Annotated in this window: 46 protein-coding genes (2 of these 46 only partly in view); 27 read left to right on the top strand and 19 right to left on the bottom strand. The window is 64.5% G+C overall.

Annotated elements, in window-relative coordinates:
- The 7 genes from H0274_RS09520 to H0274_RS09550 form a co-directional block, all read right to left on the bottom strand.
- A protein-coding gene (locus tag H0274_RS09520; RefSeq protein ID WP_226794994.1) for a helicase HerA domain-containing protein crosses the window boundary here: on the bottom strand, nt 1–1,265 show its 5' portion. The gene continues 208 nt to the left of window position 1, outside the view; the window shows 1,265 of its 1,473 coding nt (coding positions 1–1,265); the start codon lies at nt 1,263–1,265; its stop codon lies beyond the left edge, outside the window.
- 146 nt (nt 1,266–1,411) lie between these two features.
- Nucleotides 1,412–2,350 carry an AraC family transcriptional regulator gene (locus H0274_RS09525; RefSeq protein ID WP_226794997.1) on the bottom strand — a complete coding sequence of 313 codons (939 nt, stop codon included), beginning with the start codon at nt 2,348–2,350 and terminating at the stop codon, nt 1,412–1,414.
- 112 nt (nt 2,351–2,462) lie between these two features.
- Nucleotides 2,463–3,356, bottom strand: a complete 894-nt coding sequence (locus tag H0274_RS09530; RefSeq protein WP_226795000.1) for an NAD(P)-dependent oxidoreductase — start codon at nt 3,354–3,356, stop codon at nt 2,463–2,465.
- A complete protein-coding gene (locus H0274_RS09535; RefSeq protein ID WP_226795003.1) occupies nt 3,353–4,162 on the bottom strand; it encodes an N-acyl homoserine lactonase family protein in 810 nt (269 codons plus the stop codon). Before H0274_RS09535 ends, H0274_RS09530 begins: the two co-directional genes overlap by 4 nt.
- A 4-nt stretch (nt 4,163–4,166) precedes the next feature.
- A complete protein-coding gene (locus H0274_RS09540) occupies nt 4,167–5,348 on the bottom strand; it encodes a cytochrome P450 (protein WP_226795006.1) in 1,182 nt (393 codons plus the stop codon).
- 1 nt (nt 5,349) lies between these two features.
- Complete coding sequence (locus H0274_RS09545) at nt 5,350–6,240, bottom strand: MBL fold metallo-hydrolase (RefSeq protein WP_226795009.1); 891 nt, start codon at nt 6,238–6,240, stop codon at nt 5,350–5,352.
- Nucleotides 6,241–6,254: 14 nt separating this feature from the next.
- On the bottom strand, nt 6,255–7,940 hold the full coding sequence (locus H0274_RS09550) for a GMC family oxidoreductase (RefSeq protein ID WP_226795012.1): 1,686 nt from the start codon (nt 7,938–7,940) through the stop codon (nt 6,255–6,257).
- A gap of 220 nt (nt 7,941–8,160) precedes the next feature.
- On the opposite strand from H0274_RS09550, the gene H0274_RS09555 reads away from it, so the two are divergent.
- Both H0274_RS09555 and spt read left to right on the top strand, forming a co-directional pair.
- Nucleotides 8,161–8,403: an acyl carrier protein gene (locus H0274_RS09555; RefSeq protein WP_226795015.1), complete on the top strand. Its 243-nt coding sequence runs from the start codon at nt 8,161–8,163 to the stop codon at nt 8,401–8,403.
- 25 nt (nt 8,404–8,428) lie between these two features.
- Nucleotides 8,429–9,631: a serine palmitoyltransferase gene (spt, locus tag H0274_RS09560; RefSeq protein ID WP_226795018.1), complete on the top strand. Its 1,203-nt coding sequence runs from the start codon at nt 8,429–8,431 to the stop codon at nt 9,629–9,631.
- A gap of 47 nt (nt 9,632–9,678) precedes the next feature.
- Here the strand turns inward: spt and guaA are convergent, their stop codons facing one another.
- Nucleotides 9,679–11,253 carry a glutamine-hydrolyzing GMP synthase gene (gene guaA / locus H0274_RS09565; RefSeq protein WP_226795021.1) on the bottom strand — a complete coding sequence of 525 codons (1,575 nt, stop codon included), beginning with the start codon at nt 11,251–11,253 and terminating at the stop codon, nt 9,679–9,681.
- 586 nt (nt 11,254–11,839) lie between these two features.
- Between guaA and H0274_RS09570 the strand changes: the two genes are divergently transcribed.
- The 4 genes from H0274_RS09570 (at nt 11,840) to H0274_RS09585 (ending at nt 17,532) form a co-directional block, all read left to right on the top strand.
- A complete protein-coding gene (locus tag H0274_RS09570; protein ID WP_226795024.1) occupies nt 11,840–12,133 on the top strand; it encodes a UrcA family protein in 294 nt (97 codons plus the stop codon).
- 551 nt (nt 12,134–12,684) lie between these two features.
- On the top strand, nt 12,685–12,984 hold the full coding sequence (locus H0274_RS09575; protein ID WP_226795027.1) for a UrcA family protein: 300 nt from the start codon (nt 12,685–12,687) through the stop codon (nt 12,982–12,984).
- A gap of 151 nt (nt 12,985–13,135) precedes the next feature.
- Complete coding sequence (gene gyrB, locus H0274_RS09580; protein WP_226795030.1) at nt 13,136–15,655, top strand: DNA topoisomerase (ATP-hydrolyzing) subunit B; 2,520 nt, start codon at nt 13,136–13,138, stop codon at nt 15,653–15,655.
- Nucleotides 15,656–15,744: 89 nt separating this feature from the next.
- Nucleotides 15,745–17,532: a bifunctional metallophosphatase/5'-nucleotidase gene (locus H0274_RS09585; protein ID WP_226795033.1), complete on the top strand. Its 1,788-nt coding sequence runs from the start codon at nt 15,745–15,747 to the stop codon at nt 17,530–17,532.
- Between the two features lie 36 nt (nt 17,533–17,568).
- Here the strand turns inward: H0274_RS09585 and H0274_RS09590 are convergent, their stop codons facing one another.
- From H0274_RS09590 to lgt, 6 genes are all read right to left on the bottom strand, one after another.
- Nucleotides 17,569–18,606, bottom strand: coding sequence for an alpha/beta hydrolase (locus tag H0274_RS09590; RefSeq protein WP_226795035.1), 1,038 nt, complete (start codon nt 18,604–18,606; stop codon nt 17,569–17,571).
- 23 nt (nt 18,607–18,629) lie between these two features.
- A complete protein-coding gene (locus H0274_RS09595; RefSeq protein ID WP_226795037.1) occupies nt 18,630–19,646 on the bottom strand; it encodes an alpha/beta hydrolase in 1,017 nt (338 codons plus the stop codon).
- Between the two features lie 4 nt (nt 19,647–19,650).
- Nucleotides 19,651–20,709 carry an alpha/beta hydrolase gene (locus H0274_RS09600; RefSeq protein WP_226795039.1) on the bottom strand — a complete coding sequence of 353 codons (1,059 nt, stop codon included), beginning with the start codon at nt 20,707–20,709 and terminating at the stop codon, nt 19,651–19,653.
- 244 nt (nt 20,710–20,953) lie between these two features.
- The gene (locus H0274_RS09605) at nt 20,954–21,373 is read right to left on the bottom strand and encodes a VOC family protein (RefSeq protein WP_226795041.1); all 420 of its coding nucleotides are present in this window, start codon (nt 21,371–21,373) and stop codon (nt 20,954–20,956) included.
- Between the two features lie 4 nt (nt 21,374–21,377).
- Nucleotides 21,378–22,436 carry a class I SAM-dependent methyltransferase gene (locus tag H0274_RS09610; RefSeq protein WP_226795044.1) on the bottom strand — a complete coding sequence of 353 codons (1,059 nt, stop codon included), beginning with the start codon at nt 22,434–22,436 and terminating at the stop codon, nt 21,378–21,380.
- Complete coding sequence (gene lgt / locus H0274_RS09615) at nt 22,433–23,344, bottom strand: prolipoprotein diacylglyceryl transferase (RefSeq protein ID WP_226795047.1); 912 nt, start codon at nt 23,342–23,344, stop codon at nt 22,433–22,435. Before lgt ends, H0274_RS09610 begins: the two co-directional genes overlap by 4 nt.
- A gap of 162 nt (nt 23,345–23,506) precedes the next feature.
- Between lgt and H0274_RS09620 the strand changes: the two genes are divergently transcribed.
- On the top strand, nt 23,507–25,204 hold the full coding sequence (locus tag H0274_RS09620; protein WP_226795050.1) for a class I adenylate-forming enzyme family protein: 1,698 nt from the start codon (nt 23,507–23,509) through the stop codon (nt 25,202–25,204).
- Nucleotides 25,201–27,966, top strand: coding sequence for a [protein-PII] uridylyltransferase (locus tag H0274_RS09625; protein WP_226795053.1), 2,766 nt, complete (start codon nt 25,201–25,203; stop codon nt 27,964–27,966). The genes H0274_RS09620 and H0274_RS09625 overlap by 4 nt, the downstream gene beginning before the upstream one ends.
- A gap of 12 nt (nt 27,967–27,978) precedes the next feature.
- On the opposite strand, the gene H0274_RS09630 is transcribed toward H0274_RS09625, so the two are convergent.
- Nucleotides 27,979–28,641, bottom strand: a complete 663-nt coding sequence (locus H0274_RS09630) for a YggS family pyridoxal phosphate-dependent enzyme (protein WP_226795056.1) — start codon at nt 28,639–28,641, stop codon at nt 27,979–27,981.
- 20 nt (nt 28,642–28,661) lie between these two features.
- On the opposite strand from H0274_RS09630, the gene H0274_RS09635 reads away from it, so the two are divergent.
- From H0274_RS09635 to H0274_RS09665, 7 genes are all read left to right on the top strand, one after another.
- The gene (locus H0274_RS09635) at nt 28,662–29,195 is read left to right on the top strand and encodes a thiamine phosphate synthase (RefSeq protein ID WP_226795059.1); all 534 of its coding nucleotides are present in this window, start codon (nt 28,662–28,664) and stop codon (nt 29,193–29,195) included.
- A gap of 104 nt (nt 29,196–29,299) precedes the next feature.
- Nucleotides 29,300–31,648: a DNA translocase FtsK gene (locus H0274_RS09640; protein ID WP_226795062.1), complete on the top strand. Its 2,349-nt coding sequence runs from the start codon at nt 29,300–29,302 to the stop codon at nt 31,646–31,648.
- Nucleotides 31,649–32,689: 1,041 nt separating this feature from the next.
- A complete protein-coding gene (locus tag H0274_RS09645) occupies nt 32,690–33,052 on the top strand; it encodes a helix-turn-helix domain-containing protein (protein ID WP_226795065.1) in 363 nt (120 codons plus the stop codon).
- Nucleotides 33,052–34,692: a SulP family inorganic anion transporter gene (locus H0274_RS09650; protein WP_226795068.1), complete on the top strand. Its 1,641-nt coding sequence runs from the start codon at nt 33,052–33,054 to the stop codon at nt 34,690–34,692. The genes H0274_RS09645 and H0274_RS09650 overlap by 1 nt, the downstream gene beginning before the upstream one ends.
- Nucleotides 34,693–34,929: 237 nt before the next feature.
- The gene (locus H0274_RS09655) at nt 34,930–35,544 is read left to right on the top strand and encodes a hypothetical protein (RefSeq protein WP_226795070.1); all 615 of its coding nucleotides are present in this window, start codon (nt 34,930–34,932) and stop codon (nt 35,542–35,544) included.
- 77 nt (nt 35,545–35,621) lie between these two features.
- The gene (locus tag H0274_RS09660; protein WP_226795073.1) at nt 35,622–36,857 is read left to right on the top strand and encodes an SGNH/GDSL hydrolase family protein; all 1,236 of its coding nucleotides are present in this window, start codon (nt 35,622–35,624) and stop codon (nt 36,855–36,857) included.
- Nucleotides 36,858–36,956: 99 nt separating this feature from the next.
- A complete protein-coding gene (locus H0274_RS09665; RefSeq protein ID WP_226795076.1) occupies nt 36,957–38,744 on the top strand; it encodes a sensor domain-containing diguanylate cyclase in 1,788 nt (595 codons plus the stop codon).
- 68 nt (nt 38,745–38,812) lie between these two features.
- Here H0274_RS09665 and H0274_RS09670 read toward each other — a convergent pair whose 3' ends face one another.
- Nucleotides 38,813–39,211, bottom strand: coding sequence for an acyl-CoA thioesterase (locus tag H0274_RS09670; RefSeq protein ID WP_413463474.1), 399 nt, complete (start codon nt 39,209–39,211; stop codon nt 38,813–38,815).
- 162 nt (nt 39,212–39,373) lie between these two features.
- Nucleotides 39,374–41,485: a S9 family peptidase gene (locus tag H0274_RS09675; protein WP_226795081.1), complete on the bottom strand. Its 2,112-nt coding sequence runs from the start codon at nt 41,483–41,485 to the stop codon at nt 39,374–39,376.
- 44 nt (nt 41,486–41,529) lie between these two features.
- Here H0274_RS09675 and H0274_RS09680 point away from each other — a divergent pair, with 44 nt between their 5' ends.
- From H0274_RS09680 to H0274_RS09700, 5 genes are all read left to right on the top strand, one after another.
- Complete coding sequence (locus H0274_RS09680; RefSeq protein ID WP_226795697.1) at nt 41,530–43,344, top strand: aminopeptidase P family protein; 1,815 nt, start codon at nt 41,530–41,532, stop codon at nt 43,342–43,344.
- 25 nt (nt 43,345–43,369) lie between these two features.
- Nucleotides 43,370–43,777 carry a cupin domain-containing protein gene (locus tag H0274_RS09685; protein WP_226795083.1) on the top strand — a complete coding sequence of 136 codons (408 nt, stop codon included), beginning with the start codon at nt 43,370–43,372 and terminating at the stop codon, nt 43,775–43,777.
- A gap of 228 nt (nt 43,778–44,005) precedes the next feature.
- Nucleotides 44,006–44,680, top strand: a complete 675-nt coding sequence (locus H0274_RS09690; protein WP_226795085.1) for an EF-hand domain-containing protein — start codon at nt 44,006–44,008, stop codon at nt 44,678–44,680.
- A gap of 19 nt (nt 44,681–44,699) precedes the next feature.
- On the top strand, nt 44,700–45,443 hold the full coding sequence (locus tag H0274_RS09695) for a response regulator (protein ID WP_226795087.1): 744 nt from the start codon (nt 44,700–44,702) through the stop codon (nt 45,441–45,443).
- Entirely contained in the window at nt 45,440–46,939 is a 1,500-nt protein-coding gene (locus H0274_RS09700) for a sensor histidine kinase (RefSeq protein ID WP_319018219.1), read from the top strand. The genes H0274_RS09695 and H0274_RS09700 overlap by 4 nt, the downstream gene beginning before the upstream one ends.
- Nucleotides 46,940–46,973: 34 nt before the next feature.
- On the opposite strand, the gene H0274_RS09705 is transcribed toward H0274_RS09700, so the two are convergent.
- Nucleotides 46,974–49,664 (bottom strand): M1 family metallopeptidase, encoded by a 2,691-nt coding sequence (locus H0274_RS09705; protein ID WP_226795088.1) that lies wholly within the window; start codon nt 49,662–49,664, stop codon nt 46,974–46,976.
- 174 nt (nt 49,665–49,838) lie between these two features.
- Nucleotides 49,839–51,425: a helicase HerA-like domain-containing protein gene (locus H0274_RS09710; protein WP_226795090.1), complete on the bottom strand. Its 1,587-nt coding sequence runs from the start codon at nt 51,423–51,425 to the stop codon at nt 49,839–49,841.
- Between the two features lie 102 nt (nt 51,426–51,527).
- Here H0274_RS09710 and pabB point away from each other — a divergent pair, with 102 nt between their 5' ends.
- The 7 genes from pabB to xth form a co-directional block, all read left to right on the top strand.
- Nucleotides 51,528–53,333 (top strand): aminodeoxychorismate synthase component I, encoded by a 1,806-nt coding sequence (gene pabB / locus H0274_RS09715; RefSeq protein ID WP_226795092.1) that lies wholly within the window; start codon nt 51,528–51,530, stop codon nt 53,331–53,333.
- A 17-nt stretch (nt 53,334–53,350) separates the two neighbouring features.
- The gene (locus H0274_RS09720) at nt 53,351–54,526 is read left to right on the top strand and encodes a pyridoxal phosphate-dependent aminotransferase (RefSeq protein WP_226795095.1); all 1,176 of its coding nucleotides are present in this window, start codon (nt 53,351–53,353) and stop codon (nt 54,524–54,526) included.
- A gap of 103 nt (nt 54,527–54,629) precedes the next feature.
- Complete coding sequence (locus H0274_RS09725; RefSeq protein WP_226795097.1) at nt 54,630–55,295, top strand: RluA family pseudouridine synthase; 666 nt, start codon at nt 54,630–54,632, stop codon at nt 55,293–55,295.
- The gene (gene arfB, locus H0274_RS09730; RefSeq protein ID WP_226795099.1) at nt 55,288–55,698 is read left to right on the top strand and encodes an alternative ribosome rescue aminoacyl-tRNA hydrolase ArfB; all 411 of its coding nucleotides are present in this window, start codon (nt 55,288–55,290) and stop codon (nt 55,696–55,698) included. Before H0274_RS09725 ends, arfB begins: the two co-directional genes overlap by 8 nt.
- A 124-nt stretch (nt 55,699–55,822) precedes the next feature.
- Complete coding sequence (rpmG, locus tag H0274_RS09735; protein WP_226795101.1) at nt 55,823–55,990, top strand: 50S ribosomal protein L33; 168 nt, start codon at nt 55,823–55,825, stop codon at nt 55,988–55,990.
- Nucleotides 55,991–56,053: 63 nt separating this feature from the next.
- Entirely contained in the window at nt 56,054–56,719 is a 666-nt protein-coding gene (locus H0274_RS09740; protein WP_226795103.1) for a LolA family protein, read from the top strand.
- 334 nt (nt 56,720–57,053) lie between these two features.
- Nucleotides 57,054–57,671, top strand: partial view of an exodeoxyribonuclease III gene (gene xth / locus H0274_RS09745; RefSeq protein WP_226795105.1) — the 5' portion only. It continues 177 nt past the right edge of the window; only the first 618 of its 795 coding nucleotides appear in the window; its start codon is at nt 57,054–57,056; its stop codon lies beyond the right edge, outside the window.

Consider the following 57,671-nt stretch of genomic DNA (forward strand, 5'->3'; position numbering starts at 1 on the left):
GGCGCCAGCACATCGTCATCCAGCGCGCTGCCCATTTCCAGTATATGATCGCGCACATGCGGCTCCAGCTCCTCCAGCCGGGCAAGCGCGATGGCGAACATGCGGCGGAAACCGGCCATGTCGGGTGTGGCAGCGCTGGCCTGCCGCTTGCGGCAATGGAGCAGGAAGGTCTGGTAGAGCGCGGCGGAAGGCTGGAAGGCGGCGCGCGGGTCCGTGGCCATGGCGCGCATGATATCTTCCACCACCTGCGCGGCGGCGTTTGGGGAAGGAGAGGAAAGCTCCGCCCCATCCTCGTCGCTTGCCACCGGATCCGATTCGAAACGGGTGATCTGTTCGGACAGCTGCTCGGCCGTGAAGGCGGGTGGCGGCGGTGCTGCGCGCTTTGCCTCGGCCTGGCTCTCCATCACGGAGGCGAGTTCGGCATGGAGCAGCGCCTCCATTTCCTCCGCCGGGGCAGTCGGCAGTGGGGCGAGTTTGCTGGCCGTCACCTTGGGGCCGGATTTCACCGGGCCGACCTTCACCGCGCTCGGCCGGCGGCAGATTGCAGGGCCGAGGCCGAGGAAGCGCCCGCGCTCAAGGTCGCGGATGCGCTCGGCCTGCCGCCGCTCCATGCCCAGCAAATCGGCCGCTCGCAGCATGTCGATATCGAGGAAGGTGCGCCCCATCAGGAAGTTGGAGGCTTCCGCAGCGACGTTTTTGGCCAGCTTGGCAAGGCGCTGCGTGGCCACAATCCCGGCCAGCCCGCGCTTGCGGCCGCGGCACATCAGGTTGGTCATGGCATTCAGCGTGATGCGGCGCGTATCCTCGCTGATCTCCCCAGCCACGGCGGGGGCGAACATCTGCGCCTCGTCCACCACCACCAGAGCGGGGAACCAATGTTCGCGCGGGGCATCGAACAGGGCGGTCACGAAATGGGCGGCGCAGCGGATCTGCTGTTCCACATCCAGCCCTTCCAGTGCCAGCACCACCGAGGCGCGATGTTGCCGCACGCGCGCTGCCAGTGCCTCGATCTCGGCAATGGAATGGGCCGCGCCGTCAATCACCACATGGCCGAAATGGTCGGCCAGCGAAACGAAATCCCCTTCCGGGTCAACCACCACCTGCTGCACCATGCCGGCGCTTTCCTCCAGCAGGCGGCGCAACAGGTGCGACTTGCCGGACCCGCTATTGCCCTGAACGAGCAAGCGGGTTGCCAGCAATTCTTCGAGGTCGATCCGGACCGGCTGGCCCGTTTCGTCCTCACCTATGACGATGTGCGAATCCACGCGCCTGAGCTAGCGGCTGGTTCCGGGCGGACCAAGGGGGCGAGGGAGGTTTTCCAGATATGCGTGCCGGATGGGGTGGATTTGCCTGACATTGTCACCCCGGACCTGTTCCGGGGTGACGACAAGGGGGGGCAGGGTGGCCGGACTTACCCCCGCTCGCCCGCGCGATAGTTCCTCGGACTCATCTCGAAGCGGCGGCGGAAGGCGCGGCAGAAGCTGGAGAGATCATTGAAGCCGACATCGTAGGCCACGTCCGTTACCGTCACGTCGCCCCCTTCACGCTCCAGGCGACGAGCAGCGAGTTCGAGCCGGCGGTTCTGGATGAAGGCGCGCGGGGTGGTGCCCATTTCGGCGAACAGCATCTGCACATAGCGCGCGGAAACGCCCATGCGGCGGGCGAGGCGGTGGACGTCCAGATCGGGATCGGTCAGATCCGCTTCCACCGCTTCGAACAGGGCGCGGCGGCGTTCGTCACGCCGGTTGGGCTCGATGACTGGGCGGGAAGCGGCATAGGCCATGTCCAGCAAGGGCCAGATCGCATCGCCCAGTGCGTCAACCCATTCGCCGCTGCCATCATGCTCCAGCTCTTCCCACGCATTGCGCATGAAGCTGGAAAACAATGCACCGGCGCCGCGCCGCCCGCTGACGGGAACGCCCACCTGGCTGCGCAGATGAGGCATGCGTTCTTCCACGGTCGCCAGCGGCAGGCGGACCACGATGGCCTGGGTATATTCCTCGAAACTCAGCCAGAGGGGCTTGGACGGATCGTAAAGAACGAAGTCTCCTTCCTCCAGCACGGCGGTGCGCCCGCCCGTGTGGTTGGTGCTGCGGCCCCGGTGTTGCACCTGGATGTTCAGCACCCCGGCATTCTCATGGTCCGGTGCGCTGTAGATGCGGGCCGGGCTGGAGCAGGGGGAGAGCAATTCGCAATCGCGCAATTTGCGGCGATAGAGCCGCGCCTCGAACGGCGTTTCCCCAAGGGATTCGACCTGAATGGGTGCGACCAGGCGCGCTATATCGTTCCAGAAGGGCAGGCGGTCGGACGGCGCGACCTCTGCCGTGCTCAGTTGCTCGAGCAGCGACATGACAACCAAACTCCCAATGCCGCGAGATTCGCGGCGGGCCTCGTATCGGGCCATTGGGAGGGGAGGTTATGGAGCCTTTGGACGCTTGGCAAGCGGCGTGCGAATCGGGGCCTCAAACGTCTCGTTCCGGGTCAAGCCCGGCGTCGGCTTCCACCACCTTGGCCATGGCGGTGAAATCCGCATCGGGCCCGTAATCGGCCAGCGCCCGTTCCAGATAGGTACGCACTACCTGCCCTAGCTGCAGCGGCACGCCCATGGCCTCGGCCTCGTCCAACAGAAGGTTCGTATCCTTCAGGCTCAGCGCGGCGGCGAAGCCGAAATCGAAGCTGCGCGGTAATACGGAACGAGGCCATTTGTCGCGCGTGGCGGAATTGATGCCGGTGCCGCTGTTCAGCACCTCGATCATGCGGGCAGGGTCCAGCCCGGCCTTGATCCCCATCGCCATGCCTTCGGAGGTGACGCCGATGGCCACTGCGCCCAGCAGATTGTTGACCAGCTTCATCACCTGCCCGGCTCCGGGCGTTTCACCCATGTAGAAAGGCTTGCCCATAAGCTGCAGCAGCGGGAGGATCTGATCGTAGCCCGCCTGCGGCCCGCCAGCCATGATTGCCAGAGTGCCATCCTTCGCGCCCTTGATCCCGCCGGAAACCGGCGCGTCGATGCTGGCGATGCCCTTGGCGGAGAGCGCGGCGTGCAGGTCTTGCGCCAGACGCGGGCCGGAGGTCGAAAGATCACAAATGATCTTCACCCTGCTGCCTTCGGCCACGCCGCCGGGGCCGAGGATCGCCTCGCGCACGATGGGCGGAGTGGGCAGGCTGGCGAAGACGATATCGCATTCATCGCCCAAGGCCTTGGACGATCCGGCGGCTTCCGCCCCCTGCGCCACCAGCGCGGCGACGGCTTCGGGCGAGACATCATGCACCAGAATGCGGTCTGCATGGCCGATAAGGTTGGCCGCCATATTGGCGCCCATGCGGCCAAGGCCGATGAAACCGACAATGCTCATAGATACTCCGAAACGGGTTTGTGCGGAGGCAGATCCACGCGGGCGATGTCGTTTTCCGACGGGAAGCAGGTCAGCACCAGCGGATCGTGGCCGGGAATGAGGTGATCGAGCGATCCGCCTGCCAGTTCCAGCGCGCGGGCCTGCGCGGCCCGATATTGCGGCTCGTCGATGAAGATCGGGAAGGGCAGCGCGCGCGCGATATTGGCGTAAAGATGCGCCGCGTCGCTAGCCAGAACCACCGTGCCGCGCGCCGTCTCGCAGCATACTACCATCAGCCCGGCGGTGTGGCCCGGGCATATGCGCAGTGATATTCCGGGGGCGAATTCGCTATCGCCGGCATGGAACACCACTCGGTCCGCATAGAGCTTGCGCACCAGCTGGGCGACCGGCTCTGCGTCAAACGGCGCGCGGATATCGTGGTCGCACATGGCGCGGCTGGTGGCGAAGGCGAGTTCGGCATCCTGCACATGGAAATGCGCATTCGGGAAGGCGCCCAGCGATCCCGCGTGATCGTAATGCAAGTGAGTGAGGATCACATGTTCCACCAGCAGATGGTCGATCCCCGCCTCGCGCAGTCCTTCGGCCACGGGGCGGATCAATGTGCGTCCCCGTGCCATGGCTGCTGCTTCGCCAAAGCCGGTATCGACGATCACCGGAGGATGGCCCTCGCGGTGGATCGCCCAGACATAATAATCGAGCGGCATCGGCAGGTCGTGATCGTCCACCGGCTGCGAGAAATTGGCCGCCGCCACACGCTCGTGCCGCGCATAGAGGATCGCGTCGATACGGGTGACGGGGGCAGTCATGGCATCACGCAAACTTCAGCCGCACCGGCTGGCGGATCGGGCCATGGCCCACTGTCGTCATCCACGGTTCGTAAGGTCCAGCCAGTTCGAAGCCTTCCACCTCGCGCACGATGGTGCCGAGCAGCGCCTGCGCTTCCATCTGCGCCAGCACGCGGCCCACGCAGCCATGCACGCCATAGCCCCAGCCGAGCGAATGTTTCGTGTCGCGTTCGATCCGATACTCCTCCGGAGCATCCCAGAAGCGCGGATCGCGATTGGCGGCGGCGAACATCAGCCCGCAGCGCGTGCCGGCGGGGATAAGGATGTCGTCCACCTCCACGTCCTTTACCGCGATACGCCCGGCCATTCGGCTGGGGCTGTCCCAGCGCAGGCTCTCGTCAAAGGCGTTGCGCAACAGCTTGGGATCGGCGCGCAGCTTCTCATATTCGCCGGGGAACATGGCCCATGCGCGGATGGCATTGGCCATGGTGAGATAGGTGGTGTCCGCCCCCGCGCTCAGCACGGTCTGCAGCAACAGCTTGGCCTCGGCCAAGGTGACCTGGCCCCGGTCCGCCGCGCGGAAGAACTCCGCCCCGATCCCTTCCGGGTCGATCGCGTCGCGCTCGCAAGTGGTTTCCAGCCATTCGATCACGCCGGAAAAATCCTGATCCATCGCCTCGTCGAACAGTTCTCCCGGCGGGCCCATCGTGGCCCAGACCATCTGGGAAAAGCCGTGCATGTGATGCCGTCCTTCCTGCGGCAGGCCCAGAATGTCAGGCAGCACGCGGAAGATATAGGCCTGGGTGATGTCGCCCACGGCGTCCACCACCTCGCCTTCCTTCGTGCGAAGTTCGTCCACGAACTCCTGTGCGGCGCTCTCGAAGATCGTCTTCACTCGCTCCAGCGCGCGAGGGGAAAGGGCATCGGCCACTACCTTGCGCACCTGCGTGTGGCGCGGCGGATCGTCGGTCAGCAGGATTTCCGGTCGGGGCGAATTGGGATCGTGCCATGGGCGCGAGGTGGAGGAAAAGGTCTGCCAGTCCAGCAGGCCCTTCGTCACATGCTCGTGCCGGGCGATCATCACCACGCCGTCATGCAGCCGCACTGCGGGGGCGAATTCGCGCAGGGCGTCGTCCACCGCGCGCGCATTGCGCACGGCGTCGGGGGTGAAGATGTCGAGCGGGTAGTCGGGGATCGCGCGCGCCATCTTACAACCCCAGCCCCTTGAACCAGCGTCCGCCTTTGGCGTCGGTGGTGAAATGGCCCGCCGTGGGATCGGCGAAATGGGCGCCAATGATCAGCACGCCGCTATCGGTATATTTCTCGGCAAAGCGCACGCGGCTGGCGCGCCCGGCATCCTTGTCCATGTCGAAGGTCGCGTCGCGCTGCGGCATGGCGCATTGCATCGGGTGGTGCATCAGATCGCCGGTGATGACGGCCCGCTCGCCATTCGATTCGATGCAGACATGCACATGGCCGGGCGTATGGCCGTGGCTGGGTTCGCAATAGAGCTCCTCGCAGATGCGGTGATCGCCATCGATGAAATCCGCCATGCCCGCCGCCACGATGGGATCGACGCACTCGATCATGTGGCCCGGGTGGTGGATGCCGTCATTGCGAATATGCTTCCATGCCTCGAACTCGGTCTTGCCGAACAGATAGCGGGCATTGGGGAAGGTCGGCCTGAACTCGCCCGTTTCCGGGTCCTTGTAGGTGTTCCAGCCGACATGGTCGAAATGCAGGTGCGTGCACATCACGATGTCCACATCGTGCCGGTCCACGCCAAGGCTCTCCAGATCCTGCATGAAGCCTTCGGGCAGGTTGGTGAACACATCGAACTGCCGGTCGCGCCCGGCGCCGATGCAGCTGTCCACCACGATGGTCTTCGTCGGAGTCTGCACCACAAAGCCCTGGAAGTTCATCCGCTGCTGCCCTTCCGGCGTGGCGTAATGCGGGTGCAGCCATTCCAGCGCGATCACTTCCTCGGGCGTCGCATCGGGCATGGTCATGTTGATGTTATCGCGAAAGTCCCACACTTCCACGATCCGGCTGACGGTGACGTCGCCCACCTGCCAGCTTTTGACGTGTTCCTTCGCCATATTATGCCCTCTCCTCAGGCGGCTTTTTTCTTCGAGCGGGATGCCGCCTTCTTCGGGGCGGGTTTGTATCGGGCGACCGATTCCGGCGGCAGCTCGGCGGGCGGAAGGGCGGACTTTCCCAGTATGAAATCGGCCGCGCGCTCGGCAATCATCACGCAGGGGGCATTGGTATTGCCGCCGATGATGCTGGGCATCACGCTGGCATCGGCAATGCGCAGCCCGGCAATGCCATTGAAGCGCAATTGCGGATCGACCACCGCATCCTTGTCGCTACCCATGCGGCAGGTGCCGACCGGGTGGTGCACGGTATAGCCTGTGCTGCGGATATAGGCGTCGATTTCCGCATCGCTCTGTACTTCCGGCCCGGGCGCTACCTCCACCCCGCCGAAGGGGGCGAAGGCTTGGCTGGCGAAGACCTTGCGCGCGATCTTTATCGCGCGGACCAGGCAGTCGATCTCCCCATCCTCGGCCAGCAGGCGCGGGTCAATCAGCGGTGCGGCGGCGGGATCGGGGCTGGCCAGCCGCAAGGTGCCGCGCCCCTTGGGATAAAGCGCCACCGGGCTGATCGCGTAGCCATGGCCGATGGGGAAGGGAATCTTCGTGGTCAGGCGTTTGGCCGGCTGGAACACGAACTGCACGTCGGGCCGGGCCAGCGAGGGGGCCGTGCGCAGGAAGGCCACGCTCTCGAACACATTGCCTGCCAGCGGCCCCTTGCGGGTCAGGATATACTGGAACAGCTGGAAAATGTCGCGCGGCAGGGCTGGCAAGGACAGGCCATAGGATGTGGTGTTTTTCGTCTCGACATGGATGGGGGATGCGACATGATCGTGGTAATTGGCGCCCACGCCTGCGACGTCCTTTACCAGCTCGATGCCCATTTCCTGCAGATGAGCGCCCGGCCCGATGCCGGACAGCATCAGGATCTGCGGCGTCTGCACCGCGCCCGCGCACAGAACCACTTCGTGCCGGGCGCGCACGATCCGTCCGTCGAGCAGTTCCACGCCAACGGCACGACCTTCTTCCACCAGCACGCGGCGCACCGGAGCCCCGGTCTGCGCATGGACATTGCCGCGCTTCAGCGCCGGGCGCAGCATGTTGATCGATGTGCTTTCGCGCCGCCCGCTGCGCATCAGGCCCTGACGCCGGCCATAGCCTTCCGAGTTGGGGCCATTGAAATCCGGGCAGGCGGGGAATTGCAGCGAGGCGAGCCCGTCCATGAAGGCGTAGTTCAGCGCGTTGGGATTATCGACCACCTTGACGTTGATCGGCCCGCCTTTGCCGTGAAACACGCTCTCCGGATAATTCTCGTTATTCTCGGTGCGCGTGAAATAGGGCAGCACTTCCGCATAGGACCAGCCGGTGGCCCCGGCGTCTGCCCAATCGTCGTAATCCGTCGGATGGCCACGGAAATAGACCATGCCATTGATGCTGCCCGATCCGCCCAGCACCTTGCCGCGCGGCACCGGAATCTGCCGCCCGGCCATGCCCGGCTGGGGCACGGTCGCGAAGTTCCAGTTCAGCGACTTGGTGTGGATCGCCGCTGCCACGAAGCTCGGCACATGGATGAAGGGATGGGTGTCCGGCCCGCCGGCCTCCAGCAGGCAGGTCGTACGGTCTTCCCGTTCCCCCAGCCGCGCCGCCAGCGCCGCGCCCGACGTTCCGCCGCCCACCACTACGTAATCGAATTCCGCACCACTCATCCCGCGCATCTCTCCCATGCCTGACAGGGAGATAGACCCTGCGCCCGATCAGCCGCTTGGCGGGGTGCGAAGAGGGATTGCCGGGAGACGAAGGACACCGGGCTGCGCTCGTCTAACCATCCCCTGTTCCAGAGGGGGAGAAAGGGGCATAGCTCCAGCTTCGCTTGACATCCTTCCCACGCGCCGCTTTTGCGCCGCAATCGAGCCCTAGGAGCCCCACATGGACCGCGCAGAAGTCGAAACCCGTATCCGTTCGCTGATCGCCCCCTTCAACAAGAAGGGCGCCGACATCGCCGACGCCACCACCTTCGCTGGGGACCTTGAGTTCGACAGCCTGACCGTGATGGATTTCGTCGCCGCGATCGAGGACGAATTCGACATTATCATCAGCATGAACCAGCAGGCGGAAATCGAGAATTTCGGCCAGCTGGTGGATGCGGTCTGCAAGCTCAGCGACAAGTGATCGGGCGGTGGGAGAAGTGACCGCGATGACCGGTGATCTGTTCAGCAAGTTCGACGACATCATTGCCCTGCGCCAGTCGTTGCTGGCAGGCGGCGGGGAAGATCCGTTCAGCCTGGTGATGGAGAAAGTGCTCTCCCCCACCCGTGCGATCTGCAACGGGCGGGACACGATCCTGCTGGGCACCTATAATTACATGGGCATGACTTTCGACCCGGACGTGATTCAGGCCGGCAAGGATGCACTGGACAATTACGGTGCAGGCACCACGGGCAGCCGCGTTCTGAACGGCACTTATCAGGGCCACAAGGAATGCGAGGAAGCGTTGAAGGAGTTCTATGGCATGGATCATGCCATGGTGTTCTCCACCGGTTACCAGGCCAATCTCGGGATCATCTCCACCGTGGCGGGCAAGGGCGATTACATCGTCCTCGATATCGATAGCCACGCATCGATCTGGGATGGCTGCGCGCTCGGCAATGCCGAGGTGGTGCCCTTCAAGCACAATGACATCGATGCGATGGAAAAGCGGCTGAAACGCATTCCCGAAGGCGCGGGCAAGCTGGTGGTGCTGGAAGGCGTCTATTCCATGCTGGGCGACATTGCACCGCTGAAGGAAATGATCGCCGTTGCCAAGGCCAATGGCGCGATGGTGCTGGTGGACGAGGCCCATTCGATGGGCTTCATCGGCGAACACGGGCGCGGCGTAGCCGAAGCGCAGGGCGTGCTGGAAGACGTCGATTTCGTGATCGGCACTTTTTCCAAGAGCGTGGGCACGGTGGGCGGATTCTGCGTGTCCAACCACCCCAAGTTCGAGGTGCTGCGCCTCGTCTGCCGCCCCTATGTCTTCACCGCCAGCCTGCCGCCCAGCGTGGTGGCCACGGCGGCAACCAGCATCCGCAAGCTGATGCATGGCGGGGAAAAGCGCGCCCATCTTTGGGAAAATTCGCGCACGCTGCATGGCGGGCTAAAGCAGCTGGGCTTCCAGCTGGGCACCGATGCCCCGCAAAGCGCGATCATCGCGGTGATCATGCCCGACCTGCAGAAGGGCGCCGCCATGTGGGAAGCGCTGCTGAAGGAAGGGCTCTACGTCAATCTCGCCCGTCCACCGGCAACCCCTGCCAACATGACCCTGCTACGCTGCTCGCTCTGCGCTGAACATTCGGCCGAACAGGTGCAGACGATTCTGGGCATGTTCGAACGCGCAGGCAAGGCCGTGGGGATTATCTGACGCGGCCTATCGAGATGGGTGCGCTTTTGAGAGCGCACCCAATCCCATCATTCCCACTCAATAGTGCCCGGCGGCTTCGACGTATAATCGTAAACCACGCGGTTGATGCCGCGCACTTCATTGATGATGCGCGTGGCGACGCGGCTGAGGAAGGCCGCGTCATAGGGATAGATGTCGGCGGTCATCCCATCGGTGCTGGTCACGGCGCGTAGGGCGCAGACGCTGTCATAGGTGCGTCCGTCTCCCATCACGCCCACGGTCTTGACCGGCAGCAATACGGCGAAGGCCTGCCAGATCGCATCGTAGAGCCCGGCATTGCGGATCTCTTCCAGATAGATCGCATCGGCCCGGCGCAGAATGTCGCAGCGTTCCTTGGTCACTTCACCCGGAATGCGGATGGCAAGGCCTGGTCCCGGGAAGGGATGGCGGCCCACGAAGATTTCCGGCAGGCCCAGTTCCCGGCCCAGTGCGCGGACCTCGTCCTTGAACAATTCGCGCAGCGGTTCCACCAGCTTCATGTTCATGCGTTCGGGCAGGCCGCCGACATTGTGGTGGCTCTTGATCGTCACCGAAGGCCCCCCGGTGAAGGAAACGCTTTCGATCACGTCGGGATATAGCGTGCCCTGCGCAAGGAAGTCCGCCCCGCCGATCTTCTTGGCCTCCGCTTCGAACAGATCGATGAAGGCCTTGCCGATGAACTTGCGCTTGGCTTCCGGATCGGTGACGCCCGCCAGACCGCCCAGGAACATCTCTTCCGCATCCACATGGACCAGCGGGATGTTGTAATGGTCGCGGAACAGGGTGACGACCTGCTCGGCTTCATTCATCCGCATGAGCCCGTGGTCGACGAAGACGCAGGTCAGCTGATCGCCGATCGCCTCGTGGATCAGCACGGCGGCCACGGCGGAATCGACCCCGCCGGAAAGGCCGCAGATCACCCGGCCGCTGCCCACCTGGGCGCGGATTTCGTCGATCTTGGTCTTGCGGAACTCGGCCATGGTCCAGTCGCCCTTCAGGCCGCAGACATGGCGCACGAAATTGGCGATCAGCTTGGCACCGTCAGGCGTATGGACCACTTCGGGGTGGAATTGTGTGCCGTAATAGCGCCGCTCGTCATCCGCGATCAGCGCAAAGGGCGCGCCATCGCTGGTGGCGACGATGCGGAAGCCGGGGGCGAATTTCGTCACCTTGTCCCCATGGCTCATCCACACTTGATGCCGGTCGCCCACTTGCCACAAGCCGTCGAACAGCACGCAGGGCTCGGTCACCGTCAGGAAGGCGCGGCCGAATTCACCGCCTTCTCCTGTTTCGTGGCCGGGCCGGACTTCGCCGCCCAGCTGGTGGCTCATCACCTGCTGGCCATAGCAGATGCCCAGAATCGGCAGTCCGCTGTCAAACAGCACCTGCGGCGCGCGCGGGCTATCCTCGTCACAGACCGAGGCGGGCGATCCCGAAAGGATGATCCCCTTGGGCTTGAGGCGATGGAAGGCCTCTTCCGCCATCGAGAACGGTGCGATTTCGGAATAGACCCCGGCTTCGCGCACGCGGCGGGCGATGAGCTGGGTCACCTGGCTGCCGAAGTCGACAATCAGGATGGAGTCGGGAAGGTGTGCTGGTTCCATCCCGGCGCGTTAGTATCAAGCACGCCGCGCTGTCCAGCCATCGCGCGCGTGCATCCCCGCGCGAAGAACCGCGAGCTGGGGCAGAGAGGCACATGACAGGGGTTTCCAATCCGGCAACAAATGATGAAAATTATGCAACGGAACTGTCATATTTCGCACTTGCAACATTTCTTCATCGCGACCATCTCCGCCCCCGGAAGCTGAGAGGGCACAAAGCCTTCCGGCTAACCCAAAGAAAACACAAACGACAGGTGGACACTATGCGCATCCTCGCAACCCATGTCCTTCCGCTGCTTGCTGCGGTTTCGACCAGCGGCCTGCTGCTGAGCGCTGCGATCATCTGATCACGCTCTAATTGGACCCCCAAGGCAAGCCGCCCCCACCCTATAGGGGGCGGCCCCAAAGGGCGGTAATTCCCATTACATTTCGATGACCGATGGCGTTGACTTTCATGCAACGTCCCTCGCAAATTTCGCATTTGCACAGTTTGCTTGTGCAGTGCACCATAAGGCCTGTAGAACGATAGAACGACAAGTACAGGATGACCAAGGAAGGCGGCCTGGACCACCTTAACGGAGAATTCGAAATGCGTAGCCTTGTCGTAACCGCCTTTGCCGCCATGTGCCTCTCGGGCGCTTTCGCCGCCCCCGCCGCGGCTGAAGAAGTGACCGTTTCCGTGTCGCACGGCGATCTGGATCTCACCACCGAAGCTGGCCGCAAGGCCCTCGAAACCCGCGTTGCCGCTGCGATCAAGGTCGCGTGCGTCAAGCCCGACAGCCGCGATCTCAAGACGATGCAGTCCTGGGAAAGCTGCAAGTCCGCAGCCAAGTCCGGCGCTGAAGAGCAGCTGGCCAAGAGTTTCGCGTTCGCAAGCATCTAAGCCGCGGCCGCCCTTTATTTCGAATGCCGTCCTCGCTCAGCGGGGGCGGCATTTTTGTTATGAGGCGGCGCTTGCCGTGGTTGCGTTCGACGCAACAGGCGTCGCGATTTTCGCACTTGCAGCATCGGCGGTGGGTCACCATATGCGCCCTCAGCAAACAGTTACACAGTTTCGCGGGCAGCTCCTCTCCCCCCCTTAGCTGCCCGCGATCCCATCCAAGGAGTCCAGTCATGACCGCTTTTGCAAAGCGCGTTGTCGAACTCTATGTTCGTGGTGCCGCACGGTACCCGATGCCGTTCATCTGGACGCTCTGAGCTTCCACGAACGCATACGTACCGGCAACAGGCAGCCGCCCCTCGGGGCGGCTGTTTTCGTTTCCGGAAACAGCCTGCCAGCTGTTGCCTCACACGCAACAAGCGGCGAAATTTTTGCATTTGCACAATTTTCCGCTGCATTGCAGCATGACTTTGACAAACACAGCCTGCTCCTGGCGGAAAACCACAAGAGGGTCGCCAGGCCCGCACTGGCCGAACCTCGAAAAGGAATGTGCAATGCGTAAGTTCATCCTTCCCCTTCTCGCTGCCGCCACCGTTGCCGCCTCCGTCGCCGGTGCAGCCACCCCCGCCGTTGCAGGCGAAGTGACCGTTCGCGTTCGCATGGCCGGGCTCGACCTGAGCGATCCCGTCGCAGTCGATACCGCCAGGGATCGTATCGATAGCGCCGTCTCGCGCGCCTGCCGCATGCCGTCGATGTTCCGTTTCTACGGCAAGCAGGCGGTTGAGGATTGCGTCACCGACGCCAAGGCCAAGGCCCTGAACGAACTGGAAGCCATGCTTCCCGCCGCTGACTGAGCTTCCGCCGCCCTGCGGGGCGGCAAACCGGTGGCCCGCCGCATCCTCTCCCTCTGCGGCGGGCGCACTGCTTCCGCAGACTTGCCACAAGCCTGTTGGAACATGGCCATCAACGCTTCCTAACCGGGGCCGTCGTGCCTATATGATGGCTATGGCAGAAACACCCGATAACACCCCGAACACCAGCTCCTATGGCGCTGACAGCATCAAGGTTCTCAAAGGCCTGGATGCAGTGCGCAAACGCCCCGGCATGTATATTGGCGATACGGATGATGGTTCGGGCCTGCACCACATGGTGTTCGAAGTATCGGACAACGCGATTGACGAGGCGCTGGCCGGCCATTGCGACCTGGTGCTGATCGAACTCAATCCCGATGGATCGGTGAGCGTCGAGGACAATGGGCGCGGGATTCCCACCGACATTCACTCGGAAGAAGGTGTTTCCGCCGCTGAAGTGATCATGACCCAGCTTCACGCGGGCGGGAAATTCGAGAATACGAGCGATGACAACGCCTACAAGGTTTCGGGCGGTCTGCACGGCGTGGGCGTCAGCGTGGTCAATGCCCTGTCCGAATGGCTGGAGCTGACCGTCTGGCGTGACGGCAAGGAACACTGGATGCGCTTCCAGCATGGCGACCCGGTGGAACCGCTCAAGATCACCGGCGATGCCCCGGTTCTGGAAGGCGGCCTGCCCAAGAAGGGCACCCGCGTGACCTTCCTCGCTTCGACGGACACGTTCAAGAACGTCACGGAATTCGATTTCGAGAAGCTCGAGCACCGCTATCGCGAACTCGCCTTCCTCAATTCGGGCGTTCACATCCTGCTGCGCGACCGTCGCCCGGCCGAACCGGTGGAGCACGATCTCTATTACGAAGGCGGGATCGCGGCATTCGTCAAATATCTCGACCGCAACAAGCAGGCCCTGCTGCCCGATCCGATCGCGATCAGTTCCAACCGGGAGGGGATCGGGATCGATGTCGCTCTCGAATGGAACGATTCCTATTACGAGAACGTGCTGTGCTTCACCAATAACATCCCCCAGCGCGATGGTGGCACCCATCTGGCCGCCTTCCGCGCCGCGCTGACCCGCACGCTCAACAGCTACGCCGAAAAATCCGGCCTGCTGAAGAAGGAGAAGGTGAACCTCACTGGCGAGGATATGCGCGAAGGGCTGACCGCGATCGTTTCGGTCAAGCTGCCCGATCCCAAGTTCTCCAGCCAGACCAAGGACAAGCTCGTCTCCTCCGAAGTGCGCCAGCCGCTGGAAAGCCTGATGGCGGACAAGATGAACGAATGGCTGGAGGAAAATCCGGCCAACGCCAAGGAAATCGTCCAGAAGGTGGTGGATGCCGCCGCTGCGCGCGAAGCGGCGCGCAAGGCTCGCGAACTGACCCGGCGCAAGGGTGCGATGGACATCGCCAGCCTGCCCGGCAAGCTGTCCGACTGCCGCGAGCGCGACGCCAGCAAATGCGAATTGTTCCTGGTCGAGGGTGATTCCGCAGGCGGTTCCGCCAAGAGCGGGCGCGACAGTCAGTATCAGGCGATCCTGCCCCTGCGCGGCAAGATCCTGAATGTGGAACGCGCCCGGTTTGACCGGATCATCAGCTCCAAGGAAGTGGGCACGCTGATACAGGCAATGGGCACCGGCCTGCGTGACGAGTTCAATCTGGACAAGTTGCGTTACCACAAGATCATCATCATGACCGACGCCGACGTGGACGGCGCGCATATCCGTACCCTGCTGCTGACCTTCTTCCATCGCCAGATGCCGGAGATCATCAAGGCCGGGCACCTGTTCATCGCCCAGCCGCCGCTGTTCAAGGTCAGCAAGGGCCGCAGCGAAGTCTATGTGAAGGACCAGGGCGAGCTTGACCGCTATCTGGTGGAAGCGGGCCTGCAGGGCCGGGTGCTGGAAAACAACCTGGGCGTCGTACGTGGCGGTGCGGAACTGTCGGGGCTGGTCGATCATGCGTTGCGCATGAAGAATCTGATGGCCTTCGTGCCCCGCAAATATAATTCCGCGGTGGTGGAAGCCATGGGTATGGCCGGAGCGCTCGATCCCGCCTTGGCGGATTCGGCGCGGCTTGCCGCACTGGAACAGGCCGCGCGCCATCTTGGCATGGGTGATCCCGAAGCCCGGTGGAACGTGCAGCGCCGCGAGGACGGCACTGTGCTGTTCGCGCGCCTCTGGCGCGGCGTGACCGACGCGCACGAGATTGATGCAGCCTTCCTCACCAGCGCCGAAGCGCGCAAGATGCACCAGTTGGCCGTGCAGACCGCGGAATTTTACGATGCTCCAGCCCGTCTGACCAAGGGCAGCGCCGAACCGGAGCCGGAACCCGAAACGACCGAGGATGGCGAGGAAGCCCCCGTCGCGTCGTCGGTCGTGGCCGATGGCGGTATCACGCGGCCTTCGCAGCTACTGGATGCCGTCATGGAGGCGGGCCGCAAGGGCCTGTCCATCTCGCGCTACAAAGGCCTCGGCGAAATGAATGCGGAACAGCTCTGGGAAACCACGCTGGACCCTGAAAACCGCGTGCTGCTGCAGGTGAAGGTGGAAGATGCCGACGTTACGGACGAAATCTTCACTCGCCTGATGGGCGACGTGGTGGAACCCCGCCGCGACTTCATTCAGCAGAACGCGCTGAACGTGGCGAATCTGGACATCTAAAGGTCCGGACGAATTGAATCCCGGCGCGGCTTGGCCCATAGGCCCGGCCGCGCCATGATGCTGTCATGCTTTCCGGCAAGGATTCGCGCATGAAGTGTCTCTCTCCCCGCGCCCTTTTCGCCCCGGCAATCCTCGCCTTTACTCTCTCGGGCTGTGCCGCGAGCTACGATCACGGCGTCTTCACGCTACGCCAGAAGACGCCCGAGGCGCCGCCGGTCGGGACCGTCACCGTGGGGATTGTGGCGATCAACGATTTCCATGGCGCGCTTGAGCCGCCCAACCAGTCTGTCGTGGTGGGAGACGGCAAGGGCGGCGTCACGATGGTTCCCGCCGGCGGTGCAGCGTGGCTGGCTTCGGCGGTGGATTCCATCCGGGCGAAATATCCCAACAATGCCGTGGTTTCGGCAGGCGACCTGATCAGCGCTTCGCAGCTCGCCTCCTCGCTGTTCCTCGACGAGCCGGCCATCGGCGTGATGAACCGCATCGGGCTGGACTTCAACGCCGTGGGCAATCACGAATTCGACAGCGGAGAGCAGGAATTGCTGCGCAAGCAGACGGGCGGTTGCGCCAAATTCACCACTCGCGAACCGTGTCAGGTGGAACAATTCCAAGGTGCGACATTCCGCTTCCTGTCTGCCAGCACTTTTACGAAGGATGGCGCGACGCTGTTCCCAGCCACCGGCATCAAGAGCTTCGGCAGCGGCAAGGCGAAGGTCAGCGTGGGCTTCATCGGGCTGACGCTGAAGGATACGCCCAGCCTCGTCTCGCCCGATGGCGTGGCCGGGCTCACTTTCGGGGACGAAGCACAGGCGATCAATACCGCGATCCCGAAGCTGAAGAGCGAAGGGGCGGATGCCATCGTGGTGCTGATCCATCAGGGCGGGCGGACCAATGGCAAGCCCGATCCCAATGGCTGCGAGGCGCTTTCGGGCGAGATTCTGCCGATTCTGACCCGGCTCGATGCGCGCGTGGATGTGGTCGTATCGGGCCACACCCATTGGTCCTATGTCTGTGACTACGGCACGGTGGACCCGTCCCGACCCTTCCTGCTGACCAGTGCGGGCGTGTTCGGCGAACTGGTGACCGATATTGCGCTGGAGATCGATCCCGCCGCTCGCCGCGTGGTGCGCAAGCAGGCGCATAATGTGATCGTGCAATCACGCCCCTATGTCTCTCCGCGCGGCGAGATGCCCAATTCGCCGCTGTTCGAGCAGTTCCAGCCCCGCCCCGACATCGCAGGCTATGTGAAGCTTTATACTGATCGGGCGGCGGAATATGCGCTGCGGTCCGTGGGCGCGATTGCCGGGCCGGCGATCAAGGGCGATGGCGCGGATGGCGGCACCGCGGCCAATCTCATCGCCGATGCGCAGCTGGCCGCGAGCCGCAAGGCAGGGGCTCAGATCGCCTTCATGAACCCCTTCGGAGTACGCGCGACGCTCAATCCGGGCCCCGGCGGCGTGCTGACTTTCGGCGATCTCTACAAGACCCAGCCCTTCACCAATACGTTGGTCACCCAGACCATGACCGGGGCGGAAATCAAGGCCGTGCTGGAACAGGGATTTGACGATAATGCCCCCGAGCAGCATCTCGCCCCCTCGGCAGGCTTTACTTACTGGTATGACAGGAGCCGTACCGTCGGCGACCGGATCGTGCGGATCGAGCTGGACGGCAAACCGCTGGACATGGCCGCAAATTACCGCGTCACCACCAACAGCTTCCTGGCGGGAGGCGGCGACAGCTTCACCCTTCTGGCTGCCCAGCGGGAGGCGACTGTCGGCATGAGCGACATCGATGCGCTGGAATTGTGGGTGAAGGGAGATGCGCCGCGCGCGGTGCCGCAGGAACAGCGCGAAGTGGATGCGCTGGCGGGCAAATAATCCTCCCCGAGGCAATCCCCGGGGAGGATCGGGAACTTACTTCCGGTCGAGATGCTTCGCCATGAAGGGCAGCACCACTTCGTCGAAGCGCTGGGCGATGCGGTTGACGTGGTCGCCATCATAGACGGCCCACTGGTTCGCGATACCGAAGCGGTCGAGCTCCTCGTGGATCATCGTATCGTCATGCAGCAGGCCGTCCTTGTCGCCCGCATCCGATCCGATGGCGCGGAAGCTCTTGAGCGCGGGAACGTGGGAAGCAACCATGGCATAGGGCGAATTGGCCGCCCACTTGGCGATCACCAGCTGGTCCACCTTGCCGTCCTTATAGGGAAAATCCGCGAAATAGGGCGGGTTCTGCGGGTTAGGCGACCATGCGACGATGGAGGAAAGCCCGGCGCGCGTGCCGAAATCGGCCTTCACACCCTGCTCGATCGGCAGGCTGGAGAGCTTCTTCGCGCTTTCTTCCGTTTCGGTGCGCGGGCTGATGCAGCAGGCGTTCTGCGCATAGATCGCGTTGAAGGTTTGCGGATAGGTCATGCCGATCACCCAGGTGCCGTAACCGCCCATGGAATGGCCGGCGAGGCCGCGCCCTTCGCGCTTGGCGATGGTGCGGTAATGGCTGTCGACATAGGCAACCAGATCCTTGGCCACGAAGGCGCGGAAATCGCCCGTCGTCACCGAGCTGGAATACATGCTGCCGCCCAGCTTGGTGAGCGTATCGGGCACCACCACGATGAATTCCTCGCCGCGCTTGGCCGAGTTGTTCACCGCATCGGGCACCTTCATGAAGTTGTAGAAATTGCGCCCGTCAATCGCGAAGCCGTGGAGGTAATAGACCACGCGGTAACGCTTCTTCTTGTCCTTGCCGTAGCTGGGGGGAAGCACCACCAGCGCCTCGCGCTCGGTGGAATTGCCTTCCAGATTGCCTTCCAGCGATGGGCTGTGAACCTTGATCGTTTCCACGGTGATCCCGGCGGGTACCGGGGCGGGCGGGGCGGTGATGTTCTGCGCCATGGCAGGCGTGGCAGCCAGCACGGCGAATGTCGCCGCCAGAGCCGCGAGTTTCCTCAGCATTTCCAAGAATCCTTCCCTGTTATCTAGCGGCCCAGATGCGCGGCGAAGAAGGGCAGCACATTGCTGCGCAGCCGGTCCTTCACCTTGTCCCCATGGCCGCCATCATAGATCTCCAGCCTGTGAACGATGCCGAAGCGGGTCAGTTCCGAGGACATGGTGCGGCTATCCGCGGCCAGCCCGTCCTTATCCCCCACATCCAGCATGATTGCGTCATACTGCTTCAGCTCGCGAATATGCTGCGGCAGCATTCCCATCAGCGAATTGGCCGCCATGCGCGCCTGCACCACCGGGTCGATCGTGCCATCGGGCCGCAAGCCGGCATTGATGAAATTGGGCGGACGCTGCGGGTCGGGCGACCATGCGGCCAGCTGGGCCAGATCGCCCTGAGCGCCGCCGATGGGGGCGGACAGGTCCACTGTGCCGTCGTCTGCCTGCGCCCGTTCGGCCATTTCCCGGGTGATGAGTTTCACTGAGCCGCCGCCCGCGCTCATGACATAAAGGCTGGAGAACACCTCCGGATGCTTCATCCCCACGCGCATCGCGCCATAGCCGCCCATGGAATGACCGGCGAGGCCCCGGCTCTCCCGCCGGGCGAGCGTGCGGTAATGCGCGTCCACCCAGGCCACCAGATCATGCGCTATGAAATCTTCATAATTCCCGGTGGTGGGCGAGTTGGAATAGAAGGAGCCGCGATGTTTGGAGAACCCGTCCGGCATCACGAAGATCACGTCGTTCCCCGCTGCACCAGCGCCGGTCAGCGCGCCTTCGAGATCGAACAGTTCGGCATAGGCCTTGGGCTCCACGAAATAGCCATGGAGGAAATAGACCACGGGATAGCGTTTTTCGGGATGCTGGTCGTAACCGGGCGGGGTCACGACATAGACGGTGCGATCCGCCGGATTGCCTTCAAGATTGCCCGCGATGGCGGGGCTGTGGACCTTCACCAGATCCACCCGCGCCTTTTCCTGCGCGGCGGCGGGGTGGATCTGGGCGAAGGCGGCGAAAGCGAGCGCCGCAAGAGCGGCAAGATGCCGGGTCACGCGCCTATTTCCGCGCAAGGTGTTGGGCGAAAAAGGGCAGCAGCTTCGTGCGGATACGTTCCGGAATGCGGTTGCCGTGATCCCCGTCATAGGTTTCCCAGCCATGGGCCACGCCATAAGTGGTCAGTTCCGCATTCAGGGCGGTATTATCGTTGAACAGGAAATCCTTGTCGCCCACTTCCAGCCCGATGGCCTTCATCTGGCGCAGCGCCGGGAGATATTGCGGCACCATCGCCAGGATCGAATTGGCGGCCAGCTTGGCATTCACCAGCGGGTCCATCGTGCCATCGGCCCGCAGCCCGGTATCGACATATTTGGGCGGTTTGGTGGGATCGGGCGACCATGTGGCCAGAGTGGAAAGCTGGGCCAGCCCGCCGAAATCGGCCTTGGCGATATCCTCTTCAGTCATTGCCTCGATCCGCTTCGCCCCGGCCTCGTCCACTTTCATGGGCGAAAGGCAGCAGGCGCTCATGGCATAGAGGCTGGAGAAGGTTTCAGGATATTTCATGCCCAACCGCATCGTGCCGTATCCGCCCATGGAATGGCCGGAAAGCCCGCGTGCCTCGCGCCTGGCAATGGTGCGGTAGGTGGCATCCACCCACTTCACCAGATCCTCGCCCACGAAAGCTTCGTAATTCCCGACAGTGGGCGAGCTGGAATAGAAGCCGCCCTTCAGTTTGGAATGGCCATCGGGGATCACCATGATCACCTCGTTCCCGGCGCGGGCGGCTTCGTCCACTGCCTCGTCGAACTTCATGCTCTCCTGATACATCTGGGGCGTGGCCCAGTAGCCGTGGAGGAAATAGACCACGGGATAGCGCTTTTCGGGATGCTGGTCATAGCCCGGAGGGGTGACGACATAGGCCCCGCGATCGGCGGAATTGCTCTCCAGATTGCCTTCCATGGCCTTGCTGTGGAAAGTCTTCCATTCGATCCGCGCCTTTTCCTGCGCCTGGGCAGGGCTGCTGGCCAGCGCGACCGCAGCCAGCGCGGATAGGGCCAGCGCGGATTGGGCCAGCGCGGATTGGGCAAGGCTCCGCTTGATATTATTGAGCATCTGCATTCTCCCCCGAGATATTTTTCTGCGGGGCAGTTAAGCAAAGCGGCGGGGCGCTGTCACGGACATTGTCAAATTGGGGGTGGATGAGACGACGTCAAATCAAGCCATCGTCATCCTGAACTTGTTTGTGCAAGCACAGCTTCGCTTCCAGGATCTGTTTATGCAGATTGAACTGGCGCTCGCGGGGAAGAATGGATCCTGAAACCAGTTCAGGATGACGGGTTTGGGATGAAATCTTTCACCTGACCTACCCCGTCCGCCCGGAAACGAATTCCAGCTTCAACCCATCCGGATCGGCAAAGAACACTGCGTAATAGTCCGGGCCATAGCGCGGATAGAAGGCCGGGGGATCGAGCACCGTGGCGCCGATTTCCAGCAGCAGGGCATGGAGCCGGTCCACATCTGCCGGATCGCTGGCCGTCCAGGCAAGATGATGCAGGCCGGGGGAGTAGCGATCATGCAGGCGCGCGGCATTATCCCCGCGGGCGAGCAGGATGCCGATGGAATGAAAGGGGCCTTCTCCCTGCCAGTCCCAATCGGTGCCGTTGGCATGATCGTCAGACCGGGCATAGCCCATGAAGCCCAGCACCGAATCATAGAAGGGGCGGGAACGGGCCAGATCGCTCACCGTCAGATCGATATGGTGGACGAGGCCGCGCGCGTTCATGGGTTCAGAACCCCGCGCCCTGCGGCCAGCCGGATGCCGCAAGGCCCATCACCTTGAACAGATCGCCCATTTCCTCTTCCGCGACCAGCCGATGGCGCGCGGCCTCTATCTCGCCGGCCAGATGCGGCGCGGCGCGCGTGAGGGCGGCGGCGCGGGCATCCATCCCCAGCGCGGTGAGCCACGGGCCCTGGCCGGTGGTGCCGAGCCATTGCGCGCCATGGGCCTGCGCCACGGGAGCGAGGGTTGCGAAATCGACATGGGCGGTCAGATCCGCCTCGCCCGGATCGGCGAAGGGATCGACCTTCTGATGCGCACGCACGGCTTGCAGGGTGGAGCCGGTTCGCGGCGCGGCATGGCCATAATCGATGAACAAGGCCGCCCCGCCCTGCGCCGCCAGCCGCCCGGCCACTTCCTGCACCACGGCCGCGGCGGCGGGGCAGGTTTCCACCAGCGTGCCCTGCGCCGCATCGCGCAGTTCTTCCGGCAAGGCCGAATCCATGGGTGAGGTGCCTGCGAGGCAGACGAAGGCCCCGCTCTCGTCCACCGCGACCATGCGTTCCCGCCAGCCGCCGGGGGTCTTCACCAGCTGGCGCACCGGCAATGCATCGAGAAATTCATTCGCCGCCAGCAGGATCGGGCCATCACTGGGCAATGTGGAGAGATCGTGGTGCCATTGCGCCTGGGGTACTGCCTCCCGCTGGATTTCCCGCAGAGAGGGGGAGCCTTCCACCAGATGGACCTGCGGGGCGAGCCCGGCGCGGGCCATGGCGCGCAAGGCGTCGCGCGCCAGCGTGCCGCGCCCCGGCCCCAGTTCGACATAATGGACCGGAACCGGCTGGCCCGCGCGATGCCACATATCCGCCAGCCACAGCCCCACCAGCTCGCCGAACATCTGGCTGATTTCCGGCGCGGTGACGAAATCGCCCCCAGTGCCGAAGGGATCGCGCGACCCGTAATAGCGGGCATTCGCCTCCGCCATGTAGTGGGCAAGGCTGATCGGCCCGGTCGCGGCGATCAGGCGCCGGAAACTGGCGGCAAGGCTCCCTTCCGGCTGCCCGCTCATGCAGCCGGATTGACTGCGGGCTGGGCGGGTGCAGCGGCTGCGGTTGCCAGCGGAGGCCGCATAAGCGCGCGCACTGCCACGGCGATGCCCAGCAGGATCAGCGGGATGGTCAACCACTGGCCCATCGAAAGCCCGGTCTGCCGTGCGAATTCCTCCAGCTGGGCATCGGGCTCGCGGAAGAATTCCACGGTGAAGCGCGCAATGGAGATTCCGGCGGTGAACACGCCCGCCATCAGGCCGGGGCGGAAGCGCGCATTGGTCTTCCAGAACAGCAGCAGCATTATCACCACGAGCACCGCCCCTTCCAGCGCGGCTTCATATAGCTGCGAAGGGTGGCGCGGCAGCGGCCCCGCGCCGGGGAATACCATGGCCCAGGGCACATCGGTGGGGCGGCCCCACAGCTCGCCATTGATGAAGTTCGCAAGGCGGCCCAGCATCATGCCCACGGGCACGGTGACCGCCACATAATCGATCACGCGCAGGAAGGGCAGCTTGCCGCGCCAGCAGACCCAGACGACGGCCAGCAGCACGCCGATCAACCCGCCATGGAAGCTCATGCCGCCTTCCCACAGCTTGATCAGCTCGCCGGGATGGGCCCACAGGCTGGGGATGCCGGTATTCCCGCCGGTATAGAACGTGGCATAGCCCAGGCGCCCGCCCAGAATGATGCCCAGGGTGCAATAGAAGAACAGATCTTCCACATGGCGCTGTGCCATGGGCGCGCCGGGCGCCTTGACCATCTTCGACAGGTGCCACCAGCCGAAGGCGATGCCCAGAATATAGGCCAGCGAATAATAGCGCAGGGTGAAGAAGCCCAGGTCGATCCCGGGCCTCAGGCCCAGATTTTCCCACAGAATCGGGCCATTGCTGGCGGCCTCGCTGACAGTGGCGGCCAATAGTGACAGCACTTGGTGATCCTCTTACTATCGGCATCGCAGCGCCGGGGACGCGGGCGCTTGTGGCACAGCGGATGGCGCGGCGAAAGCCCGCGATTTGCCGAGCGTGCACAGGCGGCCAGTTACACCGGGGCGCGTGGAACGGGGGACCTGAACCCCCGATGAGAGGTGCCGATGCCGAGCGAAATGGATCGCAGCCTGAAGCAGCGCCTGGATGCAATCCTTGCACCGGGCGGACCGCTGGAACTCACCACGATCGAGCGTTTCGGCACGCAGCTGCCGCTCTTCCGCAATGCCCCGCCCAATCTTCCGGCCTATTTCGCGCATTATTGCGCGCAGCATGGCGAAACCACCTTTCTGGTGGATGGCGACATCCGGCTGAGTTTTGCCGAGACGCTGGCCGCCGCTCGCGCGCTGGCCGGGGCTCTGGTGGCGGGCCACGGGGTGCGCAAGGGGGACCGGGTGGGCATCGCGGCGCGCAATTCCGCCAATTGGGCCGCGGCCTATATGGCGGTGCTGCTGGCTGGCGGCTGCGCCACCTTGCTCAACGGCTTTTCCACCGGGGAGGAACTGGCCGACGCGATTGCTCTGGCCCAGTGCAACCTTGTGCTGGCCGATCCCCAGCGCGCCGCGCGGCTGGATGATCGCAAGCCGGGGGTGAAAGTGCTGGTCTTCACCCATGGTTCCCGTCCGGCGGAAGGCTTTGCAGCAATCATGGCGGAGGGCGGCGGCGCGGAAACGCCGCTGCCCACAATCGGCCCGGAGGATCACGCATCCGTTCTCTTCACATCCGGCTCCACCGGCAGATCGAAGGGCGCCCTTTCCGATCATCGCTCGGTCGTGCAGGCAACTCTGAATTTCGCGGCGCAATCGCTGATGGTCTATGGCCATATGACCAGCCGGGGGGAGGCTCCGCGCCATCCTTCCGCCTCGCTGGTGGCAGTGCCGCTGTTCCATGTGACCGGCGAAGTGCCCGTTTTCCTCCAGAGCTTCGCGCTGGGGCGGCGGCTGGTGATATTGCCCAAATGGGATGTGCTGGAGGCGATGCGCCTGATCGAGGCCGAGAAAGTGACCTATTTCGTGGGCGTGCCGCTGATGAGCATCGAACTGGCCACTCATCCCGAACGGGGCCGGTTCGATCTTTCGAGCTGCACCAATTTCGCTGCGGGCGGCGCACCGCGCCCGGCCGATCACGTCCAGCGCATCCGCGCCAGCCTGCCAGCGGGCTTCCCCATCATCGGTTATGGCCTGACCGAGACGAATGCCGTGGGCTGCGGCAATTTCAACGAGAATTACCTCACCAAGCCCGGCAGCACCGGCCCGGCCAGCCTGCCGCTGGTGGATCTGGCGATCTTCGGCCCCGATGGCGAAAAGCTGCCGCAGGGCGAGGTGGGCGAAGTGGCGATCCGCTCGATCTGCAATTTCACCGGCTATTGGAACGATCCGGAGGCGACCCGCGCCGCCTTGCGCGAGGATGGCTATTTCCTCACCGGGGACCTCGGCTATCTCGACGAGGACGGCTATTTGTTCGTCGTCGACCGCAAGAAGGACATCATAATCCGTGGGGGCGAGAACATTTCCTGCATCGAGGTGGAACAGGCGATCTACGCCCATCCCGATATTGCCGAATGTTCCGTTTTCGGCCTGCCGGACGAACGCTTCGGAGAGATTCCCGCGGCGGTCTGGCTCGCCAAGCCGGGTCATGGCCTGACCTGCGAGGACTTGCGGGAATTTCTGGCGGAGCACCTCGCCCCGTTCAAGATTCCCGCCCGCATGTGGCGTGCCGAAGGGCATCTTCCGCGCCTCGGCACCGCAAAAGTGGACAAGCGTGCGTTGCGCGAAAAATATCTCGCCCTAATTGAAGGCGAGTGAGCGCAATCAGAATCCCCAATCAACGCGCGGTGCTGGATCGCCGCAAGCTGGCAGCAGACATCGCGGAGGCTGTGGCGCAGGACGGCGGCACCAAATCGCGCAAACGCGTGGTGGAGCTGCTGCGCGGCGCCATGGCCGATGGGCGGGCGGAGCTGACAAGGCGACTGGCGGAGAAACCTTCCGCCGGGCACGAGATCACTACCGGCTTCGCCTTCCTGATGGATCAGATCATCCGGGTGATGCACGATCACGTCGTCACCGATCTCTATCCGGTCAATAATCGCAGCTCGGGCGAGCGGCTGAGCATCATGGCGGTGGGTGGCTATGGCCGGGCCGAAATGGCGCCGCATTCCGATATCGACATCGCCTTCCTGACGCCCGGCAAGCAGACCGCCTGGTGCGAACAGGTGATCGAGGCGCTGCTCTATCTGCTGTGGGATCTGGGGCTGAAAGTCGGCCATTCCAGCCGCTCGGTGGATGATATGGTGCGCATGGCGCGCGGCGATCTGACGATCCGCACCGCCATGCTGGAAGGCCGCTATCTGTGGGGCGATCAGGAACTGTACGAGGAAGCCAGCGCGCGTTTCTTCGCCGATGTTGTCGCCGGCACGGAGCGGCAATTCGTGACCGAGAAGCTGGCCGAGCGGAACGAGCGGCACAAGCGCCTGGGCAACAGCCGCTATGTCGTCGAACCCAATGTGAAGGAAGGCAAGGGCGGGCTGCGGGATCTGCAGACGCTCTACTGGATCGGCAAATATATCCACAAGGTGAAGAGCGCGGCCGAACTGGTGGAAGTGGGCCTGTTCACCCGCGCCGAATATCGCGCCTTCCGCCGGGCCGAGGGCTTCTTCCTGGCGGTCAGGTCACATCTGCACACCATCACCAATCGCGCGGAAGACCGGCTGACTTTCGACCTCCAGCGCGAAGTCGCCCGCCGGATGCAGTTTGCGGACCGTCCGGGCAAGAGCGCGGTGGAACGCTTCATGCAATATTACTTCCTGCAGGCGAAGCGGGTGGGCAGCCTTTCGGGCATCTTCCTGGCCCAGCTGGACGAGCAGTTCGCTCGCAAGACGCCGCGCGGGCTGCTGGCGGGCTTCCGCGCCCGTGCCCGCTCGGTGCGCGGCTACAAGGTGTTCGGCGGGCGCATCGCCGCGCAGGGGGATGACTGGTTCCGCGACGATCCGGTGCGGCTGATCGAGATATTCCAGATCGCGGAGGAGGAAGGGCTGGAAATCCACCCCGCCACCATGCGCATGGCCGCGCGCGATGCCACGCTGATCCGGGACGATGTGCGCAACGATCCGCGCGCCAATGCCCTGTTCCTGAAGACGCTGGCCGGGCGGCGCGATCCGGAAACGGTGCTGCGCTGGATGAACGAGGCGGGCGTCTTCGGCCGCTTCGTGCCGGATTTCGGCCGGGTCAATGCGCAGATGCAGTTCGACATGTATCACCATTACACGGTGGACGAGCACACGATCCGCGCCATCGGCCTGCTGGCCCGGATCGAACGGAGCGAATTGCGCACCGATCATCCGCTGGCCACAGAGCTGTTCCCGCAGATCCAGTCGCGCAATGCGCTGTATGTTTCGGTGCTGCTGCATGACATCGCCAAGGGCCGCGCGGGGGATCATTCGATCCTGGGCGCGGAAGTGGCGGAAAAGCTCTGCCCGCGCCTTGGGCTGAACGAGGATGAGACGGAACTGGTCGCCTGGCTGGTGCGCTGGCATCTGCTGATGAGCGCGACCGCCTTCAAGCGCGATCTTTCCGATCCCAAGGCCATCGCCGATTTCGTGACCGAGGTGCAGAGCCTGGAGCGGTTGCGCCTGCTCACCATGCTCACCATCGTGGATATCCGCGCGGTGGGCCCCGGCATCTGGAACAGCTGGAAACGCCAGCTGCTCACCCAGTTATACGCCGCCGCCGAAGAGGCGCTGCGGCTGGGCCATGTCAGCAGCGGCCGGAACGAGCGCGTCGCCCGCAAGCGCGAGGATGTGGCCGCCGAACTGGGTGCGCAGGCCCATGTGATGGAAGAACTGGACGACCGTTTCGACGATTCCTACTGGATCGCCGAACCGGCGGACATCATCGCCATGAATCTGCGGCAATATGCCGAGGCCAAGCAGCAGCAGCGGCGGCTTTCGATCCATTGCGAATATTACGCCGCGCGCGGGGCCACGCTGGTCACCGTGATTTCGGACGACCACCCCGGCCTGTTCTATCGCATCGCAGGGGCGATCAGCCTGGCGGGCGGCAACATCATCGATGCGCGCATCCACACCACTCGCGTAGGCAAGGCGGTGGACAATTTCCTGGTGCAGGATCCGCTGGGCCGCCCCTTCAGCGAGGATTCGCAGCTCGCCCGGCTGGCCACCGCAATCGAGGATTCACTGGCCAACCGCATCGAACTGGTGCCGCAGCTGGCCAAGCGCCCGCTGACCCATGCCCGCGCCGCCAGTTTCGAAGTGCGCCCGCGCGTGTTCATCGACAACAAGGCGTCAGGCCGCTTCACCGTGATCGAAGTAAATGCGCGCGACCGGCCGGCCCTGCTCAACCGCCTTGCCCGCTCGCTCTTCGAAAGCAGGCTGATGGTCTATTCGGCCCACATCACCAATTATGGCGAGCGCGCGGCCGATACGTTCTACGTCACCGATCTGCTGGGCGGAAAGATCACTTCTACCGACCGACTCGCCGCGATCGAGGAGGCCCTGCTCGCCGCGGCCAGCGACGATGCGCAGGCCATGGCGGAGAAGGTGGAGGCGTAAAGCGGGGGCCGCTTACCCCCGCGCTCCGAACAAGGCGCTGCCCACGCGCACATGAGTGGCGCCCAGCCTGATCGCGGTTTCGTAATCGCCGCTCATGCCCATGCTCAGCTTTTCCAGCCCGTTATCCGCCACCAGCTTGGCGAGGAAGGCGAAGAAGGGCGCAGGCTCGATATCGGCGGGCGGCACGCACATGAGGCCCGCCACCGGCAGGCCCGCCGCGCGCGCCTGTTCGAGCAGGGCGGGCAGATCGGCAATCGCGCAGCCGCCTTTCTGCTCTTCCTCGCCGATATTCACCTGGATGAAGCAGGGCAGCCTGCGCCCCGCCTTCTCCATCGCCCTGGCGAGGGCGGTAACGAGGCTGGGCCGGTCGACCGAATGGATGCAGTCGAACAGTTCCACGGCATCGTCAGCCTTGTTGGACTGGAGCTGGCCCACCAGATGCAGTTCAATGTCGGGGAAGCGATGCTTCAGCGCGGGCCATTTGCCTTGCGCTTCCTGCACGCGGTTTTCGCCGAACACGCGCTGGCCCTGCTCGATCAGCGGCAGGATCGTTTCGGCATCATGCGTCTTGCTGATGGCGATCAGGGTGATGTCTTCGGCTTTGCGCCCGGCGATGCTCGCAGCTTTGGCGATACCGGCACGGACGGTTTCCAGCGGAGTTGAAGCATGGTCCATGCCGCGCCTATAGCGCCCTGATGGTGACGCGCCAGACCCTGCCGCATCTGTGGCTGATCTCCGATGCCCGCAACGATGCCGGGCTGGAAGCGGCGCTTGGACGCCTGCCGCGCGGATCGGGCTTCATCTACCGCCATTATCATCTTGAACCGCCCGAGCGGATTGCCCGCTTCCGCCAGCTCGCCCGCATCGCGCGGGCACGCGGGATCGTGACGGTGCTGGCCGATTCCGCCCTCACCGCCACGGAATGGGGGGCAGGCGGCATTTACGGTGCGCCGCGTTCCCTGTGGCCCCGGCGGCGACATTTGCGGCTGGCGACCGTCCATTCGCTGAGCGAGATCGGCGCGGCCAATCTGCTCGGCGCCGATGGCCTGCTGCTCTCGCCCGCCTTCCCCACACGCTCCCACCCCGGCGGCAAGAGCCTCGGCCCCTTGCGCTTCCGCCTGCTGGCGCGCCATGCGAAAGCGCCGGTGATCGCGCTGGGCGGGATGGACCGGAGGAAGGCCAGGCGCCTCGGCTGGAAGCGCTGGGCCGCGATTGATGGATTGTCCTGAGCTTTCTCTCCTTTCTCGTCATCCCCGCGCGACCGGGCCCACCATTCTTGACCCGGAGTCCCGACTCTGCGATTCTCGCTTTTCGGAACCAAAGGGGAATATTCATGGCTAGCCGCCCGGCAGGGAAGGCACCGCAGGCCGATTGGCGCGCAGCATTCCGGCGCTCACTGCGCCGTGCGTTGCAGCTTTCGGGCGCGCTGGTGCTGCTGGCGGCGATGCTGTTCTATACGCTGTCGCTGGCCTCCTATCACCAGACCGATCCTTCCGCCTCCACCGCTGCGGGCGGCCCGCCGCTCAACTGGATGGGCAGCGCGGGGGCCTGGGCGGCGGAGCGGGGGCTGTTCCTGTTCGGCTTCGTCTCCGTCCTGTTCATTCCGCTGCTCTATGCCTTCGCTCGCAAGCTGTGGCGCGATGCGGATGAGGAAGAAGATACGCCGCACGGCATCCGCTGGTGGAGCGCGGTGGCGCTGCTGGTCTTCGCCATGGTGCTGCTTTCCACGGTGCTGTCGCTGACCTTCACTTCCGCCGGGGGCAGCCTTCCCGCCTCGCTGGGCGGCATTGCGGGCCTGTTCGGCAAGGCGGGGATCGAGGCGCTGGCGTCCCTGTTGCCGGAAGCGGCGCAGGGCTGGGCAATTCTGGGCATGGGCCTCGTCTGCCTGGTGGGCGGGGCCGTGCTGGTGGGCCGTGTCTTCGCGGTGGACTGGGCCGCGCTGCTGACCATTCCCGCTTCGCTGAAGCGCGCGCCTTCGCTGCCCAGCGCCGATTCTCTGCCCTTCGTGCCCAAGCGCGAAAAGCCCGAGAAAGCCCCTCGCGCAGAGCCGCGCCCCACGCCGGTGGCGGACAATCCCGACCGCAAGCCGCCCGAAATTGCCGATCCTTCCGCCCCGCCCAAGCCTGCGGCGATCAGCAGCCCGGGCAAGCGGCAGAAGGATCTGTTCGACGAATTCGAACTGCCCAGCCTGGACCTACTGGAAGACCCGCCGCCAAACAGCGCGCCCAAGGTCGACAAGCTGGCGCTGGAACGCAATGCGCGCCTGCTGGAAAACGTGCTCGACGATTTCAACGTGAAGGGCGAAATCACTGCCGTGCGCACCGGCCCGGTAGTGACGATGTACGAGCTGGAACCGGCCGCCGGCATCAAGGCCAGCCGCGTGATCGGCCTGGCCGAGGATATTGCCCGCAATATGAGCGCGATCAGCGCGCGCGTTTCCTCCATCCCCGGCAAGACGGTGATGGGCATCGAACTGCCCAATACCGATCGGCAGACCGTGGCGCTGAAGGAACTCGCCGCGTCCGAAGCCTTTGCCGGGCACAAGGGCATGCTGCCGATCATCCTGGGCAAGGATATTGCGGGCGAACCCATCGTGGCGGACCTTGCCTCCATGCCTCACCTGCTGGTGGCGGGCACCACCGGCTCGGGCAAGTCGGTGGGGCTCAACTGCATCCTGCTGTCGCTGCTCTATCGCTTCACGCCGCGCGAATTGCGCATGATCCTGATCGATCCCAAGGTGCTGGAGCTGAAAAGCTACGACGATATTCCGCACCTGCTGGCCCCCGTGGTGACCGAGCCGCACAAGTCGATCCGCGCGCTGAAATGGGCGGTTGAGGAGATGGAGCGGCGCTATCGCATGATGTCCTCCATCGGCGCGCGTAATTTGAACGGCTTCAACGAACGCGTCACTTCCGCCATCGCCAAGGGCAAGCCGCTGGGCCGCCGGGTGCAGATCGGCTTCGATCCCGATACGGGCGAGGAATTGTTCGAGGAAGAACAGCTCGATTACGAAACCCTGCCCATGATCGTGCTGATCGTGGACGAGCTGGCGGACCTCATGGTCACGGTCGGCAAGGAAATCGAAGTGCTGATCCAGCGGCTTTCGCAGAAGAGCCGCGCGGCGGGCATCCACCTGATCATGGCCACGCAGCGCCCTTCGGTGGACGTCATCACCGGCGTCATCAAGGCGAACCTGCCCACCCGCATCAGCTTCAACGTCACCAGCCGCATCGACAGCCGCACCATCCTGGGCGAACAGGGCGCGGAACAATTGCTGGGCAAGGGCGACATGCTGTTCAAGCCTTCCAGCGGCGCCCTGACCCGCGTCCACGGCCCCTTCGTGAGCGACGAGGAAGTGGAAGCCGTGGCCGAACATTGGCGCAAGCAGGGCAAGCCCGATTATATCGACGCCGTGACCGAGGAAACGGAAGACAGCGGCTTCGGCTTCGAGGACGACCTGACCGCCTCCGACAATCCGGAAGAGCGCAAATATCGCCAGGCCTGCCAGATCGTGATCGAGAACCAGAAGGCTTCCGGTTCGTGGCTGCAACGCCAGATGGGCGTGGGTTACAACACCGCCGCCAAATGGATCGAGCGCATGGAGGAAGACGGGCTGGTCGGCCCGGCCAACCATGTCGGCCGGCGCGAAATCTTCCGGGACCGGGACGGGAACCCGCTTTGATCTTGGCCGTCCGGGGCTGCGCAACCTCCCCAACCCTCGTCATTCCCGCCCTTCGACGCCGCAGGCGGCGTCGAAGGGCGGGAATGACGAGGTATAGAGGCAGGCGCTACACCCTCAGCGGCCTTTGCGCTCTTTGCGCGAACCCAGAATACTCACGCGGAGACGCGGAGGCGCGGAGGGAACGGGCCCAGCCGCACCCTCTCCGCGCCCCCGCGTCTCCGCGTGAAACCCTCTACATCTTCATCCAGCAGGGGATGCCCAGCGATCCCGGCGTTCGCATGGCGCAGACACACCGATCCCTCCGCTGGCGAATGCGGGCTGACGCCGGTGGTGAGACAACCGAACGGACGGGGCCGGGCCGGTGCTGTCAGGCGCCCGCTCTGGCGAGCGGTGCGTTTGCGCGTTGTTTGATATGCGAATGGCAGGCGAAGTATCGCGGCAAACTTGTCTGCTCGGCCCTGTGTGCATGGCGGGGAAGGCGTAGGGCTCGCAAGTAGGCCCTCCCTTGAGCGGAGATGTTCCTCTGGGGCGAAACATCATCCGGCCACGCATCTGTTGCGGGCGCTGGTCCAGCGGGCCGGACAGGGCGTTGACATCCACCCTGTCCATCTGGCCCGGCTCTGCAGACAGCGCCGACCCGGCGCGGGAGAGGAGCGAAGCGCTACCGCCCCCGCAACCCGTCACTGCTGGGCCATATAACCCAAATGGTTCGTAATGTCAAGGTGGAGTGCCAATGGTTCATCATTCGTCATCCCGGGCCTGACCCGGGATCCCGCTATTACTTCCAGAAAGCTGGACCCCGGAACTAGTCCGGGGTGACACTAGATGATGAGGCCTGCCTCCTCCGTCATCCCGGCGCACGCCGGGATCGCTGGCCGCCGGGCACCCAATTCACCGCGCGCCAAGCTCACAGCGATCCCGGGTCAAGCCCGGGATGACGCATAGAGTGTAAGGACAAAGGCTCATCCCCTCTGATAGACAAATCGGTTGTTCTGCTATACATGCACCCTATATTGATGTTTCAAGCATCAGGATGCATATATGATCACTGCCCAGCAGATTCGCGCCGCCCGCGCGCTCCTCGGGATCGACCAGAAGCAGCTGGCCGAACTGGCCGGCGTCTCCTTGCCCACCATCCAGCGGATGGAAGCGAGTGAGGGGCAGGTGCGCGGCACGGTGGATACGCTCGTCAAGGTGATCGGCGGGCTGGAAAAAGCCGGGATCGAGATCATCGGCGAACATTCGCCCAGCGCCGGGATCGGCCGGGGCGTTCGCCTGCGCGAGACCATGGCCGGGGCATCCTCGGGCGCGGATGCCTCGTTGCTGTATGATAAGCAGGCGCCGCAACCCGCTCCTGACCCAAGGAATCCTCCCGCCCCCACGGGCAAGCCAAGGCACGAATGATGGCACTTCCCCCGGCATTCACCCCCAAACTGATCACCGCCTTCCGCGAAGGCTACACCGCCGCACGCCTGCGGGCAGACGCCATGGCGGGGCTCACCGTCGCCATCGTCGCCCTGCCTTTGTCCATGGCGCTGGCCATCGCCAGCGGGGCATCGCCCGACAAGGGGCTGGTGACGGCCGTGGTCGCGGGCTTCTTCATCTCAATCCTGGGCGGATCGCGCGTGCAGGTGGGCGGGCCGACCGGGGCCTTCGTGGTGGTGATCGCAGGCGTGATCGCGCAGCATGGTTATTCCGGGCTGGTGCTGGCGACCATTTTGGCGGGCATCATCCTGATCGTGGCCGGCTATGCCCGGCTGGGCCAGCTGATGCGCTTCGTGCCCATGCCGGTGGTGACGGGCTTTACCGCGGGGATCGCGGTGATCATCGCCTCCAGCCAGATCGGGGATTTCCTTGGCTTGCAGGCAGGCGAGGTGCCGGCCGAATTCCTCGGCAAATGGGAAGCCTACCTTTCCGCCATCGGCACTACCAACTGGTTTGCCCTTGCGGTGGGCGCGGGATCGCTGGCGGTGATCCTGCTGCTCAAGCGGATCAATCCCAAGCTGCCGGGATATCTGATCGCCATCGCAGTGGCTTCGCTGGCGGTGCTGCTGTTCGGCCTGCCGGTGGAGACAGTGGGCGCGCGCTTCCCCGACATGCCCACCAGCCTGCCTATGCCGGAAATGCCGAGCTTTACTCTGCCCATGCTGCGCGACGTGCTGCCTTCGGCTTTCACCATCGCCTTCCTTGCCGGGATCGAGGCGCTGCTTTCGGCCGTTGTGGCTGACGGGATGACCGGATACAAGCACCGCCCCAATCAGGAACTGGTGGGGCAGGGCGTGGCCAATCTCGCCTCCGCCCTGTTCGGCGGATTGCCCGCCACCGGGGCCATCGCGCGCACCGCCACCAATATCCGCGCGGGCGCGCAGACGCCCATGGCGGGGATTTTCCATTCCTTCGCCCTGCTGGTGGTGCTGCTGGTGGCCGGCGGGCTGGTGGCCTATGTGCCGATGCCCGCGCTGGCCGCCATCCTGCTGATCGTGGCCTGGGGCATGAGCGAGGTGGAACGCTTCCGCATGCTGCTGCGCATGGATGTGGGGGAGCGCACCCTGCTGCTGCTCACTTTCGGCCTGACCGTGCTGGTGGATTTGACCGTGGCGATCGGCGTGGGCGTGACGCTCGCCTCGCTGCTGTTCATGGCGCGCATGGCCAATGCCACCGGCGTTCTGGCCGAAGACCAGAGCGTGGAAGACCCGAGCCAGCGCGCCGCCTTGCCGCAGGGCGTGGAAGTGTTCCGCATCGCCGGGCCGATGTTCTTCGGCGTGGCGGGGGACATGCTCGATACGCTGACCCGCATCGGCCAGGTGCCGCGTGCGGTGATCCTGCGGCTGGACCGGGCGCCCTATATGGATTCCTCCGGCCTTTCCGTGCTCGAAACCTTCGTGCGCCAGGCGAAGGAGCGGGGGACGCGGGTGATCCTGTGCGACATGCGCCCGCAAGTGTGGGAAACGCTGGCCAAGGCCGAGCCGCGCTTTGCCGGGGCGGAACGGGTAAAATCGCTGGAAGCCGCGATTGCCCGGATCGAGCGCGCCGCCGCCGACTGAGGCCTCCATCGTCATCCCGGCGCCTGCTGGAAGTGCTTTGGCCGGGATCGCTGGCCGGGATCGCTCTGGCCCGAATCCCTGGCCGGGGCGCGCCGGCCTCCAGCGGTCCCGGGTCAGGTGCGGGGACGACGCCTCTGGCCGCGCTTGCGCTGCCGTCACACCGTTTCTGCGCCTCGCTCCTAGCGGGCAGGCGGCCATGCGTGGCACAAGCTGACGCAAACAGATCGGAGAGAGGCCATGGCCAGCAAATACGAACAGGAAGTCTATGACTGCATGAACCCCACGCTCGAGCTGATCGAGCGGACGGACAACCCGCTGCACCGCGCGATCCTGCTCAATTACTGCCGCCACGTGCATCTGGAGGGCGCGGCGATGTTCAAGGAAATCACCGCTGACGACATGATGGCGGACGATCCGGTCTATCACGTCTGCTGGGGCGACAATCCCGTGCAGGTCCACGGCAAGCAGGGCGTCTATGATTTCTATTCGGCCATCGGCGACATCGTGCTGTGGAACAGCGGCGACAAGGTGGCCGTGGCCGATTGGGGCATTGCAGACGAAATGTGGTTCCACCAGATGTCCACCGGCGCGGAACTGGCCAAGATCGGCATCAAGGCGGACAAGGAGGACGGGCTCTATCTCGTCTCCAGCCGGCAGGCCTTCATCTGGCCCTATAATGAGCGGGCGCTGCTGACGGGCGAGCATCTCTATGAGGACAAGTCCACCCTCACCATCGAGGAGATCGACCCGGCGGAATATATGACGCCCGAGCGCGTACGCGAGATTCACCGCGAATGCCTGGTGGATCTGGAAGCACGCTTCGGCCCGGATTACTGGGTCTATCGCGGCTGAGCGAAAAGGCAGCTTGCGCATTCCCCCCGCTCCAATCCATGATGTGGAAAATCCGCATGAGTGGAAGGAGTTGGGGGATGCGTTTTACCGGATTGAACGGCGTGGGCCTGGCCGCCGCCGCATTGTGCCTTGCCGCCGCCGCGCCGGCTCAGGCCGAATGGGTGGCCAGCTGGGCGGCAGCCCCGCACGCGCCGCTCGGCACCGAAGGGCCCTTTGCCGCCGCATCCTATGACAATGTCACGCTGAGCCAGATCCTGCGGCTGAGCGAGGGCGGCAGCAGCGTGCGGCTGCGCTTCTCCAACCGCTATGGCCCGGCTCAGCTGGAAATCGGCGCGGCGCGGATCGTGCGGATCGACGATGCGGGCAAGGAAGTGCCCGGCACATCGCGCATGCTCACTTTCGGCGGCGAAGCTGGCGCGGTAATCCCGCGCGGCGCGCCTTTCGCCAGCGACGCGGTGCAACTGGACCTGCCCGATCTGGCGCGGGTGAAAGTGGAATTCTACCTGCCCAAGCCGACCGGCCCCTGCACCTGCCACCTTACCGGGATGGACGAGCTGGCCGTTTCCCCGCCGGGCAATCACGTCGGCAAGCCGTTCGAGCCTGCCTCCAAGGCCCAGTTCCGCGCCTTTCTGAGCGCGGTGGAAGTGGATTCCCCCGATGCGCTGGGCACCATCGTGGCCTTTGGCGATTCGATTACCGACGGGGTGGGCTCCACTCCGGGGGCCAATCGCCGCTGGCCTGATATTCTGGCCCATCGCCTTCAGGAAGCGGGCAAGGACTGGGCCGTGGCCAATGCGGCGATCAGCGGCAATCGCATCCTCAGCCCCGGTATGGGCGAGGCGGCGCTGGCCCGGTTCGACGAGGATGTGCTGAGCCTGCCCAATGTGAAATATCTGATCCTGTTCGAAGGGGTGAACGACATCGGCAACCGCTTCGGCAATCGCGGCGGGCCGCAGTTGCCGGGGCTGGACCAGCCGCAGATCACGGTGGAGCAGATGATCGCGGGCTACATGCAGATCATCGAGCGGGCCCATCAGAAGGGCATCAAGGTGATCGGATCGCCCATCGGCCCCTACAAGGGCGCGAGCTACTGGACCGAAGAGGGCGAGGCCGCGCGCGAGAAGATCAATCAGTGGATTCTCACCAGCGGGGCCTTCGATGGACTCGTGCGGTTCGACACTGCCTTTGCCGATCCGGCCGATCCGCAGAAAATGCGCGACGGCTATCATATGGGTGACCATCTGCATGGCAGCGATGCCGGGCTGAAAGCCGTGGGCGAGTCCATCGATCTGAAATTGTTCGACAAATATTGAAGGATTGCGCCTGCGAAATTGAGTGCGCTCGGGCAGGGCGCGCTCCTTTCGCCGCATGCTTAGCTTGAGGTTAACTTCTAACGGATAGCGCGCGTTTTGATGGCGCCACGTTACATTACCCGGATGCTCGCATGGCTTGCGATGCTCGTGGCGCTAGCCTGCGCAGGGCCCGCTTTCGCGGACGAGGATCTGCCAGGCGCGATCCAGCCCACCTGCCACGCCTTCAGCCCGATCGACACGACCTATGCCGAACTGGCCGCCGATCCCGCGGCGTGGACCTGCAATTCCATCCATTGGAAAGATCCCCTGCCCGCTGGCTGGCTGCGTTTCGACGCAAGCGAATGGCGCGGCCAGGGCGTGCCGGTGATGCTGGTCACCCGCGTGACCAAGTTCGACCGGCTGAGCATCTTTGCCGTGCAGGCCGACGGCACCACGCAGGCGCTGGGCCTTTCCCCTGATGAGGTGACGCCGCGCGCGGGGCGCTCCGTCTTTTCCGCAAGGCTCCCCCCGATCGATGCCGATACGGTGGCATTAGTGGTGCGGGTGGAGCGGCCATGGAACGCGGCTGTGCTTTCCGATGCGCGGCTTTCCAGCGATCCGGCGGCGGGCGACTGGCCCATCGTCAAGCTGGTGATGTTCGGCATACTCGCCGGGATGCTGTTCGCCCCGCTGATCTTCGATCTCGCGCTCTATGCCGTGCTGCGCCAGCGCTTCGTGCTGTGGCATGCCGCTCTGGTGGTGGCGATGATGGGCTATGTGATCAGTTTCACCGGCCTGATCGTTCTGTTCGCCGATCTGAACGTCGTCACTCTCGCCAAGATCAACGGTTTTTCCCTGGCACTGATGGCGGCGCTGGCGGGGCTGTTCCTGGCGGACTTTCTGGAGGAACAGGCACTGTCTCCCTTCACGCGCAATGCCTTGCGCGTGGCCAGCCTGATCGTGCTGCTGGTGCCCGGCATCATCACGCTGCACCCGCCTTTCCTCGATTATCGCTCGCATCAGCTCTATTCGCTCGGCTTCCTGCCCGCGCTGGCGGTCTATATCTTCGCCATGATCGAGGCGCTGCGGCGCCGCAGCCGGTCGGTCAAATTCATCCTCGTGGCATGGTCCCCGATCCTGGTGCTGGGGGCGGAGCGGATCCTGCGTGGGCTGGGCTTTTACGGCGCGCCTTCGCTGATCGACGAATTGCTCTATGTCGCGCTGGTGGTCGAAGTGGTCATTTCGGCCATGGGTGTGGCAGACCGCATGATGTCATTCCGCGAACAGCGCGACAGCGCACGCACGCGGGCACAGGTGCTGGAAACGCTGGCCGAGCACGATCCGTTGACCGGCTTGCTGAACCGCCGTGCCATCGAACCGCGCTTTCGCGAATTGTGCGAGGAAGGCTTCGGCACTTATGCCTTGCTGGACCTCGATCACTTCAAGGCCATCAACGATCGCTATGGCCACGCCGTGGGGGACGAGGTGCTGCGCGCCGTCGCCCGGGGCCTCTCGCCGAACGAAGATACGCTGGTGATGCGGCTGGGGGGCGAGGAATTTCTGATTCTGCTGCGCGGCCCCAATGCGCGCGCCCGGGCTGAACAGCGGCGCCAGATGCTGCCGCGCCATATTGCCCAGGAAGTTCCGGGGCTGGACCGGCTGGTCACGGCCAGCATGGGGCTGGTGGAAGGCCCGCCCGCCGCAATGGCGGCCAGTTCCTTCAAGGATCTCTATTCGCGCGCCGACAAGCTGCTTTACGAAGCCAAGCAGGCGGGCCGCAACCGGACCATCGGGGAAAAGCTGACCCTGTTCAACACCCACGGCAAGGAACGCCGCGCAACCGAGCGGCGCAAGCAGGACAGGCGCAGCAGCCCGGCCGCGAGGCCCGCACGCAGCGAACGCGCCTGACGCGACTGACCCACTCGGCCCCCGACCCGGCCCGGTGCAGCCCGGTGCGGGCGGGGATCAGGCTGCGATCATTCTTCCATGAAGGGGCCGGAAATCTCCGGCGTGATGCGCTGGGGGCGGCCGGTGGCCTTGTCGATCATCGCCCAGATCGATCGCACCTGCACGATGGGCTTGCCCGCCGCATTGGTGAAATCCACGCAGCGCAGGAAGCGCGCGCCCTGCGGCGGATCGGGAATGAAAGTGCGCGCCGTCACTTCCTCCCCCTCCACGATATTGCCGCGATAATCGATCTCGTGCCGGGTCACGAACCAGACATAGCGCGCCTGATGCTCCGCCGGGGCGACCGCTTCCCAATGGGCCGTGGCGATGTCCTGCACCCATTGCAGCCACACCATATTGTTCACATGGCCGTTGAAATCGATGTGTTCCGGCCCGGCGGTGAAGGTGAGAGTGAAGGAGTTGCTCATTTGGGGTTCCCGAACCAGACGCCCGTTCGTCCTGAGCTTGTCGAAGCATGTCCTGAGCGGCTGCTGCAAGCAGACAGCCGAAGGGGATATGCGCGTTGGCCAGCATCAAGGCGGCCGTGGCGCGCATGTTTCGACAGGCTCAGCATGAGCGGATGAAGAACGCTATTCCGCCACCCCCAATTGCCACAGGATGAAGGCGAATTCCTCCGCCGTTTCCTTCAGGCTCTCGAACCGGCCGGACTTGCCGCCATGGCCAGCGCCCATATTGGTCTTGAGGATCAGCTCGTTGGAATCGGTCTTCAGCTCACGCAGCTTGGCCACCCATTTGGCCGGTTCCCAATAGGTCACGCGCGGATCGTTGAGGCCGGCCGTCACCATGATCGGCGGATAGGCCTGCGCCTTCACCTGATCGTAGGGCGAATAGCTGCGGATCAGCTCGAACGCGGCATGGTCCTCGATCGGGTTGCCCCATTCGGGCCATTCGCCCGGCGTCAGCGGCAGGGAGGCGTCGAGCATGGTCGCCAGCACGTCCACGAAGGGCACATGCGCCACCACCGCGCCCCACAGGCCGGGGTCCGAATTGACCACCGCGCCCATCAGTTCGCCGCCTGCCGACCCGCCGGAAATGCTGATCCGCCCTGCCTCGGTAAAGCCGTGGGCGATCAGGCCCTGCGCCACATCCACGAAATCGTTGAATGTGTTGGTCCGCCGTTCCAGCTTGCCCGCCTTGTACCAGGCGCGGCCCAGATCGTCCCCGCCGCGAATATGGGCGATGGCATAGGCAAAGCCGCGATCCACCAGGCTGAGCCGCGTGGTGGAGAAGCCCGGCTCGATCGAAATGCCATAGGCGCCATAGCCGTAAAGATGCAGCGGGCCGGGGCTCCCCGCATTCATTTGGACGCGATCCTTGCGATAGACCACGCTGACCGGGATCTTCGTGCCGTCGCGCGCGGCAATCTCCAGCCGCTCGGTCGCATAGAGCGTGGCATCGTAGCCGGAAGGGATTTCCTGCACCTTGAGCAGGTCCATGCTGCGATCCGCCACGGAATAATCATAGACCGAGCGCGGGCTGACCATGCTTTCATAGGAGAGGCGGAGCGTGTCCATCGCCCATTCGGGATTGTCGCCCAGCCCGGCGACATAGCTCGCTTCGGGGAAAGTGATCGGCTCGATCCGGGCGGGATCGTCGTAATAGCGCACCTGCACCTGATCGAGCCCGGCAAGGCGGCCTTCGATCACGTAGAAATCGCGGAACAGATCCACCCCGGTCAGGTAGAAATCGTCGGACCCTTCGATCAGAGTGGTCCAGTTGCCCGGATCGCTGAGCGGCGCGGTGGCGAGGCGGAAATTCTCATGCGTGTCGTTGGTGTGGATGAACAGCGTGCCGTCCCGCTCGTCCAGATCATATTCGACGCCCACCTGCCGGGCCTTCACCAGAATCGGCGTGGCCAGCGGATCGTCCGCCGGGATCAGCCGGGCCTCGCTGGTTTCATGGTCGCCTGCGGAAATGATCACCCATTTCTCGTTTGCCGACAGGCCGGAGCCGACGCGGAAGCCTTCATCATCCTCGTGATAAAGCTCCACATCCTGTTCCAGCGGCTGGCCCAGCCAGTGCAGGCGGACATTGTCGGTGCGCCACTGTTCGTTCGCCAGCGAATAGATCAGGCCCTTGTCGCCCGCGACCCATACCAGCGAGGAAAGCGTGCCGGGGATCGTGTCGGGCAGCAATTCGCCGGTCGCCAGATCCTTGATCCGCACGGTGAAGCGTTCGGACCCGTTATCGTCCACCGCATAGGCCAGCATCATGCCGTTCTGGCTGACCGACAATGCGCCGAGGCGGAAATATTCCAGATCGCCCGCCAGCGCGACTTCATCCAGAATCAGCTCGTCCGCGCTGCCATCGTCGGGCGCGCCCAGGGGGCGGCGCCACCACTTCTTGTATTCGGCCCCTTCCTCGAACTCGATCCAGTAGAGCCAGTTTCCATCCTTCTGCGGCACGGACTTGTCCGCTTCCTTGATGCGGGCGCGCATTTCGGTGAACAGGCGGTCGATCAGGGGCTGGTGCGGTTTCATCCGCGCTTCGAACCACGCATTCTCGGCCTCCAGATGGGCGAGCACCTCCTTGTCGGTCACTTCCGGATAGAGGGGATCGCGCAGCCATGCGTAATCGTCAGCCACGGTGACGCCGTGATGCGTGACGGATTGGGGCTTCTTTGCCGCGACGGGCGGGGCAAGGTTCGGGGCGGCAGTGGTTGCGGGTGTGGTATCGGCCATGATCCCGCCCTATGTTGGTGCGGAAAGGACCGCAAGCAATGCTGATGCAAACACATGAAGCCCGTCTCACCGCCCTGAGGAAGGAACTCGCCTCACGCGGGCTCGATGGCTTCGTGGTGCCGATCAGTGACGAACATATGAGCGAATATGTCGGCGCCTATGCCCAGAGGCTGGAATGGCTGACCGGCTTTGGCGGATCGGCGGGCACGGCGGTGGTCCTCAATGACAAGGCAGCGATCTTCGTCGATGGCCGCTACACCTTGCAGGTGCGCGATCAGGTGGATGGCGCCCATTGGGACTATCAGGGCGTGCCCGAAACCAGCCCCGCCAGATGGCTGGGCGAACATGCGCCGGACGGGGCCGTGATCGGCTATGATGCCTGGCTCCATTCCAAGGGCTGGGCCGAGGCCGTGGCCCGCGCGCTGGCGCCCAAGGGCGGCAGGCTCGTCGCGGTGGACAGCAATCCGGTGGATTCCGTGTGGCAGGACCGGCCCGAGCCCTCGCTCGCCCCCGCCCTCGTCCATGAAGATTCCTATTCCGGCAAGCCCAGCGCCGAAAAGCGCGCCGAGCTGGGCGAATGGCTCAAGACCTACGGCCTCGACGCAGCGGTGATCGCCGCGCTCGATTCCGTCGCCTGGCTGCTCAACATCCGCGGCACCGACGTGGAGCGCACGCCGGTGACTCTGTCCTATGTGGTCGCCCATGCGGACGGCACGGCCGACCTGTTCATCGCGCCCGAAAAGGTCACGCCCGAACTGGTCGCCCATCTGGGCAATGCGGTGCGCCTGCGCGACAAGACGGACTTCGTTTCCGCGCTGGAAGAACTGCACGGCAAGCGCGTGGCGGCCGATCCCACCAATTGCGTGGCGGGCATCTTTGCCGCGCTCGACAATGCCGGCGCGGTCGTGGTCGAGACGGGCGATCCCTGCGTGCTGCCCAAGGCGATCAAGAACCCCGTGGAGCTGGCCGGCCACCGCGCCGCTCAGGCCCGCGATGGCGCGGCGGTGACCCGCTTCCTCCACTGGCTGTCGGTGGAAGGGCCCAAGGGCACTGTCACCGAAATCTCGGCGGCGGAGGCACTGCACCAGTTCCGGCGCGAATGCGGCGATCTGCGTGACCTTTCCTTCGACACCATATCGGGCGCGGGGCCCAACGGGGCCATCGTCCATTACCGGGTGAGCGAGGAAACCAATCGCAGGCTGGAGCCGGGCAGCGTCTATCTGGTCGATTCGGGCGGGCAATATCCCGATGGCACCACCGACATTACCCGCACCGTCTGGATCGGCCCCGGCGAGGCCCCGGCAGAAGTGAAGGACCGCTTCACCCGCGTGCTGCGCGGCAATCTGGCGCTGGCTACTCAGACCTTCCCCACCGGAACCACTGGCAGCCAGCTCGACACTTTGGCGCGCCAGTTCCTGTGGAAGGTGGGGCTCGATTACGCCCATGGCACCGGCCACGGCGTGGGCAGCTTCCTGTCCGTGCATGAGGGCCCCCAGCGCATCGCAAAGCCGCCCAAATATTCAGGTGGGGGCGGGCAGGCAGGCGGCGAGCAGGAGCTGCTGGCCGGCATGATCCTTTCGGACGAGCCCGGCTATTACAAGACCGGCGAATACGGCATCCGCGTGGAAAATCTGGTGGTGGTGGAAGAACGCCACATCCACGGCGCGGAAGGGGCATGGCTGGGCTTCGACACGCTCACTCTGGTTCCCATCGACCGCAATCTGATCGATCTGGCGCAGCTGAGCCTTGAAGAGCGCGCATGGTGGAACGCCTATTGCGCGCGCATCATGGACGTCATCGCACCCCAGCTGGAAGGCGAAGTGCTCACCTGGCTGGAGGAACAATGCGCCCCGCTCTGACCGCTTAGGAAAAGGAAAGCCTGCCATGCCCAAGCACCTGCTGGAAACCAATCCGATCCATCTGGGCAAGGGCGCCAGCGCGATCCCGCAGCCGGAATTTCCGCGCGATGAGCGGGCGATGCAATGGTATGCCGATTATTCCGGGCGGCATGAAGGCGATGGGGCCGAAGGGCGGCTGGTCTCCCTGTTCCGCTTCACCGAAGACTGGACCGGTTGGGAAATGCATCCGGCGGGCGACGAAGTGGTCGTCTGCATTTCCGGCAGGATGGTGCTGATCCAGGAACTGGAAGAAGGAGGCTTCGCACAAATCGCGCTGGAACCCGGCGAATATGCAGTCAACCCGGCCGGAACCTGGCACACGGCGGATATTGAAGGTGAGGCGACCGGCCTGTTCATCACTGCCGGGCTGGGCACGCAGCACCGCCCGCGCTGAGCCAGGCTGAGGCCGATCCGGGAGGCGGAGGGCCAGCGGCTTGCACGCCGATGAACAGCCCCGCCGAAGCGCGACATTTTGCGACAAAATTGCCCTCTCCCGGCATAAAGGCGCGACAAGCGGGGAGTAGAACGGGGTTCATGGACTGCGGGGCCTTTTCAGTCCCCTCCCTCCCACGGGGCCCCGCAGTTCCTCTGTTCCGACTTTTCGGACTATGGAGCCCCTGCGATGCGCAAATTTACCCTCGTCCTTTCGGCGGCGGCCCTGGCAATTACCGGCGCTGCTCTTGTTCAGCCCGCAACCGCCCAGCCGGGCGCCGGCCAGTCCGACGATGCCCAGACCCGTTCGGCCCGGACCCCACCCACTCGCGCCGATGTTGCAAAGCATGCCGATGACATGTTCACCCGGATGGACGTCAACAAGGACGGCAAAATCGATGCAAAGGATCGCGAAGCTCGCGGGGCCGAACGCTTCGCCCAGCTCGACAAGGACGGCAACGGCCAGCTGAGCCGCCAGGAATTCTCCGCCGCCCGCCCCGGCGGCCCTGAAGGCCGAGGCATGCGCGGCCCCGGTGGCCCCCGCATGGGCATGGATCATCATGGCCGCGATGGCTCGCCTCCGCCCTCTGCCGGTGAAGGTGGAAAGCCCGATGGCAAGCGCGACGGCAAGCGTATGGGCAAGAGAATGGGCTTTGCCGGCCCCGGCCCGATGATGGACCGGATGGCTGTCGACGCCAACAAGGACGGCGCGATCTCCCGCGAGGAATTCAATACCGCTGCCCTTGCCCGCTTCGACAAGGCGGATAGCGATGGCGACGGCACGATTTCCCGGGCAGAACGCAAGGAAAGCAAGGCCGCGCGGCGCGACATGCGCGGGGCACCGGACAGCCGACCGGCCAATTGAGCCAATGAAAGGGGGCGAAATGACCAGCGAGAATGCGGCACCCACCCGCATCCTGCTTGTGGATGACGAACCGGCCCTGCGCGAACCCCTGGCGGAATATCTCATCCGCCAGGGCTTTGCCGTTACGCAGGCCGCCAGCGCGGCAGAGGCGCGCACCGTCCTGCTCAACCAGACCCCCGATCTCGCCTTGCTGGACATCATGATGCCCGGCGAGGACGGGCTTTCGCTCTGTCGCCATCTGACCGAGGCGAAGGAGCTGCCCGTCATCCTGCTGACCGCCAAGGGCGAAGCGATGGACCGTATCGTCGGGCTGGAAATCGGCGCCGACGATTATGTGGTGAAACCCTTCGAGCCGCGCGAGCTGGTCGCCCGGATCAGGAGCGTGCTGCGCCGCGCCGTGCGCAGCGGCCCTGCCCCGCAGGAAGATGCGCTGTATGAGTTCGAAGGCTGGCAGCTCGATCCTGTCAAGCGCCGGCTGACCGATCCGCAAGGGGTGGTGATCCCCATTTCCTCCGCCGAATTCCGCCTGCTGGTGGCCTTCCTCGATCATCCCCGTCAGGTGATGGATCGTGACCGGCTGCTGGACATGGTGCAGGGGCGCGAGGCCCATCTGTTCGACCGTGCGGTAGACAATCAGGTCAGCCGCCTGAGGCGCAAGATCGAGGATGAGGCGCGCGAACCGCGCCTGATCCAGACGGTGCGCGGCGGCGGCTATGTGCTGGCGGCCGATGTGCGGCGCACTCTGCCGGGGGCGAATGCGTGAAGCTGCGCTTCTTCCCCCGCAGCCTGCTGGGCCAGATGCTGCTCGCCGTGGCGGCGGCCCTGCTGGTGGCGCAGGCCTTTTCCGCCGCGCTGCTGTATCGCGCATCGGAACAGCGCCGCCAGATCGGCGTGGCCAATGGCCTGGCCTTCCAGCTCGTTTCCGAACCGCGCTTCGATTATCGGGAGGCCGGGCCCAACCGCCCGCCATCCTCTCACTCACCCTCTCCCACACCGCCTGATTCTGCCGAAACCCGCCATCCGCTGCCGCAGATGGCTGTTCCGCCCGAGGCGGGCGAGGAACGGGAACGGCCCCGCCGCTGGCAACGCCTGCGGGTGGAGCACACCGCCGTCAGCCCGCTGCGCTCCGGCGAAGTGCGTGACACCAATCGCGAGACATTGCTGCGGGAGATTCTGGCTGGGCAGGGCATCGAACCGGCCGAGCTGGTGGTGACCAACCGCGCGGTGAGCGACGATCCCTATGTGCAGCAGCGCCTGCAGGAGACGGAAAAGTGGCGTGGACGGCCCGACTGGGTCGATCGGGGACTGATCGTGGCCGGGCTGCTGCGCAAGGGCGAGAAGGAATGGACCGTCGCCCGCATGCCCCATCCGGCGCGGGAACCCGGTGCGTTGGGCGGGATCATCGCCCAGACCATGATCATCTACGTCATGCTGGTGGGCGGCCTTGCCTTGCTGCTGCGTCGCATAACCCGTCCGCTGGCGGCACTGACCCGGCGGATGGAGCAATTCGCCCGCACGCGGGAAACCGACGGCCAGCTGGAGCCTGCCGGGCCGGAAGACACGCGCCGCCTGATCGAGGCGCATAATGAAATGGAAGGCCGCATCGCCGCCCTGCTGGACGAGAAGGACGTGATGCTCGGCGCGATAGGCCACGATCTGAAGACCCCGCTGGCCGCCTTGCGCGTACGTATCGAATCGGTCGAAGACCCGGTGGAGCGTGGGCGCATGGCCGGCACGATCGAGGACATCACCCGCACGCTGGACGACATTCTCTCCCTCGCCCGGGTAGGCCGCCCTTCGGACCAGCCGGAAAATACCGACCTTGCCGCCCTCACCGCTTCGGTGGTGGAGGAGTTCGAGGATATGGGCGAGGATGTGGAATTCGGCGAGGGCGGGCGCCTGCCCGCCCTGATCCGCGCAACCTGGCTGCGCCGCGCCCTGCGCAATCTCGTTGCCAATGCGCTGCGCTATGGCGGGGGCAAGGCCCGCGTTTCCCTGCGGCGGGAAGGCAATATGGCCGTGCTGCGCGTGGATGATGACGGGCCGGGCATTCCTGACCATGAACTCGGCGCAATGCTCGAACCCTTCCGCCGGGGCGAAGCCTCGCGCAGCCGCGAAACGGGCGGCGCGGGGCTGGGCCTGACGCTGGCCCGCGCGATTGCCGAACAGCATGGCGGCAGCCTGCGCATCGCCAATCGCCACCACGCCGATGGCACGGTGGCGGGCCTCACTGCCGAAATCCGCGTGCCCATCGGCTGAGGCCGGAAGGACACGCGGGGGAAAGCCGCCGGCGTTACTTGGCGGTCAGCACTGCCTTGCGCGCCGCCGCGCCGCGCGCTGCCACCAGCGCATCGCAATCGCGCACTTCCTCCATCGTCCGGGCGAAGGGCAGCTGCGCCGGGGTTCCGGCGACCAGATCGTTGAACTGGCCCTCGAATTCCGTCGCCCGCTTGGCCGAGCAGAAGCCCGAGAGCATTCCGGGTAGCGACTGGGTGACGAAGATGCCGCCCATCTGGGCCACCAGCTTGCTGTAATTGGTGTGCAGCCAGTCTGCGCCGAAATCGCGCGTCTGTTCATGGCGCAGCACATTGCCGATCAGGCGCAGCCGCTCCGTGGGGCGCAGGCGCGGGTCGTTGAATTCGGTGAGCAGCCATTGCGCGATCTTGCGATCGCCCTTCTGCGCCAGCGCGCCCAGCGCCGCCGGGCGGAACACCGGGTCTTGCGAATCGAGCGCGCGGTTCGCCAGTTCCTTCACTCGCGCCAGATCGCCCTGTTCGATATAGATATTGAGCCCGTCGGACAGGAAGGCCTGGTCGAGCGCATTCTGATCGCCGCCGAGATATTCCAGCGCGGCCTTGAGCAGCACCGAGCGGACACCGGCATCATGGGCCTGGAAGGCCATGCGGGAAACCAGCCGGTCGCGCATCTCGCTTTCTTCGGGATCGGCCCCGGCATAGGCGCCGCGCCGGGGATCGAAGCCCATGTTCTTCAGCTGCTTGCCGTAAAGCCGGCTCACCAGCTTGCGGAAGGCGGTTTCGGACTTGCCTTCCAGCATCCCGCCCATGTCGAGCAGGCCAAGCGTGGAACCGGCTTCGGCATAGGCATAGGAATCGGGATTGGCGGCAAGCTTGCGGGTGAGGGCGATCAGCTGCGCGGGCTGCGCGCGCCCGGCCAGGAAGCTTGCCCGCAGGCTGTCGGCCACGGCCTGCGCCTCGCCGCCTTTCAGCCTGTCGGCAGTGGCGATCAGCCTGTCCCATTCCGCAGCGGGCAGTTCGAAGCGGTAATAGCCCGTGCCCCCGGCATTGGGCAGCAGCGCCCCTTCGCCCTGCAGGGTGAAGGGCATGCTGTCTCCCGCCAGAAGCTGACACTCGCGGTCCTGCCCCTCCTGCGCTGCCGGGCCTACGCGCCGCATGCACAGCGGAACCTGCCATTCGACATCCGGCCCCCGGCTGCCGAAGCGGACATAGCGGGTCTGGTTGACCTTGTAATTGCCGTCCGAGCCCCGGACCGTGACGAGCGGCACGCCCTGTTGTTCCACAAAGCTCTTCATCGCCGGAACGATGCGCGGATCGCCTGCCGCCTCGGCCAGCGCACCGAAGAAATCGTCGCCCGTGGCATTGCCGAAGGCATGGCCGGAAAGGTGCCGGTGAACGCCCGCGCGGAATTTCTCCTCGCCCATGAAGGCGGCGAACATCGCGATGACATGGCCGCCCTTGCCATAAGTGATGCTGTCAAAGGCGGCATCGATCTGGCCATTGGCCAGGATCGGCTCGCGGATCGGGCGGCCCGCCACCAGCGCATCGGTGTCCATCGCCTCGAACCCTTCGCCCAGCGCGCCTTCCCAAACGCGCAGGTCCGGCCGCCATTTGTCGGCGATGTAATAGCCCACCCAGTTCGCGAAGCTCTCGTTCAGCCAGAGATCGTCCCACCAGGCGGGCGTCACCAGATCACCGAACCATTGGTGGCCCAGTTCATGCGCCATCACCATGCCCGCCACGCGCTTGGCGGAAACGGGCGCGCCTTCATCCAGCATGATGATGCGATCGGCATAGAGCACGGCGCCCGCATTCTCCATCGCGCCGGGCATGATCGGCGAGGTGATCTGGTCCAGCTTCTCGAAGGGATAGGGAATGCCGAAATAGCCTTCCAGCAGCGGCACGATCCGCGCCGTGGCATCCAGCGGGAAGGCGCTCTGTCCGGCATTCTGCGGCGTGGTGATGATCCGCTGGGCCAGCGGGGCGGGCCGTTCGGGCGTGGCGGGAATAGTGCCTTCCGCCACGCTGAAGGGCCCCACCATGAAGGCCACCAGATAGGTCGGCAGCGGCTTGGTGGTGGCATAATGATGCACGTCCCACTCGCCCTCGGTGGTTGTGGAAACCTCCGGCGTGTTGGTTACGGCCACCAGCCCGCGCGGCGTGCGCAGCGTGGTGGTGAAGGGCACCTTGAAGCCCGGCTCGTCGAAAGAGGGGAAGGCCTGCCGCGCGTCGATCGATTCGAACTGGGTCCAGGCGAACCACTGATCGCCTACCTTGGTGCGGAAGATGCCTGCGGGCCCTTCATTGAACGGGTGGCTATAGGCGAAGTCCAGCACGGCCTTGCCCGCCGGAAGCTGCTCGGCAAATACCAGCCGGCCAACGCCCGTTTCGTCCAGCTGGGTCCAGCGGCCCTGATAGGTCTTGCCGCCGATGGTCGCCGTGGCGGAACTCATGACGAGGCCAAGGCCATGCAGATCGATATAGGTGGCAGGCCGTGCGATCGTGACGTCGATCGAACTGCGGCCCGAATAGCTGTCGCTTGCCGGATCGATCGTCAGGTCCAGCCGATAGGCCGAAGGCACAACCGCATCGCTCAGCCGCCCGGCAGGCACCGGGCCCAGCGCCTCTACTGCCGCCACATCCTCCGGCTTGTCCTGAGCCATGGCAGGCTGGGCCGCGCAGGCAAGGGCGGAAACGAGGAATGAAGCGGCAAGCAATCTGGCGCGCATGAGGGGCCTTTCCGACGTGGAGGGGGAACGCCTTCTGCCTCACCGCAAAAGGAATGCGATTTCAACCGTAACTTTCAGTAAATGGCGTGAGGGATCGACGAAGGACATATCACAAATGAACCACTCCCGCTCAGGCTGAGCGGATGTAGACAGTTACGGCGAACCTGCGTTGTCTCACCGCATCAGCCCGCCAATCAGATTGCGCACGAAACGCCCCGCGAGCGGCCCGGCCAGATCCGTGGCGATAGAGCCGGCCGCTGCGGTCACGCCGGTTTTCATCGGATCGGCGCGGGATTTGCGGCCCGTCATGGTCGCGGCGGCGATGCTGGCCGCCGATCCGGCCACGGCGCCGGTCGCGCGCTTGGTGGCCTTGCCGAAGATCGTGCCCCAGATGGAGGTGCTGGTACGTTCCCGCCGGTTCACTTCCTCCTCGCCCTTTTCGGCGACTTCCTGCGCGGTGGCGGCGGCATCGGCGGCCTTTTGCGCCAGCACTTCCTCCGCGCTCTCACGGTCGATCCGCTCGTCATATTTCCCGTCCACCGGGCTGATCGAGCGGATGATCGCGCGTTCCTTTTCAGTCACCGGGCCCAGGCGGGAGCGGGGCGGCTTCACCAGCGTGCGTTGCACCACCGATGGGGCGCCATCTTCCATCAGGGTGGAAACCAGCGCCTCGCCCACTTTCAGTTCGGTGATCGCCTGCGCCACATCCAGATCGGGATTGATGCGGAAGGTCTCGGCCGCGGCCCTGATCGCCTTCTGGTCGCGCGGAGTGAAGGCGCGCAGGGCGTGTTGCACCCGGTTGCCCAACTGGCCGGCCACTTCTTCGGGAATGTCGATCGGGTTCTGGGTGACGAAATAGACGCCAACGCCCTTGGAACGGATCAGGCGCACCACCTGTTCTATCTTGTCCTGCAAGGCCTTGGGCGCATCGTCGAACAGCAGGTGCGCCTCGTCGAAGAAGAACACCAGCTTCGGCTTTTCCGGATCGCCCACTTCGGGCAGCGATTCGAACAATTCGGCCAGCAGCCACAGCAGGAAGGTGGCGTAAAGCTTGGGGCTGCGCATCAATTTGTCGGCGGCCAGCACGTTGATGTAGCCGCGCCCCTGATCGTCCACTTTCAGGAAATCATTTATTTCCAGCGCTGGTTCGCCGAAGAACTGCGCCCCGCCCTGGCTGTCGAGCGTCAGCAGGGCGCGCTGGATCGTGCCCACGCTGGGCTTGGTGATGTTGCCATATTTCGCGGAAAGGGTGCCGGCATTTTCCGCCGCATAGGCCAGCATCGCCTGCAGATCCTCAAGGTCCAGCAGCAACAGACCCTGTTCGTCGGCATAGCGGAACACGATGTTCAGCACGCCTTCCTGTGTTTCGTTGAGGTCCATAAGGCGGGCCAGCAGCAGGGGCCCCATTTCGCTGATCGTGGTGCGGATCGGGTGGCCCTGTTCGCCATAAAGATCCCAGAAAATCGCGGGATTATCGGAATAGGCATAGTCATCCATGCCCAGTTCCTTCGCCCGAGCTTCCAGGCTGGCGGCGTTCTTGAATGTGGGCGATCCGGCCATGGAGATGCCGGCAAGGTCGCCCTTCACATCCGCCACGAAGACGGGGACGCCTTCGGCCGAGAAGCTTTCGGCAATGCCTTGCAGGGTCACCGTCTTGCCGGTGCCGGTCGCGCCCGCGATCAGCCCGTGGCGGTTGGCACGCCTCAGGCTGAGGACCTGCCTTTCGCCATTGGCGCCAAGGCCGATGAAGATGTCTCCCATGGGGTATCCGGCTCCCTGAATTGCGTCCTTATGGTGATGCTGCCGCACTCGGGCGCGGTCAAGCGCTCGACTTGCGCGGGAAACTTACTAAAGCGGGGCCGCATGGCCACGCGGCAACCCTTTGTCCTGTTCGATGACGCGCGCGAGCATGGTGCGAGCGACGCGCAATTGTTCGAAAACCCGCGCGCGATCTTTGTCGCGCGCCGCCCGGAGGATGTGTCCGCCGTGCTCGAAGCGGCCGAGGCCGCACGTCGCGAGCAGGGCGGAACGCTTGCCGGATATTTAGCCTATGAGGCCGGCCTTGCGCTGGAGCCCCGGCTGATGCCGCTGGCACAGGCGCGCACCGGGGCAGGCGGGCCGCTGGTCTGGCTGGCGCTGTTCGGCGATCCGCAGATAATTCCTGCCGCGGATATGCCGCGCTGGCTGGCAGAACATGCCGGGGAGGGCCCGCCGCCCTCCATCGGGCCGATGCAGCCGCAGATTTCCACCGGTGCCTATATCGAGCAGTTCAATCGGCTGCAGGACGCGATTCAGGCCGGCGATATCTATCAGGCCAATTTCACCATGCAGCTTTCAGGCTCCACGCGGGGCGATCCGCTGGCGCTCTATGCCGCGATTCGCCCCTCGGCCAATGCCGGTTATGGCGGGGTCATCTTCGACGGGTCGCACTGGCTGCTGTCGTTCAGCCCGGAACTGTTCTTCAGCCTGAAGGGCGATGCCGCCCGCTGCAAGCCGATGAAGGGCACTCGCCCGCGCGGGCGTGACGCGGCGGAGGATGCCGCTTTGGCCGAAGAACTGGCCGCTTCGGTGAAGGATCGGGCCGAAAACCTGATGATCGTGGACCTGATGCGCAACGATGTCAGCCGCGTGGCTCTGGCAGGCACGGTGCGGGTGGAGCGGCCTTTCCAGGTCGAAACCTATCCCACGGTCCATACCATGACCACTACGGTTTGCGCGCAGCTGCAGCCCGGGCTGGGCGCGATGGACATGATCCGCGCGCTGTTCCCTTGCGGTTCGATCACCGGCGCGCCCAAGATCCGCGCAATGGAACTGATCGATGAGACGGAGCGCGATGTGCGCGGCCCCTATTGTGGCGCCATCGGCCGGATCGACGCCAATGGAGACGCTGCCTTCAACGTGGCCATCCGCACCATTCGCCTGACGCCGGAAGAAAACGGGCGCGGCACGGCGGTGATGGGCGTGGGCGGGGCGATCGTGGCTGACAGTACTGCCATGTCCGAATGGCGTGAATGTCTGGTGAAGGCCGATTTCGTGCGGCAGGCCGCCGCCGGGTTCGACCTGATCGAGACGATGGGCTTCGATCCCGAAAAGGGCATTGCGCTGCTGGAACTCCATCTGGAACGGCTGAAGGCCAGCGCCGCCGAACTGGGCTTCGCTTTTGACCGCCATGCGGCGCGCAACCAGATTCAGGCGCTGTGCTTTGAACTGGAAGAACCCGCCAAGCTGCGCCTGCTGCTGGCGCGCAGCGGGGCGACCACGCTGGAAACCGGGCCGATGCCCGCGCCGCCCGCCGGGCCGATGCGCTGCGCGCTGGTGCCGCTGCCGGTGGTCACCGGGGACTGGCGCCTGCGCCACAAATCCACTGACCGCGCCTTTTATGAAATGGCCTTCGACCTCGCGAAGCAGGCCGGCGCGAATGAGGCATTGCTGCTGCGCGATGACGGGCTGCTGACCGAAGGCAGCTTCACCAGTATCTTTGTGGAGCGGGACGGAATCTTGCTGACTCCGCCGCTCAGGCTGGGCCTGCTGCCGGGCGTGCTGCGCCGCCATCTGATCGAGGCAGGCAAGGCGAAAGAGGCGGAGCTGACCGTGGCCGATCTGGCCGATGGCTTCCTGCTGGGCAATGCCACGCGCGGACTGATGGCCGCGCAATTGATGGCCACGTAATTGATGGGGAGTGATTGATGGTCTCGCCACATATTTCGCAGGCGCTCCAGCGGATCGAACCGTCGCGCACCACCGCGATGACCGACCGGGCAACCGAATTGCGCGAACAGGGGCGGGACATCATCTCTCTGTCCGTGGGAGAGCCCGATTTCCCCACTCCCGTCCATGTGATCGATGCCGCCAAGGCCGCACTGGATGCCGGGCAGACGAAATATACCCCCGTCACCGGCACGATGCGGCTGAAACAGGCTGCTGCCTTGCACTTCAAACGCGATCTGGGGATCGATGCCGATCCGAAGAACGTGATCGTCAGCGCAGGCGGCAAGCAGTCGATCTTTCACGCCCTGCTGGCCACGGTCAGCGGGGGCGAGGAAGTGATCGTGCCTGCCCCCTGGTGGGTCAGCTATCCGCAGATCATCCGCTTTGCCGGCGGGCGCGTGGTGCCGCTGATCACCCATGCGCAGAATAATTTCCGCTTCACGCCGGGCGATGTGGAGGCCCTGATCACGCCGCAGACCCAGTGGCTGATGCTCAACAGCCCCGGCAATCCCACCGGCGCGGTCTATCCGGCCGAAATGCTGCTGGGCATTGGCGAAGTGCTGCGCCGCCATCCGCGGGTGCTGGTCCTGTCGGACGATATCTATTCGCCGCTGATCTATACCGGCCAGCCCCATGCCACGCTGGCCAATCTCTGCCCCGATCTGGCGGACCGTATCTGCACCGTATCGGGCGTGTCCAAAAGCCACGCGATGACCGGTTTCCGCATCGGCGTGGCGACTGGCCCGGAATGGCTGATCTCGGCCATGGGGCGGCTCCAGTCCCATTCCTCGGGCAATCCCGCCTCGATCAGCCAGGCCGCTGCTGTCGCTGCCTTTGAAGGTCCGCAGGACTTCCTGCAGGACTGGCGCGAGCGCTTCCGCGCGCGCCGGGATAGGGTGGTCGGCGCGATCAACGCGATTCCCGGCCTGTCGACCCCGGTGCCCGATGGCGCCTTTTACTGCTTCATCGATGCGGCTCCGCTGATGGACCGTTTTGGCGACGATGAGGCTCTGGCGATGCATTTGCTCGATCACGGCGTTGCGGTAGTCGCCGCCTCGGCCTTTGGCGGAAAGAACGGCTTCCGCATCAGCTTTGCCGCCGACGATGAAGTACTGGCCGAAGCCATGCGGCGAATCGCCGGGGCGCTCACATGATTTTTGCTTCGACACCGGTTCATCCTGAGCCTGTCGAAGAATGCGCACGAGGCACGCCTGTCAGGCGGCGCCTCGCAAGCTCAGCACGAACGGGATTTAACGCATGACCAAGTTCCCCATCCTGTTCGAAGATGCCGAAGCGCTGGTGATCGACAAGCCCGGCGGCCTTCCGCTCGACCGGCCGCGCGCCGGGGGCGAATCGCTGGAGGATCATCTGGGCGAGCTGCGGCTGGGCTTCCAGCGCGCGCCCGCGCCTGCGCACCGGCTGGATATGGATACGTCCGGTTGCCTGCTGCTGGCCCGCAATCCCAAGGCGCTGAAGCGATTCTCGCTGGCCTTCGAGGAACGGCGGGTAGAAAAGACCTATCTCGGCATTCTGGCCGGGGAAGTGGCGGAAGAGGAAGGCACGGTGGAACTGTCTCTCTCCAAGATCAGCAGCGCGGCCGATGGCTGGCGCATGATCCCCGCGCGCAGGGGCAAGCCCGCCATCACTCACTGGCGGCGAATCGCGGTGAAGAACGGCGTGACGCTGGTGGAGTTCAAGCCCGTGACCGGGCGCACGCACCAGATTCGCGTCCACGCCGCATCGGGTATCGGCTTCCCGCTGGTGGGCGATCCGGTTTACGGCAAGCGCGATTCGCGCGTGAAGCGCACCATGCTGCACGCCTCGGCCTTGATGCTGGAGCGGGAGGGAAAAGAACCCATCTCCGCCAGCGCGCCGCTGCCGGCCGATTTTGCCGTGTTCGGCTTTACCGGCGGCGATGACTGAGGACGATCTTATTCCCCGCGCCATGGCGCTGGCGGAAGAAAGCTTCATTGCCGCATCCGGCCCCGGCGGGCAGAACGTCAACAAGGTGGCTACTGCCGTCCAGCTGCGAGTGAATGTCTTTGCGCTGCGCCTTTCCCCGCCCGTATTCCACCGGCTGAAGGAACTGGCGGGCAGCCGGATGAACGCCAAGGGTGAAATCGTGATCGCCGCGCGCAATCACCGCACCCAGGAAATGAACCGCGCCGATGCCCGCGCGCGACTCACCCAGCTGCTGGAGGAAGCCCAGCGCGAGCCCAAGAAACGCGCCAAGAGCCGCCTCAATCGCATCGGCAAGGAGGCCCGGCTGCAGTCCAAGAAGAAACGCGGCAGCGTTAAGGCCGGGCGCGGGAAGGTGGACTGGTAGATGACTCACTCCGCTTGACTTTCGGCCACTTCTGACGCAATGGCCGCCCCCTGTAGGCGGTGCTGCGCGCGCCGCTTTGTTGTTTTGGCCCGCTGTGGCCATCAGAGAGATTTAGGATAGAGCCATGGCGAAGCCCGCAACCGTCAAGATCCGGCTGGTCTCCACCGCCGACACCGGTTTCTTCTATGTGACCAAGAAGAACCCGCGCAACTCGACCGAAAAGTTCAGCTTCCGCAAGTACGATCCGGTTGCTCGCAAGCATGTCGAGTTCAAGGAAGCCAAGATCAAGTAAGCTGGATTCCGGCCCGTTCCGGAATTCACGCACAGTTCAAGCCTTCGTGCTAACAGGCCGGGCATGAACATGATCTCTGCATTTTCGAAGAGCGCCATCCGCCCGGTTATCGCCGGTGCGCTGGCGCTCGCCGTGCCTGCTCTGGCACTGGCGCCCGCCATTCCCGCAACCGCTGCTACCGATGCGCGGCTCGATCAGGCGGTGGGCGCGCTGCGCGCGATCTCCACGCTCAAGGCAAATTTCATCCAGACGGACCGCAACGGCCAACGGGTGAAGGGCGTGCTCAGCCTCAAGCAGCCGGGCAGGATTCGCTTCGAATATGAAAAGGGCGTCAATCTGCTGATCGTCGGCAATGGCAGTTCGCTGACCATGATCGACTATGATGTGGCGCAGGTGCAGCGCTGGCCGATCAAGAATTCGCCGCTCGGCGCCCTGCTCGATCCCAAGCGGGACGTGGCCAAATTCGGCAAGGTACAGCCCACTTCCAGCCCCGATGTGATCAGCATCGAGGTGAAGGATCCGGGCAAGCCTGAATATGGCGTCATCACCCTGATTTTCGTGAAGAAGCCGGGCGCGCCGGGCGGGCTGGAACTGGTCAGCTGGGTGGCGCTCGATTCGCAGAATCAGCGCACCACTGTGCGGCTGGCCGATCATCGCTACGGGCTCGCGATTCCCGACTCGACGTTCAAGTGGCGTGACCCCCGCGTAACGACTCGTCGCCCCGGCTAAACGGTTCGGCAACAAGCCGAAACCTGCCTGCGATGAACCGCTTGAACCTGTTCAGGAGGCAGCAAGCTGGGCTCGCCTAAAACAATCTCACAAGGCGGCGCGAGGAGGGTTTCCCCCCTGTTGCCCTGACCTCCGCCAAGCAAGCCGTCTTGCAAGCGTGACGAACGCTCAAACGGAACCCTCGTCCCAATGCCCCCGGGACGGGGGTTCTTTTTTGTTTTCCTGCGGTCAGGCACACGAGCCGCCAAGTTCCAGGCGCTGGGCCGCCGGGGATACACCTGTCGCTCCACCCTCACCCTTGCCGCCCCGAGCCATCCCCCCTATCTCCCCGGCCATGGTCAAGATCGCTTCCTGGAACATCAATTCGGTGCGCCTGCGCATGCCGATCGTCGAACGCTTCCTGCAGGAGGAGGCACCTGACGTGCTGTGCCTGCAGGAGATCAAGACGATCGAGGACAGCTTCCCCCACAAGGCGTTCGAAGATCTGGGATATACCTATCGCGCGATCCATGGGCAGAAGGGCTATCACGGGGTCGCCACCGTCAGCCGCATCCCCTTGCGCGAATTTTCGCGGCATGACTGGCAGGATAATGGCGAGGCGCGGCATATAGGCGTGGAGCTGCTGGGCCCCGGCCAAGGTATGGTGCTGGAAAACGTCTATATCCCGGCGGGTGGAGATGAGCCGGATCGCACGATCAACCCCAAGTTCGGACAGAAGCTCGATTTCTTCGAACGGATGACCCGCTGGGCCGACAAAGTGGATCGGCCGACCCTGATCGTGGGCGATTTCAATGTCGCCCCGCTCGAATGCGATGTGTGGAACCACAAGCAATTGCTAAAGGTGGTCAGCCACACGCCGATCGAGGTCGAAACGCTCCAACGCTTCAAGGATGCCCATGGCTGGGTGGATATCGGGCGGGAGCTGATCAAGGCGCCCGAACGCTATTACAGC

The organism is Fulverythrobacter ferritrahens (assembly GCF_020539485.1).
In the GTDB taxonomy this organism is placed as follows: Bacteria; Pseudomonadota; Alphaproteobacteria; order Sphingomonadales; family Sphingomonadaceae; genus Andeanibacterium; species Andeanibacterium ferritrahens.

What these genes read in the sequence shown, in the direction of transcription:
- H0274_RS09525 (WP_226794997.1), bottom strand. Translation starts at nt 2,350, where the DNA reads ATGTCGCTGCTCGAGCAACTGAGCACGGCAGAGGTCGCGCCGTCCGAC.
- H0274_RS09530 (WP_226795000.1), bottom strand. Translation starts at nt 3,356, where the DNA reads ATGAGCATTGTCGGTTTCATCGGCCTTGGCCGCATGGGCGCCAATATG.
- H0274_RS09535 (WP_226795003.1), bottom strand. Translation starts at nt 4,162, where the DNA reads ATGACTGCCCCCGTCACCCGTATCGACGCGATCCTCTATGCGCGGCAC.
- H0274_RS09540 (WP_226795006.1), bottom strand. Translation starts at nt 5,348, where the DNA reads ATGGCGCGCGCGATCCCCGACTACCCGCTCGACATCTTCACCCCCGAC.
- H0274_RS09545 (WP_226795009.1), bottom strand. Translation starts at nt 6,240, where the DNA reads ATGGCGAAGGAACACGTCAAAAGCTGGCAGGTGGGCGACGTCACCGTC.
- H0274_RS09550 (WP_226795012.1), bottom strand. Translation starts at nt 7,940, where the DNA reads ATGAGTGGTGCGGAATTCGATTACGTAGTGGTGGGCGGCGGAACGTCG.
- H0274_RS09555 (WP_226795015.1), top strand. Translation starts at nt 8,161, where the DNA reads ATGGACCGCGCAGAAGTCGAAACCCGTATCCGTTCGCTGATCGCCCCC.
- spt (WP_226795018.1), top strand. Translation starts at nt 8,429, where the DNA reads ATGACCGGTGATCTGTTCAGCAAGTTCGACGACATCATTGCCCTGCGC.
- guaA (WP_226795021.1), bottom strand. Translation starts at nt 11,253, where the DNA reads ATGGAACCAGCACACCTTCCCGACTCCATCCTGATTGTCGACTTCGGC.
- H0274_RS09570 (WP_226795024.1), top strand. Translation starts at nt 11,840, where the DNA reads ATGCGTAGCCTTGTCGTAACCGCCTTTGCCGCCATGTGCCTCTCGGGC.
- H0274_RS09575 (WP_226795027.1), top strand. Translation starts at nt 12,685, where the DNA reads ATGCGTAAGTTCATCCTTCCCCTTCTCGCTGCCGCCACCGTTGCCGCC.
- gyrB (WP_226795030.1), top strand. Translation starts at nt 13,136, where the DNA reads ATGGCAGAAACACCCGATAACACCCCGAACACCAGCTCCTATGGCGCT.
- H0274_RS09585 (WP_226795033.1), top strand. Translation starts at nt 15,745, where the DNA reads ATGAAGTGTCTCTCTCCCCGCGCCCTTTTCGCCCCGGCAATCCTCGCC.
- H0274_RS09590 (WP_226795035.1), bottom strand. Translation starts at nt 18,606, where the DNA reads ATGCTGAGGAAACTCGCGGCTCTGGCGGCGACATTCGCCGTGCTGGCT.
- H0274_RS09600 (WP_226795039.1), bottom strand. Translation starts at nt 20,709, where the DNA reads ATGCAGATGCTCAATAATATCAAGCGGAGCCTTGCCCAATCCGCGCTG.
- H0274_RS09605 (WP_226795041.1), bottom strand. Translation starts at nt 21,373, where the DNA reads ATGAACGCGCGCGGCCTCGTCCACCATATCGATCTGACGGTGAGCGAT.
- H0274_RS09610 (WP_226795044.1), bottom strand. Translation starts at nt 22,436, where the DNA reads ATGAGCGGGCAGCCGGAAGGGAGCCTTGCCGCCAGTTTCCGGCGCCTG.
- H0274_RS09620 (WP_226795050.1), top strand. Translation starts at nt 23,507, where the DNA reads ATGCCGAGCGAAATGGATCGCAGCCTGAAGCAGCGCCTGGATGCAATC.
- H0274_RS09630 (WP_226795056.1), bottom strand. Translation starts at nt 28,641, where the DNA reads ATGGACCATGCTTCAACTCCGCTGGAAACCGTCCGTGCCGGTATCGCC.
- H0274_RS09635 (WP_226795059.1), top strand. Translation starts at nt 28,662, where the DNA reads ATGGTGACGCGCCAGACCCTGCCGCATCTGTGGCTGATCTCCGATGCC.
- H0274_RS09640 (WP_226795062.1), top strand. Translation starts at nt 29,300, where the DNA reads ATGGCTAGCCGCCCGGCAGGGAAGGCACCGCAGGCCGATTGGCGCGCA.
- H0274_RS09645 (WP_226795065.1), top strand. Translation starts at nt 32,690, where the DNA reads ATGATCACTGCCCAGCAGATTCGCGCCGCCCGCGCGCTCCTCGGGATC.
- H0274_RS09650 (WP_226795068.1), top strand. Translation starts at nt 33,052, where the DNA reads ATGGCACTTCCCCCGGCATTCACCCCCAAACTGATCACCGCCTTCCGC.
- H0274_RS09655 (WP_226795070.1), top strand. Translation starts at nt 34,930, where the DNA reads ATGGCCAGCAAATACGAACAGGAAGTCTATGACTGCATGAACCCCACG.
- H0274_RS09660 (WP_226795073.1), top strand. Translation starts at nt 35,622, where the DNA reads ATGCGTTTTACCGGATTGAACGGCGTGGGCCTGGCCGCCGCCGCATTG.
- H0274_RS09665 (WP_226795076.1), top strand. Translation starts at nt 36,957, where the DNA reads ATGGCGCCACGTTACATTACCCGGATGCTCGCATGGCTTGCGATGCTC.
- H0274_RS09670 (WP_413463474.1), bottom strand. Translation starts at nt 39,211, where the DNA reads ATGAGCAACTCCTTCACTCTCACCTTCACCGCCGGGCCGGAACACATC.
- H0274_RS09675 (WP_226795081.1), bottom strand. Translation starts at nt 41,485, where the DNA reads ATGGCCGATACCACACCCGCAACCACTGCCGCCCCGAACCTTGCCCCG.
- H0274_RS09680 (WP_226795697.1), top strand. Translation starts at nt 41,530, where the DNA reads ATGCAAACACATGAAGCCCGTCTCACCGCCCTGAGGAAGGAACTCGCC.
- H0274_RS09685 (WP_226795083.1), top strand. Translation starts at nt 43,370, where the DNA reads ATGCCCAAGCACCTGCTGGAAACCAATCCGATCCATCTGGGCAAGGGC.
- H0274_RS09690 (WP_226795085.1), top strand. Translation starts at nt 44,006, where the DNA reads ATGCGCAAATTTACCCTCGTCCTTTCGGCGGCGGCCCTGGCAATTACC.
- H0274_RS09695 (WP_226795087.1), top strand. Translation starts at nt 44,700, where the DNA reads ATGACCAGCGAGAATGCGGCACCCACCCGCATCCTGCTTGTGGATGAC.
- H0274_RS09705 (WP_226795088.1), bottom strand. Translation starts at nt 49,664, where the DNA reads ATGCGCGCCAGATTGCTTGCCGCTTCATTCCTCGTTTCCGCCCTTGCC.
- H0274_RS09710 (WP_226795090.1), bottom strand. Translation starts at nt 51,425, where the DNA reads ATGGGAGACATCTTCATCGGCCTTGGCGCCAATGGCGAAAGGCAGGTC.
- pabB (WP_226795092.1), top strand. Translation starts at nt 51,528, where the DNA reads ATGGCCACGCGGCAACCCTTTGTCCTGTTCGATGACGCGCGCGAGCAT.
- H0274_RS09720 (WP_226795095.1), top strand. Translation starts at nt 53,351, where the DNA reads ATGGTCTCGCCACATATTTCGCAGGCGCTCCAGCGGATCGAACCGTCG.
- H0274_RS09725 (WP_226795097.1), top strand. Translation starts at nt 54,630, where the DNA reads ATGACCAAGTTCCCCATCCTGTTCGAAGATGCCGAAGCGCTGGTGATC.
- arfB (WP_226795099.1), top strand. Translation starts at nt 55,288, where the DNA reads ATGACTGAGGACGATCTTATTCCCCGCGCCATGGCGCTGGCGGAAGAA.
- rpmG (WP_226795101.1), top strand. Translation starts at nt 55,823, where the DNA reads ATGGCGAAGCCCGCAACCGTCAAGATCCGGCTGGTCTCCACCGCCGAC.
- H0274_RS09740 (WP_226795103.1), top strand. Translation starts at nt 56,054, where the DNA reads ATGAACATGATCTCTGCATTTTCGAAGAGCGCCATCCGCCCGGTTATC.